The organism is Lutibacter sp. HS1-25 (assembly GCF_004121075.1).
Classification (GTDB): Bacteria; Bacteroidota; Bacteroidia; order Flavobacteriales; family Flavobacteriaceae; genus Lutibacter.
On the sequence record NZ_RHLN01000021.1, the window covers coordinates 1 to 57671 of the forward strand.

53 protein-coding genes, 1 tRNA gene and 1 pseudogene are annotated in these 57671 nt (G+C 30.0%); 17 read left to right on the forward strand and 38 right to left on the reverse strand.

The window, feature by feature from the left end; genetic code table 11:
- Positions 1-537, reverse strand: a 537-nt coding sequence (locus EC396_RS08970) for a transposase (protein ID WP_164975233.1), incomplete at its 3' end; no start/stop codon positions are given.
- Between the two features lie 211 nt (positions 538-748).
- Here EC396_RS08970 and EC396_RS08975 point away from each other — a divergent pair.
- The 10 genes from EC396_RS08975 to EC396_RS09020 all read left to right on the forward strand — a co-directional run bounded on the left by EC396_RS08975 (position 749) and on the right by EC396_RS09020 (position 10824).
- Entirely contained in the window at positions 749-1339 is a 591-nt protein-coding gene (locus tag EC396_RS08975; protein WP_129366372.1) for a hypothetical protein, read from the forward strand.
- 155 nt (positions 1340-1494) lie between these two features.
- On the forward strand, positions 1495-2028 hold the full coding sequence (locus EC396_RS08980) for a GIY-YIG nuclease family protein (protein WP_129366373.1): 534 nt from the start codon (positions 1495-1497) through the stop codon (positions 2026-2028).
- A gap of 175 nt (positions 2029-2203) precedes the next feature.
- A complete protein-coding gene (locus EC396_RS08985; RefSeq protein ID WP_129366374.1) occupies positions 2204-3859 on the forward strand; it encodes a rhomboid family intramembrane serine protease in 1656 nt (551 codons plus the stop codon).
- A 302-nt stretch (positions 3860-4161) separates the two neighbouring features.
- Entirely contained in the window at positions 4162-4734 is a 573-nt protein-coding gene (locus tag EC396_RS08990; RefSeq protein ID WP_129366375.1) for a Crp/Fnr family transcriptional regulator, read from the forward strand.
- Between the two features lie 68 nt (positions 4735-4802).
- Positions 4803-6326: an amidase gene (locus EC396_RS08995; protein ID WP_129366376.1), complete on the forward strand. Its 1524-nt coding sequence runs from the start codon at positions 4803-4805 to the stop codon at positions 6324-6326.
- A gap of 625 nt (positions 6327-6951) precedes the next feature.
- On the forward strand, positions 6952-7842 hold the full coding sequence (locus EC396_RS09000) for a WG repeat-containing protein (RefSeq protein WP_240665673.1): 891 nt from the start codon (positions 6952-6954) through the stop codon (positions 7840-7842).
- Positions 7843-7861: 19 nt separating this feature from the next.
- Positions 7862-8593 (forward strand): hypothetical protein, encoded by a 732-nt coding sequence (locus EC396_RS09005; protein ID WP_129366378.1) that lies wholly within the window; start codon positions 7862-7864, stop codon positions 8591-8593.
- Between the two features lie 64 nt (positions 8594-8657).
- Complete coding sequence (locus tag EC396_RS09010) at positions 8658-9209, forward strand: hypothetical protein (protein ID WP_129366379.1); 552 nt, start codon at positions 8658-8660, stop codon at positions 9207-9209.
- Between the two features lie 133 nt (positions 9210-9342).
- The gene (locus EC396_RS09015; protein WP_129366380.1) at positions 9343-9699 is read left to right on the forward strand and encodes a hypothetical protein; all 357 of its coding nucleotides are present in this window, start codon (positions 9343-9345) and stop codon (positions 9697-9699) included.
- A gap of 15 nt (positions 9700-9714) precedes the next feature.
- Entirely contained in the window at positions 9715-10824 is a 1110-nt protein-coding gene (locus tag EC396_RS09020; protein WP_129366381.1) for a hypothetical protein, read from the forward strand.
- A 251-nt stretch (positions 10825-11075) separates the two neighbouring features.
- On the opposite strand, the gene EC396_RS18095 is transcribed toward EC396_RS09020, so the two are convergent.
- Positions 11076-11429: a transposase gene (locus tag EC396_RS18095; protein ID WP_240665674.1), complete on the reverse strand. Its 354-nt coding sequence runs from the start codon at positions 11427-11429 to the stop codon at positions 11076-11078.
- Between the two features lie 449 nt (positions 11430-11878).
- On the opposite strand from EC396_RS18095, the pseudogene EC396_RS09030 reads away from it, so the two are divergent.
- Positions 11879-11986: pseudogene (locus EC396_RS09030) on the forward strand (IS3 family transposase); the annotation flags it as partial.
- Between the two features lie 134 nt (positions 11987-12120).
- On the opposite strand, the gene EC396_RS09035 reads toward EC396_RS09030, so the two are convergent.
- Together EC396_RS09035 and EC396_RS09040 are read right to left on the reverse strand one after the other, a co-directional pair.
- On the reverse strand, positions 12121-12639 hold the full coding sequence (locus tag EC396_RS09035; RefSeq protein WP_129366382.1) for a hypothetical protein: 519 nt from the start codon (positions 12637-12639) through the stop codon (positions 12121-12123).
- A gap of 52 nt (positions 12640-12691) precedes the next feature.
- Positions 12692-12765: transfer RNA gene (locus EC396_RS09040), tRNA-Met, on the reverse strand.
- A gap of 125 nt (positions 12766-12890) precedes the next feature.
- Between EC396_RS09040 and EC396_RS09045 the strand changes: the two genes are divergently transcribed.
- A complete protein-coding gene (locus EC396_RS09045) occupies positions 12891-13274 on the forward strand; it encodes an START-like domain-containing protein (protein ID WP_129366383.1) in 384 nt (127 codons plus the stop codon).
- A gap of 82 nt (positions 13275-13356) precedes the next feature.
- Complete coding sequence (locus tag EC396_RS09050) at positions 13357-14163, forward strand: aminotransferase class IV (RefSeq protein ID WP_129366384.1); 807 nt, start codon at positions 13357-13359, stop codon at positions 14161-14163.
- Positions 14164-14180: 17 nt separating this feature from the next.
- Here the strand turns inward: EC396_RS09050 and EC396_RS09055 are convergent, their stop codons facing one another.
- The 6 genes from EC396_RS09055 to EC396_RS09080 form a co-directional block, all read right to left on the reverse strand.
- Entirely contained in the window at positions 14181-14549 is a 369-nt protein-coding gene (locus EC396_RS09055; protein WP_129366385.1) for a YchJ family protein, read from the reverse strand.
- Positions 14550-14553: 4 nt separating this feature from the next.
- On the reverse strand, positions 14554-14913 hold the full coding sequence (locus tag EC396_RS09060; RefSeq protein WP_129366386.1) for a hypothetical protein: 360 nt from the start codon (positions 14911-14913) through the stop codon (positions 14554-14556).
- Positions 14914-15001: 88 nt separating this feature from the next.
- Entirely contained in the window at positions 15002-16075 is a 1074-nt protein-coding gene (locus EC396_RS09065) for a nucleotidyltransferase family protein (RefSeq protein ID WP_129366387.1), read from the reverse strand.
- Positions 16076-16144: 69 nt separating this feature from the next.
- Entirely contained in the window at positions 16145-17287 is a 1143-nt protein-coding gene (locus tag EC396_RS09070) for a hypothetical protein (RefSeq protein WP_129366388.1), read from the reverse strand.
- 574 nt (positions 17288-17861) lie between these two features.
- Positions 17862-19469 carry an alpha-L-fucosidase gene (locus EC396_RS09075; RefSeq protein WP_129366389.1) on the reverse strand — a complete coding sequence of 536 codons (1608 nt, stop codon included), beginning with the start codon at positions 19467-19469 and terminating at the stop codon, positions 17862-17864.
- A 6-nt stretch (positions 19470-19475) separates the two neighbouring features.
- Positions 19476-21074, reverse strand: a complete 1599-nt coding sequence (locus tag EC396_RS09080; protein WP_129366390.1) for an alpha-L-fucosidase — start codon at positions 21072-21074, stop codon at positions 19476-19478.
- Positions 21075-21293: 219 nt separating this feature from the next.
- Between EC396_RS09080 and EC396_RS09085 the strand changes: the two genes are divergently transcribed.
- A complete protein-coding gene (locus EC396_RS09085; RefSeq protein ID WP_129366391.1) occupies positions 21294-22880 on the forward strand; it encodes a hypothetical protein in 1587 nt (528 codons plus the stop codon).
- Between the two features lie 422 nt (positions 22881-23302).
- Here the strand turns inward: EC396_RS09085 and EC396_RS09090 are convergent, their stop codons facing one another.
- From EC396_RS09090 to EC396_RS18210, 4 genes are all read right to left on the reverse strand, one after another.
- The gene (locus tag EC396_RS09090; protein ID WP_129366392.1) at positions 23303-23944 is read right to left on the reverse strand and encodes a DUF6266 family protein; all 642 of its coding nucleotides are present in this window, start codon (positions 23942-23944) and stop codon (positions 23303-23305) included.
- 172 nt (positions 23945-24116) lie between these two features.
- Positions 24117-24521 (reverse strand): hypothetical protein, encoded by a 405-nt coding sequence (locus tag EC396_RS09095; RefSeq protein ID WP_129366393.1) that lies wholly within the window; start codon positions 24519-24521, stop codon positions 24117-24119.
- A gap of 274 nt (positions 24522-24795) precedes the next feature.
- On the reverse strand, positions 24796-25614 hold the full coding sequence (locus tag EC396_RS09100; protein WP_129366394.1) for a hypothetical protein: 819 nt from the start codon (positions 25612-25614) through the stop codon (positions 24796-24798).
- A 65-nt stretch (positions 25615-25679) separates the two neighbouring features.
- Positions 25680-25802, reverse strand: coding sequence for a hypothetical protein (locus tag EC396_RS18210; protein WP_255421338.1), 123 nt, complete (start codon positions 25800-25802; stop codon positions 25680-25682).
- Positions 25803-27008: 1206 nt separating this feature from the next.
- Between EC396_RS18210 and EC396_RS09105 the strand changes: the two genes are divergently transcribed.
- Entirely contained in the window at positions 27009-27587 is a 579-nt protein-coding gene (locus tag EC396_RS09105; protein ID WP_129366395.1) for an MltR family transcriptional regulator, read from the forward strand.
- Positions 27588-28199: 612 nt separating this feature from the next.
- On the opposite strand, the gene EC396_RS09110 is transcribed toward EC396_RS09105, so the two are convergent.
- On the reverse strand, positions 28200-28343 hold the full coding sequence (locus EC396_RS09110) for a hypothetical protein (protein ID WP_129366396.1): 144 nt from the start codon (positions 28341-28343) through the stop codon (positions 28200-28202).
- Positions 28344-28565: 222 nt separating this feature from the next.
- Here EC396_RS09110 and EC396_RS09115 point away from each other — a divergent pair, with 222 nt between their 5' ends.
- Positions 28566-29597 (forward strand): hypothetical protein, encoded by a 1032-nt coding sequence (locus EC396_RS09115; protein WP_129366397.1) that lies wholly within the window; start codon positions 28566-28568, stop codon positions 29595-29597.
- Positions 29598-30356: a LytTR family DNA-binding domain-containing protein gene (locus EC396_RS09120; RefSeq protein WP_129366398.1), complete on the forward strand. Its 759-nt coding sequence runs from the start codon at positions 29598-29600 to the stop codon at positions 30354-30356. It begins immediately after the preceding gene.
- Between the two features lie 165 nt (positions 30357-30521).
- Here EC396_RS09120 and EC396_RS09125 read toward each other — a convergent pair whose 3' ends face one another.
- The 23 genes from EC396_RS09125 to mnmE form a co-directional block, all read right to left on the reverse strand.
- Entirely contained in the window at positions 30522-31661 is a 1140-nt protein-coding gene (locus EC396_RS09125) for a hypothetical protein (protein ID WP_129366399.1), read from the reverse strand.
- Between the two features lie 287 nt (positions 31662-31948).
- The gene (rhuM, locus tag EC396_RS09130; protein ID WP_129366400.1) at positions 31949-32929 is read right to left on the reverse strand and encodes a virulence protein RhuM/Fic/DOC family protein; all 981 of its coding nucleotides are present in this window, start codon (positions 32927-32929) and stop codon (positions 31949-31951) included.
- Between the two features lie 289 nt (positions 32930-33218).
- Complete coding sequence (locus EC396_RS09135; RefSeq protein ID WP_129366401.1) at positions 33219-35288, reverse strand: Piwi domain-containing protein; 2070 nt, start codon at positions 35286-35288, stop codon at positions 33219-33221.
- 124 nt (positions 35289-35412) lie between these two features.
- Complete coding sequence (locus tag EC396_RS09140; RefSeq protein ID WP_129366402.1) at positions 35413-36267, reverse strand: nucleotidyl transferase AbiEii/AbiGii toxin family protein; 855 nt, start codon at positions 36265-36267, stop codon at positions 35413-35415.
- Position 36268: 1 nt separating this feature from the next.
- Positions 36269-37069 (reverse strand): hypothetical protein, encoded by an 801-nt coding sequence (locus EC396_RS09145; RefSeq protein WP_129366403.1) that lies wholly within the window; start codon positions 37067-37069, stop codon positions 36269-36271.
- 340 nt (positions 37070-37409) lie between these two features.
- Complete coding sequence (locus EC396_RS09150) at positions 37410-37856, reverse strand: hypothetical protein (RefSeq protein WP_129366404.1); 447 nt, start codon at positions 37854-37856, stop codon at positions 37410-37412.
- Complete coding sequence (locus EC396_RS09155) at positions 37856-38224, reverse strand: helix-turn-helix transcriptional regulator (protein ID WP_129366405.1); 369 nt, start codon at positions 38222-38224, stop codon at positions 37856-37858. The genes EC396_RS09150 and EC396_RS09155 overlap by 1 nt, the downstream gene beginning before the upstream one ends.
- Positions 38225-38322: 98 nt before the next feature.
- Positions 38323-38850 (reverse strand): hypothetical protein, encoded by a 528-nt coding sequence (locus tag EC396_RS09160; RefSeq protein WP_129366406.1) that lies wholly within the window; start codon positions 38848-38850, stop codon positions 38323-38325.
- A 213-nt stretch (positions 38851-39063) separates the two neighbouring features.
- Complete coding sequence (locus tag EC396_RS09165; RefSeq protein ID WP_129366407.1) at positions 39064-42333, reverse strand: DEAD/DEAH box helicase family protein; 3270 nt, start codon at positions 42331-42333, stop codon at positions 39064-39066.
- Positions 42334-42338: 5 nt separating this feature from the next.
- Entirely contained in the window at positions 42339-42785 is a 447-nt protein-coding gene (locus tag EC396_RS09170; protein ID WP_129366408.1) for a hypothetical protein, read from the reverse strand.
- 2 nt (positions 42786-42787) lie between these two features.
- Positions 42788-44098, reverse strand: a complete 1311-nt coding sequence (locus tag EC396_RS09175; RefSeq protein ID WP_240665675.1) for a restriction endonuclease subunit S — start codon at positions 44096-44098, stop codon at positions 42788-42790.
- A 2-nt stretch (positions 44099-44100) separates the two neighbouring features.
- Positions 44101-45894: a hypothetical protein gene (locus EC396_RS09180; protein ID WP_129366409.1), complete on the reverse strand. Its 1794-nt coding sequence runs from the start codon at positions 45892-45894 to the stop codon at positions 44101-44103.
- A 163-nt stretch (positions 45895-46057) separates the two neighbouring features.
- Entirely contained in the window at positions 46058-48190 is a 2133-nt protein-coding gene (locus tag EC396_RS09185) for a class I SAM-dependent DNA methyltransferase (RefSeq protein ID WP_129366410.1), read from the reverse strand.
- A gap of 407 nt (positions 48191-48597) precedes the next feature.
- On the reverse strand, positions 48598-49290 hold the full coding sequence (locus tag EC396_RS09190; RefSeq protein ID WP_129366411.1) for a hypothetical protein: 693 nt from the start codon (positions 49288-49290) through the stop codon (positions 48598-48600).
- 11 nt (positions 49291-49301) lie between these two features.
- Entirely contained in the window at positions 49302-49814 is a 513-nt protein-coding gene (locus tag EC396_RS09195) for a hypothetical protein (RefSeq protein WP_129366412.1), read from the reverse strand.
- Between the two features lie 119 nt (positions 49815-49933).
- On the reverse strand, positions 49934-51709 hold the full coding sequence (locus EC396_RS09200; protein WP_129366413.1) for a DUF3987 domain-containing protein: 1776 nt from the start codon (positions 51707-51709) through the stop codon (positions 49934-49936).
- Positions 51706-52614 carry a BT4734/BF3469 family protein gene (locus tag EC396_RS09205; protein ID WP_129366414.1) on the reverse strand — a complete coding sequence of 303 codons (909 nt, stop codon included), beginning with the start codon at positions 52612-52614 and terminating at the stop codon, positions 51706-51708. Before EC396_RS09205 ends, EC396_RS09200 begins: the two co-directional genes overlap by 4 nt.
- Entirely contained in the window at positions 52601-52897 is a 297-nt protein-coding gene (locus tag EC396_RS09210; protein ID WP_129366415.1) for a helix-turn-helix domain-containing protein, read from the reverse strand. The genes EC396_RS09205 and EC396_RS09210 overlap by 14 nt, the downstream gene beginning before the upstream one ends.
- Entirely contained in the window at positions 52894-53154 is a 261-nt protein-coding gene (locus tag EC396_RS09215) for a helix-turn-helix domain-containing protein (protein ID WP_240665676.1), read from the reverse strand. Before EC396_RS09215 ends, EC396_RS09210 begins: the two co-directional genes overlap by 4 nt.
- A gap of 197 nt (positions 53155-53351) precedes the next feature.
- Positions 53352-54308 carry a DUF6617 family protein gene (locus EC396_RS09220; RefSeq protein WP_129366417.1) on the reverse strand — a complete coding sequence of 319 codons (957 nt, stop codon included), beginning with the start codon at positions 54306-54308 and terminating at the stop codon, positions 53352-53354.
- Positions 54308-55402 carry a site-specific integrase gene (locus EC396_RS09225; protein WP_129366418.1) on the reverse strand — a complete coding sequence of 365 codons (1095 nt, stop codon included), beginning with the start codon at positions 55400-55402 and terminating at the stop codon, positions 54308-54310. Before EC396_RS09225 ends, EC396_RS09220 begins: the two co-directional genes overlap by 1 nt.
- Before the next feature lie 60 nt (positions 55403-55462).
- Positions 55463-55834: a helix-turn-helix domain-containing protein gene (locus tag EC396_RS09230; RefSeq protein WP_129366419.1), complete on the reverse strand. Its 372-nt coding sequence runs from the start codon at positions 55832-55834 to the stop codon at positions 55463-55465.
- Between the two features lie 207 nt (positions 55835-56041).
- Complete coding sequence (gene mnmE / locus EC396_RS09235) at positions 56042-57427, reverse strand: tRNA uridine-5-carboxymethylaminomethyl(34) synthesis GTPase MnmE (protein ID WP_129366420.1); 1386 nt, start codon at positions 57425-57427, stop codon at positions 56042-56044.
- Positions 57428-57671: the final 244 nt, after the last annotated feature.

Here is a 57671-nt window from a genome sequence, read left to right on the forward strand (position 1 = left end):
ATCCATTAAACTAATGTGACGAATATTATACAAATGAGCTTCCAAATCCTCTTTTGGAACTTTTAATTCCAAAGTATCCATAGAAGCATTCGCCTTTATTGGAGCTGAATCAATCGCCTGGGTATGTCCACTCACCATTCCTTTTTCAACACACATAGAAAATATCTTTGTGAAAACTTCTTCAAATACCGCTTCAGGATACAATTGACGGGTACGACTGATGGTGGAATGCCAAGGTAAAGGTTCATCAATGTCATAGCCTAAAAAGAACAAAATATCTAACCGCATACCGCTGTGTTGTATCAAATCTCTATCGCTAATGATGTTTTCCAAATAGCCAACCAAACACAGTTTAAAGAAAACAATAGGGTCAATACTTTTTTGTCCGCTTTCACCGTAATAGGGTCTGGTTAATAGATATAAAAAATCCAAATCCAACACTTGTTTTAATCTCCGATAAAAATTGTGTGCTGGTACTCGCTCACTTAACTGAAAATTAGCGAATAACTTTTCCTGATATTCTTTCTTGCCTTGCATTCCATGAAATTACGGATTTTTCATTTTTTTTACAACTATTTTAACCTATTTTTGATAGAACTTGTGCAACAGACACAATGTATAAAAATAATAGCGGGTTTAGTTCTAAATCCAAAGTCAGTAAAAAAAAAGATTTGTGTTTAACCGAAAAATTAGTGCGTATTAATCAGCTACTATTCTTATACTAGATCGTTGGCAATAAATTAGATAGATGAAAATCACTCACGAAGAATTTCAGAAAGCTAGAAGAATAAGTAGAGCTATTCAAGAACATCTTGAACAAATCAATGATGACGGTTTAAGAAGTATTGATTTGTATCCAATTTTAGTAAGAAAAAAGCTTATAGAAAAAGATAAATACAATGGTCTTTATTTTAGAAGATTTTTAAAAAAATTGAAGAATAACGATTTGTTAAAACTTATTCCTCAATGCAAATTTGATGATGTAAATCCAGATTATACAAAATGGCACTTTTATCGGGTTAAAGTAGAAAATAAATCTAATGAAAATAAAAATGTAGAATCAAAAAAATTAGTGATTCCGAAAATATCTGAAAGTGAAATTGATGAATTAATTAAAAATGCGAAACCGCATATTGAAAAATTACCAAAAATTAATTTAAATAAACTAACTCTTCCGCAATTAGAAACAAGAAAAATGTATGAAAGAGCATACGAATTCTGGACAAAAAGAGAAATTGAAATTATGAGAAGAGCTTATAAAAAATTTGAAAGAATTGATAAAGTTGCTGAATTATTAAAAAGACAACCGAATGTTGTTGAGAAAAAATTGAATGAATAATACTAAAGCAAACACCTCATATAAATTATGCTTACATAGGAACTAGTACAAACGATAAACATTCAAATAACGATTTGCTACAACTGAAAAATCTCCGATTTTCCAGTCGCTTAAATTTTATAAAAAAACACTACTCCAAAAGCTAAAAAAATAAAATGATAAAGAAAATTGACTCTGAAATTAGTAAGCAGATGACAATCTTAAAAGATGAAATCAAAAGACTTGAATTTGAAAATAATTGCGAATTTATTTTGGATGAGGCAAAAGATTTATTTAATGAAAATGGACTAAATTTTAAAGGGGTGTATCTTTTGGAAATTAAGAAAGATGATAAATTTGGGGACTTTAATGAGTGGTTTATTTATTTTAAAAATAAATGGGTAAATCATAGATTTCATAACACTCCTAGGTTGAGAAAAAAAAGTATTGAAAACTTAAAGGTTGATGATAACTGGATTCCGATTTATATCGGAAAATCGAAAAATGTAGGAAAAAGAATTACTCAACATTTGTTTCTTGAAAACGATAAACCTACTTATGCTTTAAAGTTAGAGTCAAAAAAATTTTTAAATAACGAAAAATTCAGAGTTAAAACAATAAAACTGGAAGTTGAAAATTATGACCAAATAGTTCCTGTAATCGAAAACGAATTAAGAAACAGAATTAACCCTATAATTGGAAAACAATAATTAAGGTCAAAACCATTTGGCGACACCTCATAAAATTGATGCTTAAATATGAACTAGTATGAACCGACAAACATTTTAATAAACCGATTTGCTACAACCGAAAAATCTCCGATTTTCCAGTCGCACAAATCTTTTAAAAGCACGTTGGCAAACATTTAAACATCGAAATAAAAAAATGACAAGAGAAAGACAATTAGAATATTGTAAAGTATGTAAAAATCAAAAATTCGAAATTAATCAAGGAATAATTTGCAATTTAACAAATCAGAAAGCCGACTTTGAGAATGAATGTAAAAAATTTGAAATTGACGAACAAAAAGTTGAAACAAATAAAGAAAAAGGAGAAAATGAAAAGAAAAGCAGATTTGCATATGGATTTTCTCCCAAACAAATTGATGACATTTCAGTCCCGAATTTAACAAAACAAGAAGCTTTTATTTTTGCCTACGAAACTGCGAAAAAACTCAAATGGAATATAGGGTTCATAAGTGAATCAGGATTTATAGCTTACACAAAATATTCAATGAGTTCTTGGAGTGAAGAAGTTCAAATAAAAATAGAAGTTGGAAATATTAATATAAAAAGTGAATGCACAGGAAGTCAATTAATAGACTGGGGAAAAAACAGAAAGAATATTGATGAATTTACATCAACCTTTAAACAATTAGAAATAAATAATGACATATTAGACTTAGAGAACGAATATGAAAAGATTTCTAAGGGATTTGTTAAAAAAGAAGATGATATAATTAGTTCTCCTTTATCTAAAAAGGAGAAAATTTCCGGAATATTTTCACTTCTAACTCCGCAAGATGGATATTTTGTAACACCAATATTAATCAATATAAACATATTGATTTTTGCTATTATGGTAATTTCTGGAGTTCATTTCATTATGCCAACAAGTGAAAGTTTACTTTTATGGGGTGCTAATTTCAGGCCTTTATCAATTGAAGGAGAATGGTGGAGATTATTAACAAGTATGTTTTTACATATTGGTATATTTCATTTATTAATGAATATGTATGCTCTTGCATATATTGGATTATTACTTGAGCCATATTTAGGAAAGTCAAGATTTTTAAGTGCTTATATATTATCTGGTATTGCAGGAAGTGTAGCCAGTCTTTATTGGAATGAATTAACAATAAGTGCAGGAGCATCTGGAGCGATATTTGGTATGTATGGGCTTTTTCTTGCTATGCTTTCAACTAATTTAATAGAGAAATCGGCAAGAAAATCACTTTTAACAAGTATTGGTGTTTTTGTAGTTTATAATTTAGTTAATGGAATTAATGGTGATATAGATAATGCTGCCCATATCGGAGGTTTAATAAGTGGTGCAATTATTGGATATTCGTTTTATCCAAGTTTAGTAAAGCCGAATCCAAAATTGAAACGTAACACAATTGGACTTCTAACAATTCTAACTATCTTAACTTCATTTACTATTTTAGAAAACACAACAAGCGATATCGGTAAATACGAAAAGGATATGGCATTATTTGTAAAATTAGAGGAAAAAGCACTTGCACTTTATCAGTTACCTCAAAATTCAACCAATCAACAAATACTTGAAGAAATACAAATAAACGGACTTAAAAGCTGGGAAGAGAGTTTAAAACTAATTGAAAAGGTTGATACATATGAATTGCCAGATATTATTCATCAGAGAAATGCAAAATTAAAAGAGTATTGTGAATTGAGAATAAAGAGTTTTGAAGCGATAGTTAAATCGATAACAGAAGACACAAGTGAATTTGATGATGAGATATCTAATTATAATATTCAAATAGAGCAAATAATTAACGAGTTAACACAGTCTAATTAAAAACGATTTGCCAACAACGCACATAAAAAATAGCTTCATTCAGTAAATTGTCAAAAAAGCAGTACATATTTACAACAACATTAAACCGCATTTTAGCCTGGATTTAAGGAAGCCTTTTGAGGTTCATAACAATCCTAACATCAAATATAAATCGTATCGAAAAAAACATGTAAATTTACTCGAACTTAAAATTTAAGAACCGACCTAGTTCAAATTATTTTTTTGCCTTCTAAACGGCTAAAAAAAATCTTTTGAACGGTTAAAGTAACCAAAAAAAAGGTCAACCTATTTCAGTATAATACATGAACGAACAAATAGCAAAAGAAATAAACAGCATTTTAAATCTACCTTCTGAGTTATTAAATGATTTTCTCAATAAATTGAAACCAGTTCGCATCAATAAAGGTGATTATTTTTTAAAAGAAGGTGATTTATGTAGAAATATTGCATTATTAACCAAGGGTGCATTCTATTCATATTATCAAAAGGATGGCAATGATATTATTGAGGACTTTTGTTTAGAAGGTTGTTTCCTTGCCGACTATCCTGCTTTTATTAACAATGCTGCTGCTAAAAAGAACTTTAAGGCGTTGGAAAATACGCATCTGCATACTATTTCAAAAAAGGAATTGGATGAATTCTATTTATCAAATCCAGCCTATGAAAGGGCAGGACGCTTGATTGCAGAAAATCTTTTTACCAGTTGGGAGGCAAAACTAAGAGATAACATATTTTTATCACCTACAGAGCGATACAAAAAACTTATAAAAAACCGCCCAGACATTTTACAAAGAGTCCCACAGTATCTTATAGCATCCTTTCTAAATATCACACCGCAATATTTAAGTCAAATCCGAAAAAAGATGATTTATTAAAATAGTTGAATGAATTTAGGAAAACGGTTTATCAACTTTGCATTTTAATTAATTGAAAGGCGATTAGCATGAGACTAACATTCTTATTCATTTTACTAACTTTTTTAATCAATCAGGCAATGGGACAAAACACGATTTTATTTAAAACGGCAGGAAGCCTTACACAACAAATCAGAGAAGGAAAAATCAGTTCTTATCAGGTAGTGTCGGCATATATTGAACAAATTGAAAAACAAAACGACACTTATAACGCCATTGTGCTACTCAATAAGAAGCAAGCTTTTGAAAGAGCCAAAGAAGCCGATTTGGCTTTGACTAAAGGAGAAATATGGGGTAAACTTCACGGTGTTCCAATCACAATAAAAGACAATTACAAAACCAAGGGACTGACAACAACAGCCGGTTATTTACCTTTGAAAAATAGTGTGCCGGACGAAAATTCAGAACTTGTGAAACTACTTTTGGCTGAAGGTGCAATTATCATCGGAAAAACTAATCTTTCCGTTTTGGCAATGGATATGCAAGTTGATAATCCGATTTTCGGTAAAACAAACAATCCCTGGGATACTACCCGAACAAGTGGTGGTAGCAGTGGCGGCTGTGCAACAGCATTGGCAACAGGCATGACACCATTGTCTTTCGGAAATGACCTTGCTGGTTCTATTCGCCTACCATCGGCATATTGCGGTGTGTATGGATTTAAACCTACTTTTGGTGTAGTTTCATTAAATGGAATTCAAACAGACCCAAAACAGAAAACCAATGGACTAAAATCACTTGCAGTTGCAGGACCTTTGGCAAGAAATATTAATGATTTGGAACTTGCCTTGCAAATTATTGCTCAAACCACAACTACCGACCAAAGACTTGTTCCGCTCAATCAATGTACTGATACTTTTGACATCAAAAAACTAAAAATAGCGTGGACAGATGAATTTGGCGGTGTTCCGGTTGATAATGAAATAAAAACTACAATTAAAAACTATGTTAAGAAATTGGAAAAAGCAGGAGCAACAGTAGTTAAAACTGTTCCCGAATTAGATTTTTATCAGGTATGGAAAACTTGGGGTAGTTTTGTAGGAATGCAAGGCGGTTATAATACTTCAAATTTCGTAAAATGGTTAGGATTACCTTTTGCAAAAGGTGTTTTAAAAAATGTGCCAATGCATCAAAATATTGTGAAACCTACTTCCGTAGAAAAATATATGATTGCCATGAATATTCAAGACATTATGATTACAATTATGGAAAATTTCTTAAACGAGTATGATGTTTTCATTTGTCCAGTTAGTTCTGTAAAGGCATTCAAACATCATGCTCCGAGTAAATCATACGGCAATTTCAGTATTTACAATAACCCTTTGCTTGTCAACAATAAAGAAATCCACTATTATATGGCAACACAAGCATATACAACTCCTTTCACATTGACCGAGAGCCCTGTGTTATCAATGCCTATTGCTTTATCAAAAGACAGTTTGCCAATAGGTATTCAGGTTATTGGTAAAAGATATGAAGATTTCAAATTATTGGAAATCGGAAAAATTTTAAATGAATATTCTGAAAAATTAAATTTCCCTTTGCAAGATTAAAAAGGAAAAGTATTTGAAATGAAACTCAAAATGCCAGCAGGTAACAATGGTAGCCGTAGCTAGAGACCTTAAAAACACCATTGAATTATCTTTCAAAGATTCTACACGGATACGCGCCATTAAGAATAAACATTTTAATTAAAATAAGGTATTAAAAGTTTTTGCTTTTGTAGTAAATTAAGTTTTGGTTTTTGATTTTCTATAGAAAATTGTATTTAAAACTCTTCTTTAGTTATTGAATTTGATACTCGATACTAATTTCATTCATTTCTAATTTTGAAATTCACTCTAATTAAAAAATCTATTCCAAAATGCAAATGAGTTACCATAAAATTTTTATATGCAGATATATTTATCAAATCTGATATTTGATAATTAAAATCATTTTATCTCATAACTACCTCATTTTAATTTAAATATAATTGTATAAAAATGCAAAAAAAAATAATTTATAAAATAAAATTTTTATTTTAGTATAATAAACTCTAAAACAACTCTAAAACTTACACATTTAAATAATAGTAAGATGAAGATTTTTTATAAAATACTAGTTTTATTTTTTTTCCTGATTTTCAGTGAAAATGCTTTTTCTCAAAAAGATTTCGATAGGGAAATTTTAAAAAAAATGAAAGCAAAAAAAATAGAATGGGGCTATTTTGGAGGTGATGAAGTAGCTAAAATTTACAAAAATAAAAAGTGGGGATTGTATGCTATTTCAGCTTATGACAAAGAAGATATAGACGTAAAAACCATTATCGAACCTAAATTTGACTCCTTAGGTTGGTTTGACCAAAAACCCTTTGCTATTGTAAAAAACAAAAATAAATACGGAATACTTCTAAATCCGTATGAAATAGAAAATGCAGCAAACAAAGTAGAATGCAAATTTTCTAAAATTCTTATAAAAGAAAAAAACGAAGCATATTACACACTTGTTCAAGAAAACAATCTTTGGGGATTAGCCGATTGGTTTGAGCAAGAAATTATTATAGATTGCATATACAAAACACCTGATGAAGTTCCACTTCAAAATGTATCTCCTTGGGAAATAGCCATTATTAAAAGAGCAAAAAAGCAATTAGAGTGCGATGTAATTTTATTTGATTCAGGTAACGGAGATGGCGTTTTTAAAGGTAGAATCAAAAGCACCAAAAAATGGGGAATGTATCAAGATTTAGAAGGTACCGAAATTAAAACATTAATTCCTGCAAACTACGATGACATAGCATTCTTCTCGTGGAATGGAAAGTTTACCGCTGTTACACAAAATGGTAAAATTGGCTTCTACTTATCTCAATTTAGCTATGGCGAACAAACCAAACAATCGGTTCCTTGTATATATGAAGATTACAAATTATATGATCAAAATAACGTAATTAAACTCGCTTGTTTAAGAGACAATAATTGGGGTTGGGTAGATTGGCTAACAGGTGAAGAACGAAGCGAATTTAAATACAAAACCCAAGAAACATTACCCTATCCTGCATACGTTCAAAAAGAATGGATTGAAGAATAAATTAATAAAAATAATGACTATGAAAACACTTAAAATTATATTTTTTATACTTGGTCTTGCTACTTTTAACAGCATACAAGCAAGTACACTTACTGCATCAAACCAAGCACAGCACATTATTTTACTACAAAAGCTACAAACAGCCCTTGCCTATGCTGAAAACAACCCAGAAGACTGTGGCTGCAAACTAAAAGAATATGTTGCCGAGTATTTGGAACTTTTTCCTCCCAACGTTGTGATTTTAGCCAATATACAAACCTACACCCCTGAACAAATTAAAAATGCGGCAGGTACTGCATGTGCATATTTAGAAGCATCACTACGCGAAGGTTTTAATGCTAGTAAATTTAAAGAAAAAATTGCAACACAAATCGGAGTCAATCCAAACAATGAGGACATTAACTCAATACTTTCAGATTTTTTAAATCAAAACAAAAATAAAATGATTTGTGCCAAAGACCCTAAAAGTAATACGAGTCGAAGTATGCACTTTTATAAATATGCTATCTTAAATGGAATTATTGATCTTTATGATGAAATTCTTTTTGACGATGAAGAATTTGAAATCGATTTTAATGCTGTTGAAATTGTTGATGGAAAACCAGAAACTCTTCTAGATTACATTGATAAAAGAATTACCACAGGAACTGGAATTGCAAATACCTTAAAAGGTGTTCGTATTGATGTTGTTGATCTTGGTGGAAAAACTGGTCAGCAATTGATTGATAGCGGTGCATTTATAATGAAATAATAGCACAGTATTTAAAATATTAAAAACTTAAATTTTAAACCTAATTTTTAATAACCTTTTTTTTATGAAAACAAATACAATGCTACCCAATTTAATTTGGCTTATAGCCGTTCTTTTTTTTGCTACACAAACAGTTTATTCTCAAGTTAGAAGAGTAGATGAAGCTTATTGCGAAAAACTTATGAAAGAATCCACCAACGATTTACAACAAAGAGTAAACAACAATACAATGTCACTTCAAAGAGCTAATATTATTCTCGAAGTGCTAGATAATAATTGTAGGCAAGCATCAAGTTATAATTCATTAGCTGATGATTTTGAAATGATTTTTTGGGTTATTAACCCTTCCTATTGCAATAATTTACAGTATGAAAATATTTATGATATTTTTTATAAGTATATGGATCCGGAAGAATATAGCCAAGAAGATGTTGAGTTTGCAAAAGCAATAGTTTTGAAAAATTGTAAAGAAAATGTTAATTCCGGATCCAAATTAAGTTTATATGTTCTAGCTTATGAACATTTAATTAGTCTTGGAATAAATTATGAACCTCTCACGCAAGGAAATAATTTTAGTCTTATGCCAATAATAAAAAGCAGATTAAAAAAAGAATAAAATACTACTATTCTTCGGTATCGCAGTGATACACACTTTAGTTCAATCAAATGTGGATCAATTAAAAATCCTAAAAACAATTGATTGTTAGCGTTGCATTTTAAATGAAATAAAATAGTTTTAAATAAATTTTGTGATAGAAAAGTATATAAAAAATAATTGTGAATCTGATTTGATTGAATGGCTAAAAAAGGTATATGCTAATGATGCGAAAATTTCAGAATCCGATAAAATAAAATTGCAAGAATACGAAACAGCTGATTATGTTCTTTTAGGTATAATTGGGTTAATCCTTGATAATAAAGCCCGGATTTTACTCGGTAAAAAGCAAGTTTATGATAAGGAAATTCAAGAAAAATGTATGCAGTATCCAATTTCACAAAACGATATAGCTGAGATTGCTAACAAATATTTAGAAGATGATTTTAGCGAAGAAAGTGAATTTATTTTACGAAAAGTAATGCTCGAATATCCTAAAAACCAGAATTAATTAACCAAATATAATATGAAAACAAAATTAAAAATCATTATTATTGGAATACTATTTCCAATTTTAATTTACGGGCAAACTTCCAACAATAAAAACCAAGAAGTTTATAACCAAAAAATGAGTGATGCAAGATTTTCAATAAATTATAGCACAAAAAATCTTGTAGATTCATACATTAAATCACTTGAAAATGGATTCTCAGAATCTTTATTGAACGAACAAATACAATATTGCAATAGGTTGCAACAAGCTTGTGAAATGTTAAATGAAGGTACAGAATTAGCACTTCAAGACAGTGCTTTGGAACCTAAAATTAAAGGTTTGTACCAAAAAATTGACTCAACTAATACAGTATCACAGTCTGCATTTAGTTCCTATAAGATGAATGCAGAGGAAATGAAGCAGTTAAAATGCTTTACTGAAAACAGCAATTGCGACTTTGACAATAAAAGACATAATTTAGAAGCATCATTAACTAATATTATAGCCGCTCAAAACACAATTGATTTTAATTATTCACTTTCTTATAAACTCTCTGAACTATTAACATCTTCTTTTAAAAACCAAACTTTAGAGGAAATTTTTAACCCAAAAGAGAAATTAAGAATCTTTACTAATGAAGGTAATCAAGTATGTTTTTATGATGCTCTTTTTCCTGAGGAAAATTTCACTTTTAAATGGTCTGGTTATTTTACAGAAAAAAATGGAAAAAATTTATTACAAGGTTCAGGAGTTTTAGAATATATAAATAACGGATATTCTGTAATTACTTACAAAGGAAATCTAGTAGATGGTAGGTTAATGGATCAAGAAGGGACTATTTCCTATACTAATTTTATTGGACCTGTTGTTAATTCAGATAACAAATATGCAGTACAGTTAAATTTTTGGATTTCTACTTTTTTTTATAATAAGCCCATAGGAGTTTTCTCAATAAATTCAAAATTTGGAGAATACGAAGGGGAGTATGAAAATTATATTCCGCATGGAAAAGGTATTTTAACAAATTCAAATTATAACTGTGAAGGTGAGTTTAAAGGAGGGTATCCTTATACTGTAGATTGTGATCCTGTATATGGATCAGATAAAAAACCAGTTAAATTAGTTAATGGAAAAGAGCAATAAATTAAATAAAATATTAAAATAAGTTGTCTTTTCTATATCTAAACTCAATCCTGTCCTAAATAAAATCCATACATAGAAAACCTGACCATTTCATTGAGTTTAATCTTTGAAATGGTCTTTTTTCAAAACAGAACCCCTTGTATATTTTCTGGAGGCGGTTCTATATGTTTCTGGAAAGGTCTGTCGAGCCATTTTTGCAAGTCAATTTTAACAAATAGATTCAGTCTTATGAATGCTACTAAATTTGATAACTACCAATCAAATTTTGATTGAGCTTTTAATGCTTTTAGTATAAGTATAGTGATTAAAGCTGTCCAAATTTGGATCATTACGGCGTTTTCAGAAGTGCCTATAAATGATTTTATATGCAGTAACTGCTTAATGTCTTTAAAAAATATTTCTACTTGCCATCTACTCTTATACAATTCACCAATAGTGTTAGGTGACCAATGAAATTGATTGGTTATAATTTCTATTACTTGTTGGTTTTGTTCGTCCCAAAGGGAAACACGTCTTAATTTTTTGGGGTATTTAATTTTTGAAGGATCGTTTTTGAGTTCAATTAATTCATCTTTTAGAATATGCTGATGTAAATTCTGAGGCAACACATATTCTTTTATTGTAGTAAATTATAGATTCTCTTTATGTCTAATGACAAAAAACACACCACTGCTGTCCCAAACATTTAAAAGTGAAAAATCATTGTAAAATTGATCAGCTACAATAACACTTCCTTTTAAAATCGGGATCTCATAAGCTCCTTTATTGTCTGCGGTTTTGCCATTTGTAACATTAATATAAGCAGGTAAATTACCATCAATGGCTTTAGAGTTTTTTTATAGTGGTTGTAATTTTAAAAATTCAGTTGCAACTATGTTAGCTTTAGGTTGTAACATACTTAGAACATCTTAATTAACAGTCAATATTTCTAAAAAAAACTGATTGCAACAAACCAATAAGAACCAGTTGCAACTAAATTTAATTTAAGTTGCAATACATTTAAAACTGCCAATCAAAGCTTATTTTACTTGTAAATTGGTTGCAACAATAATTAAAAAAGGAAATAAATGAATATATAAATTATTACAATAATGACAGAATCAAGTCAAATTTAAACAAAATGAGCCCGATACAATATCGAGCTCATTATTATCAAAATTAATTATAAATTTGTCCAAACTTTTGGGTTCAGTCTATTAATGGGTTTTTTGATTGCAAAGCTAGTCGAAACTACATCCAACAATCAGTTGCAACTAATTTGGTTTTTTGTTGCAAACAAGTTGCAACAAAGTGAAATTATAGTTTAACCTTAAATACACTTTCCAAAATCATTTTTTCAATCTTTTCATCAGAAATTTCAGGGCGCTGTTTTTTGACTTTTGATTTTAAGATTGGTTTTTTAGATTTTTCAGGTTTATTTATTATTTCAGCTTCTGCAACTGTTTCAGGTTTTACAGTTGCAACAACTTTTTCAACAATTGGGTCGGTTTCTTTTTGATGTAATTCAGCATTTTCATCAAAAGGATTGTAACCTTTTTTTAAAAGTTCTAATATTTTTTTTCTGTAAGCAGATAAAATATACAAACGATCTTCTTTCGTTTTATACTTATTTGCTTCGCCATATAAAGGAGTTACACGTTTTAATTTTCCAGTTTTTGGGTTTCTGTAAGAAAAATAGACGTACCAACGCTTGGATAAATCGCCACCAGCAGTATGTAATTTTGGTAAAGAATAATTTTTTTTCACAGGCAAATCGTATGCAGAATCGTATGCACTTTCGTATTCAAATGTAATAATTTCCTTCAAACTAGGCATAAAAAAAACGGTTTAGAAAGCTAAACCGTTGTTTTTGAAACATTTAAATTTGTAGCGAGATCGGGAATTGAACCCGAGACCTCCGGGTTATGAATCCGACGCTCTAACCAACTGAGCTACCTCGCCTTTTTCGAGGGTGCAAATATAAAAATAAATATTCTGAAGCCACAAGTTTATTTCATATATTTTTTAATTATTTTAATTTTTTTTAAAAGGAATAATTATATATATTGCCAAATAAAAAAATGAAAATGTCAGTAAAAACCAAATTTGAATTAGAATTCCCAATACACGCTACACCGCATATGTTATACCAATATTTTGGCACGCCTTCTGGCCTTTCAGAATGGTTTGCGGACAATGTAAATTCACGAGGTGAAGTATTTACTTTTATATGGGATGGGTCTGAAGAAAAAGCCAAAGTATTACAAGAACGACCAGAAGAGAAAATAAAATTTAAGTGGTTGGAAGATGAAGATCCAAAGTCTTTTTTCGAATTTAGATTGGAAATTGATGAATTAACTAAAGATGTTTCGTTAATAGTTGTTGATTTTGCAGATGAAGATGAAATTGATGAGGCTAAAATGTTTTGGTCAAATAAAATTGATGAGTTAAAGCACACCATTGGTGCTTAAAAATAAGATGCTAACAAAATAGTTAAAAACCTTGATTTATTCAGGGTTTTTTTATGTAGTTTTGACACATAATTAGTAGAAAATGATAAATTTTAACGGAGAAATAATAAGTAGTTCAAAAGAAATTTTTAATGCTAATAATAGGGCTTTTAAGTATGGAGATGCACTGTTTGAAACTATTAAAGTTGAAAATTGGAATATACAGTTTTTAGAAGATCATTATTTTAGATTAATGGCTTCTATGCGTATGTTACGTATGGAAATCCCAATGAACTTTACTATGGAGTTTTTTGAAAATGAAATAGTTAAAACTTTTAAAAGTAATGATTTAGAAAGTGCCAGGGTAAGATTTACAGTATTTAGAAAAGATGGTGGGTTATACGCTCCAATTTCTAATGAAGTTGGTTTTTTAATTGAGGCTTCTCTGCTAAAAGTTGAAGTAAAAAGCGAATATGAAGTTGATTTGTTTAAAGATTATTTTGTGTATTCAGGCTTGTTGTCAACTGTAAAAACAACTAATAAATTAACAAATGTGTTAGCAAGTATCTATGCTTCTGAAAATAATTTAGACAATTGTATTTTGTTAAATGAAAAAAAACAGGTTGTTGAAGCCATCAACGGTAATCTGTTTATAGTTAAAGGCAGTACCATTAAAACACCATCAATTAGTGACGGTTGTGTTAAAGGGATTATGAGAAAAAAAGTAATTGAATTGATTTTAAAACAAAATAAATATACAATAGAAGAGACTGAAATTTCTCCTTTTGAAATTCAAAAAGCAGATGAAATTTTTATAACAAATGCCATTGTTGGTATACAACCAATTACAAGATATAGAAAAAGTAATTTTAAAACTGAAATTGCTTTAGAACTTTTAAAAGGAATTTAGTTTTAATAATTATTAGGTTAAATATTCTCCCCAAAATACACCCAATGACCATTTTCTTTACAAAACTTTGAGTTTTCGTGAATAACATTGGTGGTTCCGTTTACTATAAAAAAAGCTTTAAATTCAACAGTATCTTCTGTTGCGTTTAAAACTTCTAGTTTTACCCAGTTCACAGATTTCGTCCATTTTTCAATGGTTCTTTTTTCTTGTTTGTTTGGTCGGGTAGAGGAATGATGACTTTTTTGTAAGTAGTTAATATTTGCCAACACAAAAGCACTGTATCTTGAGCGCATTAATTGTGCTGCTGATGAAACTTTATTTATATTTTGATGTGCTTTTTGACAACAATCACTATATTTTTTAGATGGATTACAAGGACATTGCATATGCTTAGTTTAATAATTCTTTTTTGTCTTTTATTCTAAAACAGCGTTCTGTGCCTAAATTTAAAGGATCTCCATATTCTTCAGACCAAAATCCATCTAAAATATCATTGGATATACAGCGATAAACAACCACACCTTTAAAAGTATTTAGATTTTCACCTATATAGCTAAAATTAATCACTAAAATATTGTCTTTAAAAAATCCAGTTCCAACTTGTTTTTGATTAGAACCTATTAACCATTTGGCTGATATTCGATTGTTAGTGTCCAATTCTAATGTAAGCGTTCCTTTATAATTGTTGTCAGATGCATCTTGGTTGCTTCCAATAATTGTATAGGTTCCCGCTAAATTTTTTATTTTCATGATGTTTTCAATTTAGTAACCAATCGTCTTTTATTTGTAAGTTTTGATTAAATTTAAGTTGAATAAAAAATAAATGCTTTTTTAAACTTTAATTGAGCAGCTTTTTTTTATGTTCTCTAAAAACCCTTTCTCGATCCTTGATAATATCGTTTCGATAATCTTTATTAAAAATGAATAGCCATAAACGATTTAAAAGAAATTTTGAATAATCTAGATAAAATAAAGTGCTATTCCAAAAAGAGTAAAACCATTGGTGTTTTATTTTAAACTTAAAAAAATGCAAATATATTTTGTTTTGAAAACTTGTTGGTTTAAAATTAATATCTTTTAAAAATACCCCATGTCTCATAAAATATTTAACAAACAATGCGTTGGTATAGTTATGTTGTATGTCAATTGTTGAATGCTTTTTCAAAATTGAGATGGTATCATAAGCCATTCTGAAATTTATATTGTTATAATAACTTCCTTGGTCATTTATTTGGAGATTTAGTACATTGTGTGCTAATAAGTGTTCGCTATTTGGAATTGAAATACCTTGAAAAATGTTTTTATTGTTTAAAATTTCAGAAGGATTTAAATAATCAAAATACGGTTTTTTTAAAACTTTTTTATGAATTTCAACAGCAGCTAAAGCTGTTTTTTTTGTCAGCCTTGGAAGGTGTCTGGATTCAAAAAGAGTTGCTCTAAGTCTAATTTCTTCGGGTTTGTTATAATTAATTGTTTGCATCAATTCAAAAGCTTCTTGAACTTGATTTGAAGCTACCAAAACATCAATATCACCAACCATGCGTTCTGCTATATCTTTATAATAATTACCAGCAACTAAAGCAGTTCCTTTTAAAAAAACATGGTTTATTTGGTGTTTGTTAAACAGTTCGCTAATCTCTTTAACTTCATTTAAAATTCCAAGGTTTCTATTGCGATTGATTGTTGCGATTTTTTCAAGATATTGGACCAAATCTTCAGGTAAGCAATTCAATAACTGTTTTTCCTTCAACCTGCAATATATGGCAGGTAAAACCAAGTGTCTGCTACCAATTTTTACAATGTCATCCCAATTGAAGTTTTCAGCTTGTAAAGTAGTTTTTAATAAATAAGAATCACTTTTAAAACTTAAAATTGCACCAATAGTTGCTAATGTATTGAATTGATTTTTCATGAATTTGACAAAATTAATTGGATGTTGTTTGGTTATATCTTTAACTAGATTCGCTTCGTTTAATGAATGTTAACTGCTGAATAACTGGTTAAAAAGTTCAATAGCTTTGTTGTTGTCGCTATAGGATAATTTGTAGTAGGACACGTTTTTTAACCAACTTAAAAACTGTTTGGCGTTTTTTTGCTGAGGAGAAACCCAAGAATCTGGAATTAAAGTTTGTAATACTTGATCTGCACTTGTTTTAATTAAACTTGTTGATGCAAGGCCATCATATTTTACATATACAATTTTTGTACAGGGTACATGTTGAATGGTGTTTTCAAAATTTTGTTTTGGAGGAATGTATTTTAGTAGTCCTTTTTTTGTGCCACTGTTAAAGCTTTCAAAATTAATAAAATCAGAGAAATAATTAGTTAGCATATCAAAAGCACCTTGTTTTATAGAAATGGCTGCAGGGTAACGATACACTTCCTGGTTTTTTGATAGTATAGGTGTTATATCATCGGCTATTAAATCTAATCCACTAGCCATTAATAAAGCGCAAAATGTACTTTTACCATTGCCACTATCACCTACCAACATAATAGCTTCTTTTCCGTTAGCTACTGTTGAAGCGTGGAAAGTTCCCAACCAATCGTGTTCTTTTTTATTGTGTAGTACACATAAAAGTTCCATCACAAAACGCCCTTGCAATAAATGGTAATTTTTAAGTTCGTATGCACCTACAAATACTTCGTTTTTAAAAAGAAATAATTCATTGTTTTCTTCATAAATATCAAAAATTGTAGTTTTTTTTATGTTTGAAGTGCTACATAAGTGCATTAATTGTGGGTGAATGTATTGCTTTATTTTTTCAGAAGAAAAATAAATTTCGATAGGGTGTTTATCTATTTGATAGTTTTCTTTAAAGTTACGGTGATGGTTGTTAAATTCTATTTCTTCGGATTTATTTAAAGAAAATGATTTGTTTTGATCTTCTAAAAACAATGAAATATCATTGTAAATAGCTGTTGCTTCTGAATTTTTATTTTTAAAACCTTTAAGGTTAACAATTTCATTGATAAATTGTGATTTGTTTTTTGCAGCTAAATATATTGTTAAATAACTGTATAATAATTCATTTAGTAGAATATAACTATTCGATTTTTTAAACCAAAGTATGTAATTTTGACCTATTAATTGTGTGTATGTTTGGGCTAAATTATTTTTCATAAAAGCTTTAAAATTAATGCAAATAGTTTTGACTTGTACAATAAGGTTATTGGTGTAAAAGTACAAAAACCTTACTGAAAAAAATCAATATGGTTTAAGTTGCTTTTGTTTGATAAATTAAAAATCCACCTCGCTGATTTTCAATATCATCAGTAGATTTTACATTTGTTTTTTTAGGATTTAAAATAAGAAATGTTCCTGTAGTCGTAAAAACAGCGTATTTCCCATTTTTTGAATCGCTTCTTTAATTGTAATTTTGTTGTTGTTTGTTTGCTTTTTCTTAGATGGCTATTTTTCAGAAACAAAATTATCTAATTATTACAATTTTGATTATTAAATTTTTTTACTGTACTATATAAATCCTGCTGTTAGATTGAGAATTGCGCTTCAAATAATTCCGATTTATTTCCCGCCATCAGCAATAAATAATCATAAACAACAATAAAAAATAATAATTAAAAAAGTAATTAATGAATGTCAAATTCGGTCAAGATTATTTATGTAAAGACATAGACTGTAAAATACGTATAGCAGGAACTTAAATTAGATTACCATGAGTATTTGTCTTATAACTTTATTTTGTTACTAATTTAACTTTATAGCAAAAAGCGTGTTTGCCAGGGTGGTTATTAGGAAACGAAAGTTCTAAACCATAAACATCTCTATTCCACACTACTTTTTCATCAGAGCCAATCAAGCTAATATTTGCTATTTCTTTATCGAAGTAAGGTAAAATAGTCGACAACATTTTTGCTGTTATTTTACCTTTGGTTGGGCGATCTAGAACAATAACATAAAGTGTATTTTCATCTTTACTTCTGGTGTATCTAATGTCATTTTCTGTATAAATTGCTTCCCAATTTTCATTAAAATGGTCATCCGTCTTTAAAGTAGTAGGACCTTCACCATCAATTTTCCAGGGACGTGTGTTGTATATAGCCTCACCATTCATATTTAACCATTCACCAATTCCCAATAATGTTTCTTTCTGATCTTCAGGAATAGTTCCATCAGCCTTAGGACTAACATCAAGTAGTAGACAACCATTTTTGCTAACAACATCGCAAAGGATCTCTACAATAGCCTCAGGAGAACGCGATTTACGGCCATTATAAAACCAACCTCCTAATGGAGTGTCACTTAACCAAGGATCTGCACGTAGCCCCGTTGAACGCCCCTTTTCATAATCGAGGATACCTGCACGTGGAGGAATACAAACGTCGAACTTTATTTTGTAGCACAAACCAATATCTTGCTTTTTTTGTTCTGCTTCGTTTAGTAAATAAGCAAATGCTTTTTTACGAATATTGTCGCTTAGCAACTCCAACCCCATATCAAACCAAAATAAATCGGGAGAGTATTTGTCAGCAGACTCTTTTAGAATATCAAACCAACGTTCTTCAAAATCAGCATCGGGATATGGTTCAAAGCTATCGCTATCGGGTGAAAAGCCATGGACTTTTCCGTAAAGGTCTTCATTACCTGTTATTCCCCCGTCAAAAGCAAAAGAATGATAATACCAATACCAAGTAAAAGCGTGATGGTAAGTAATGAGGTATTTCATGTTACGCTTGCGGATGGCTTTTTCAAGTTCTCCAGTAATGTCAACTCCAGCCATGTCTTTGCTATTCCAACGGCTAACATCAGAATCCCAGTTTAGATAATTATCGTGAAATACACCAATTGGTCCCATGAATTTTGCACCAGCTTTGTCAAAGAGGTCTGCCCACTCTTCAGCATTGAATTTAGTTGGATTAAATTGCTTGATGATATCTTTATATCCTACCTCGTTTTGATCGCCGCCAAATAATTCCTTATGTCTAAGAAATTCTCCAGATGGTTTAGCTTCTCCTCTAGGGGCATTATTCCAATATACACCAATGGTATCGTACATAGCCCATCCATACCATTCTGTGGTTTTATTTTGAGTGGCTAAAGTAGCTGGGCCAATACAAGTGAAAATTCCAAACTTGGCATCTCGGAACCATTCAGGAACAGAATGTTTGGCAATGGAAGGCCATTCTTCTTTGAATGTTTTACCTGACTTTTTTGCCTGTTCAATTTGATCGACTTCACTGGCATTTTCTTTTTCAGCTAGTTTGTTTTGTGCGTAAACTATTTGGTTTATGCTAAATAGAAGAAATGCCATACACATTCCTAAAGTTTGAATTTTATTTTTCATAATATTTTAGTTGTTTGATACTTTTTTTAATTTCAGTTTATAACAAAATGCATGTTTCCCGTTTATATTTTTAGGGAATGAGAAAGTCATATTAGTTTCGTTTTGCTTCCATACAATGTTTTCATGAGAACCAATTAGGCTTACACTTTCAATTTCGCGGCTTAAATATTCGAAACCTTTACCCAGTTTTTTAGCTACCACGGTATTTGTTGTAGGTTTGTCCATCACAATTACGTAAAGTGTATTATGATCTTTGCTTTGTGTGTATCGAATATCTCTTTCGGTGTAAATCGCTTCCCAATTTTCATTAAAATGTCCGTCTTTTTCGAGTTTCGTTGGGCCTTCTTCAGCAATAACCCACGGACGTGTATTGTAAATTGCTTCACCGTTTACTTTTAACCATTCACCTATACCTAATAAGGTTTCTTTTTGATCGTTGGGAATGGTTCCATCTGGTTTTGGACTTACATCTAACAGCAAGCATCCGTTTTTGCTTACAATATCAATAAGGATTTCAATAATGGCTTCGGAAGATCGAGATTTACGACCATTATAAAACCAACCACTAAGGGGGGTGTCGGTTAACCAAGCATCTTCACGAGCACTTTGTGAGCGGCCTTTTTCAAAATCAAGAATACCTGCCGATGGAGGAATACAAATGTCAAATTTTGTTTTGTAAGAGATGCCAATTTCTTGCTGATTTTGTTCCCCATTATTAAGTATCATTGCATAAGCTTTTTTACGAATATCATCGCTTAATAACTCTAGCCCCATATCAAACCAAAATAAATCTGGCTTATATTTTATAGCAGCTTCTTCTAGCTTTTTAAACCATAAATCTTCGTATTCGGCATCGGGGTATTCTCCAAAACTATCTGGATCGTCAGAAAATGTATGTGGTTTACAGTATAAATCTTGATATTCTGGATTTGCGCCATCGTATTTATGCGATTCGGTAAAGAACCACCAAGAAAAAGCATGATGAAAAGTTATCAGGTATTTCATATTTTTTGCACGAATAGCTTTTTCTAACTCACCTACAACATCAATACCAGCAGTGCGCTTCATATTCCAACGTGTAACTTCAGAATCCCACAACATAAAATTATCGTGATGACATCCCATAGGACCCGAAAATTTAGCTCCAGCTTTAAAAAATAAATTTGCCCACTCTTCTGCATCAAATTTATCGGGCTGAAAATCCATAATCAAATCCTTGTAACCATATACATTTTGGTCTCCAAATAATTCTTGATGTAGCTTAAATTCTCGTGAAGTATCGGGAGAATCAGGTCGAACAGCATTTGTCCAATACTTTTGTTTTTTATTATACATAGCCCAACCCCACCATTCGGTAGTTTGGTGTTGAGTTGCCAAAACGGCTGGTCCAAAATGTGTGTAAATGCCAAATTTAGCATCTCTAAACCATTCAGGTGTTGAATGCCGAGCTATGGATGGCCATTCTTCTTTATAAACTTTTTTTACTTCATGTTTCTCTTTATCTTCAATAGTTTCGCTTAGATTTTGCTGTGATTTTTTTTGGCAATTTATATGGTTGCTAAAAAAAAGAATGGTTAGTAGTAAAATAGATTTAATTAGATTCATAAATGCTTTAGTTTAATGTTATTATATTCTTGTGGATGATTTATTTAAATTGTTTTATGTTAAACTATATACTTCTGTATATCAACATTTCAAAATTATACACAAGCATTTAATTACACTTATTTTCAACTATATTATAACTATATTCTAGTGTTCATACCTCCAACATAAACTATATTTAAAACAGATTTAACTATCTTGCGTTTCAAAAAAAACAACATGCGATTTTGGATATTTTTTTTATATGTATTAATAATTATTTGCCCAACTTCAGTCTTACCCCAAAACTCAACAGATACATCATTGTTTCAAATTGAGAAATTTAGTCAGGATCGATATCATATGTCACAAGCTCCTGCAGAGGAGGCTTATTCCTATTTTACAAAAGGATCAGAATACTTTTTATCAAAAGGTGATACCATCAATCATTTAAACTGTGTTGTTCATATGTCTGATATTGAGTACCGGAAAGGTAAATTTAATAATGCATTCGATTTACTTTGGGATGTAATGCCTATGGCTTATAAGATTTCTAACAAAATGCCACTGCTAGAAATTCATCAAATGTTAGGCATTCTATATGGTGTTTATAATATAGAAAAGGAGGCTTTATATCATGTGAAAGAAGGATTGAAAATTGCCAAAAAATACGTAAAGTTAGATGAAAAATTTAGGGAGAGACTTACTGCCTGTTATTTTGATGTTGCCATACAATATGTAACAATGCATGATTATGATTTAGCGCTCCAATATCTTGATACCTGTTATAAGTCTGACAAGTCAGGAAGCAGGTTATATTTTGTTGATGGCGTATACGGGCAAGTATATGTTGAACTAAAAGAATATGATAAGGCTAAAAAATATTTAGAAGGTGTACTTGCATACCTTGAAAAACAAGGAAATGGTTTTCAAGTTTCGGTGTCATATTATATGGGTGAATTGAAAAGTGCCATTAATGAAACAGATAGTGCTTTTGTTTACTATAACAAATCTCTTATTGCTATAGATTCTCTGCAAACTCAAACCAAACTGAAGCCTTTAGTTTTGGAGAAAATTGCAATGCTGTATGCAAAAGCGAATAACCATAAGCTTGCTTTTGATAATATGCAAAAGTCAAAGAAGTGGTCTGATAGCTTATTTAATACCCAAAGTCAACAAAATAAAAGTCTTTTTGAGATTAAAAACAGATACAAAGACGATCTGCAAAAAAAGGAAGAACAAATAGAAAACCAAACTAAACTGTTGGAGTTGAATAATAAAGCCAAATTTAGATTAAGGTTATTAATTATTGTAATTATATTATTGACATCTATAGCCTTTGTCACATTTAGGTTGAAAGTAAAAATGAAAAATCTAGCTTTTAATAAGAAACTTAACGATGAAAAGAACAAAACGATACTTAATATCAAAAATAAAGAACTTACAGCTAATGCCCTGCAAATAATAGAGAAGGAGCAATTTGTTAAAGAACTATTAGAAGAACTAAAAGATAAAACACCAGATTCACATAAAACTTTGAACATCAAATATAAACAGAGTAATAAGAAAATATGGGAAGATTTTCATTTCCGCTTTACTCAAATCAATAAAAGTTTCTACGACCAATTATTGAAATTATATCCTGATTTAACTCCTACAGATTTGAAGCATTGTGCTCTTGTGAAACTTAATTTCGACAGCAAAGAAATGTCTCACTTATTAGGAATTTCTGTAAATAGTGTGCATATGGCTCGTTCACGCATCCGAAAAAAAATGAATTTAAAAAGAGAAGATAATTTGTGTAATTTTTTGAATAAGATAAAATAATTTTTAATGCCGACAAGTTTTAGTACAAACTCGAAAATTGTTTAGACAATTTACGTAATAATGTCTTTACTTGTTTGTGGATTTTGGTTTTCTTATTTCATGTTTAGTCGTAATAAGTTGTCTGAATTTTAGTAAAAATATTTTAGGGAAGTACACTTTTGTTTTAAAACAAAACCCACTACTAAAAACGAAAGTAGAAAGATTTATTTTACTTCCCGATACAATATGTAATTATCAATGATATTAAAGGCTTTCAGTATATTAGGCAACAAATAGCCAACAAGTACTAATTAATAAAGACTAATTGAGCACAAGTAAAGATAGATAACTACAATTACTAATTAGAATGTAAAAATGCATAAATATTTGAACATAAAAAAACCGCTCATTTTTGAGCGGTTTTTGAATTAAGAAATTAAACATTAACTAGCTACTCCAGAACCAATATAAATACTGTTTGATACTTGGATGCCGTCCTCTGAAATAAATGCCATATAGACCTCAACAGTATCTCCTGAGTATGTCGCAGGAATTGAAACTGTTTGCGTTCCGCCAGTTCTTGAAGCTCCATCTAAAACAGAGATAGATTCTTTTTGTGATGGATTGTAAATCAATAACATTGATTTGTCAGTAACATTTGCATTTCCTTGATCAGAATTGTCATCCCAATTAAATGTAACTTGGTTTGCGGTTGCTAGATCCATAGTAGGATTTAGTGCACCAGAGAGTACTCCTTTACTAACCAATGCTTTAGAATAGTCGACTTCAAAATCAGGGTCAACACCAGTAATCGCATTGTTTAAAACATAAGACATAGCTGCATTAAATGCAGTTTTCTTTATTGCAAGATTTTTATATCCTACACTAACAAAAGGCTTTACAGCCTGTAAAAATTCTAAGGTTGCAGTAAACTTTGTTCTTTGGTTTACTTGTCCCTTAGTTCTTGGATTGGCTACACTTGTAGGTTTAATCCTGATGTAGTTAATCCCTTTCCAGCTTCCACCGATAATGTTACCCACTTTACCTGAAAAACCACCTAAAATTCCCTGAGATATTTTACCCATTTTGAATTTGTATTAAATTAAACAATAATTATTCGGACTTGGTACGGCTTTGGCCTGAAGCATTCCCAATCCTATGTAATATATGGCAATAAGTATGCAATACTAATGAAGGGGTTTTTGTTTCATAGTATTGCATTCTTTTGCGTTATTAATTTTGACAATGTGAGAATTGTTAAGATGTCAGTAAGGCAATTTTCAATTTTTGGATTGTTTGAAGTTGCATTTTTAAATTTTCTTCAAACTGATTTATTTTTATAAGTTTTTCAACTTTGGAACTCCAATGGTCGAGCTTGTAATTTTGTAGTGCTGTTTGAATTACTTTATTTGCATCTGAGATACAAATAAATGGGATTACACTTCCTTTTAAGTAATAACCGAAAAACCTACCAATTTTAAGGGATAAACACAGGTAGTATAATGTTTGCCGGGTTTCTTCTGAATGCGTTGTAATCACAAAACAATTTGGACAAGGATCATCCATTGGCTTGCCACTGTTTAAGCCTTTAGATAAAATAAAAAAGTGCGGCGCGTTGTAGGTTCTTCCGGTTCGGTGGGTTTTGATTTCAAAAGTTGACATAGTTTCTGATTTAAAAATTATATGCTTCGGAAAGCGCTTCGCGCATATAATTTTTGGAAGAGAAAGAAAAAAGATAGCTGGACTGTTGGTTGTGGGGCAAATGCTGTCAAGGTTTTTGAGAAAAATACAACCTGTAAACAATGCTATTTTGAAATTAAACTTTTAGTGAGGTGGAGATTTTTTTCAAAACCCGTAGGGCTTGACCTTGATAGCGTTTATGAGGTGGATGGAGGGAACAACCTAATTTTGCAAACTTTTTTATTATTTTGAAGGACTATTGTTGTTGTATTAAAGAATCAAAAAAAGCAACTTTATTATTAAATTTGTTTTTTTTGTTGTCTCTGTCAATTCTATAATAAAATATAAAACCAAATAAAAGAACTAATTTAGGATTATGCTCTGTATTAAAAACTTGCCAAATAAATATTAAATAGATAATTAATAAGCTATCTAAATAAAATTCATTACGTTCATTATCTAATTTTACTTCAATAGGTATCTTTTTTTTTATAGCCTTATAATGTTTAGGAGAAAATTTATCAAAATTTTTATAACCTTTATTATTTAAATCAGCTTTAAAATCAAAAAAGCTATCATTTAATTCTTCTAGCTTTTCATAACTCCCATTTGTAAAACTAGCAGCTAACTCAACTTTTAAGATAGCTTTCATTTTACCCCAATTATTATCACCTTGCCAAAAGCATAATATATCATACGTTTCTTGAATTGTAAATGAGCGATATTTTTCCAAACCTAATGAAGTTAAATGTTCAAAGAAACGCCCCCTAAATGTATCTTTTGTTAAACCTGTTAATTTGTATAATAATTTTTTTTTAAGTTTAATTTGATCACCTATAACGTCAAATAAATAGTACAATAAATCATCTGAGGTTAAATTGGAACTTGTTATTTCTTCATCTTTTAAATCAATTAAGTTTAGAATATGAAGTATATAAATAATTTCACGTTTTAAGGATTTAAAATTATTATCAAGTAAAATACCTACTATATATAAAACATTTAAACCTTTAACGCGCTGAGTGGAATACTTTAAAGAGTTTTCTAAATCTAATAATTCATTTATTTTATTCATAGTAATAATTTGCACCTCTTTATTCAAAGATAACAAAGAGATGCAAATTTAAAACAAAATAATACTTAATTGTTTGGGTTCTCATCATAACCACGATCACTCCAGTAGGTATCGTTGTTTGGATTTAATTGATCTGAATGATTATCTAAATCATCTTTTGAATACTCGTAATCTTTGTCTAAAGCCATATCTTTTATTTTTAAATTATTTCAACAAATTTATTTACTTTCAAATGAGTTGAAAAGGAAATTTTAGTCGATAGTTTTTTTTTTGCAGGTAATCGCTAGACAAATGCGGTAGCATTTAGGCGAGCCGCCAGCGAGTTCGAACGTAGGGTGTTGGGGCAAGAGCACGTTGCCTTTTCGGCATAAGTGCGTGCAACAACTACGTGGTACACGCAAGGGTGGCACATTCGTCGGGGCTCAGTGCAGGCTATGTTTTTGAAGCAGGGGGAAAGGCAAGGGCAACAAATGATTGAAGCTATTGAAGGATGGTTTGCAGTTGTGTAGCTTGGAGTTTTACTGACTTATTTAGGCTAAGGAATTTGAGGAGTTTAAGGAATTTGAGGGAAAGTATAACTATGGCTACTACAACTGCAGGAGGGATGGCTGAAATAGCTGATTGAATGCGTTGCTCTTGTGCGCGTTTGCAATATGTAATAATCCGCTGTTTGCTTTTTAATCGGATGATGTTAGATATTTTAATCAAACATTTTTATTCAATTATGCTTATTACTTGCAGCGGTTATTTTATATGCAAAATGGGTGCTATCAAAAACTGTGACACCCTGATCAGCCCGAAGTGAGCAGCAGGCGAGCCAAATTATGTAATAGCGGTTTGCCCCTAATAATTATGGATTTATACCTTAATGGGTTTTAGGGGCAAAAGATAGCTATGCGTGAGCAATACGTGTATTGTGTGTAGTAAAATAAATAAATTGTGCTAAAATGAGTTGTGTCAACGAATTAGTGCAATTTATGGTAAGTACAAGGGAGTTTTGTTCTTTGTTTTTGGTTGCTTGTTGTTGGTTACTTAAAACTAAATTTATGTTTATTTATTAGAATACCCTTGTAATTATATTTTATGAAACTAAATGGAGCGTATTGCGAACACCTTATTACCTGCACGGATGTTTGTGGCTTGTTGTATTGTTTTTTATGGAAAAGGATTTCTTGTATGTTTCTAATTTGAATTGAAGTTCTTTTTAAAAAAAGAATAAAATATTGCACAATCAACTTTTTTATAGAAACCTCAATTTATTTAAAATATTGTTTGTTATTTGTCTTAAACAACTTATTTTTGAAAGTAAAATTGCTGAAACCTCCTGTACTTTGTGAAAAAATCATAGCGCTTTATTACTCTATTTTAAGTGCTTAATTAAAAAATAAATTTAAATGAAAAAGAGACAACAAGAAAATTTAGAGAACTTAATAATTGCAACGGAATTTCAACAAAACTTAAAAGAAGATACAGATCGTACGTGTGTATTATTAGCAGCTACATTTTTAGAAAGTGAACTTGAACGACTTTTAGAAACTAAATTAGTTGGAGATGCAGAGTTTAAATATCATTTATTTGATATTGATGCACCTTTAGGTACATTATCTGCTAAAACAAGAATATGTTATAGTTTAGGATTTATAAGTAAGCAGACGATGGAAAATATTGCTCTTATTGAGTTGCTAAATAATGCGTTTGAAGAACATTATAATTCAACTAGCTTTGAAGATTTAATGATGAATGAAAAGGTTTATAAACTGACTTCAAATTTATATTTTAAAAATGAAGTGCCTCCTAGACGTTATTTTAGCAATGTTGCATACAATACAGCTATGTTGATTCATTCTGGTTATAAAAAGAAATGTTTCAAGGAGAAAATACAACCAGAGATTGATGCTGACACTAAATTAAAGCAACGTAATGAAATTGAAAAGTTAGCTAATGAAATTATAAATGAACTAAATAAAAAATAGATTTATAACTATAATTTAATTTTAAACAGTTACAAATGAGCAAAGGCAAAAATAAATGCTTACCCTTCAGTAAGCTTTTATGCGGGGAATTGGAAGCTGTATATAGTGTAATGCAATGGAACGAAATACTGCTGTAAATGTGGATTGAACAATGCAGGATTACTTATTTGTTATGTGCACGGAATTTAATTCCGCCTATCGAAAATTTGAACATAAATAGAAAAATAGCAATGAAGGTTAAACATTGCTATTTTTGATTGAAATTATTTTTTTGGTTTTGGAGGATTGTTTCCTCTATCAGCACCGGATGGTTTGCCAGGGTTTTTACTTGGCCAATTTGGATTCGGTTTTGATGTTGTTGTTTTTTGTTTTGACATAGTCTTATATTTTTAATTTTGCTTACTTCTGTTTAAAGTCTTTTTTCTGCTTATTCCGACTTAATTTTAATTAATCATTTTCTTCTCTAGAGTGCCAATATTCATCATTGTTTGGGTTCAATTGATTTGAATGGTTATCTAAATCGGCTTGTGTTGGGTCATTTTTTAAATTTCTCATTTTAATTATTTTAAATTATTTAATAGATTTAAAGTAAGTGAATATTTAAATTCTTAGTTATTTACTAGAATTTTTATCAGCTGCACTTTGTGCCCTGGCAGCAAAACTTCCTTTTGTTGTATTTCCAGACTTTGAAGATGTGACAGCAGCTTTTTGTATTCTTGCAGCTGCAGGTTTTGACATAGATTTTGATTTACTCATAATATTTAATTTTTATTTAGTTATTGGTTTTACTTTTAAGAAGACTCTCTTCTATTAAAACCTATTTATACTTCAAATATCAAGAAGATTTCATTGTGTTTTCTCACTTTGTGATATAGTGCTCGTATTTGTGATATAAGTATTGTTTTTTGTGTTTTATTTAGAAAAATAATTTGAAAACAGTATTTTTAAGCCTTAATTAAGAATACACTCCCATTGTTTATGAAATTGTTTGTTGAGTTATTTATAAATTCAGAAAAGCTGAGAGATTTAGCTCCTTTATTGCTAGTTTTTATTGTGCTGATCCTTTTTAGAAACTGGTACAATCGTTACAAAAAACGCTCTTATAAGAGGTTAAACGTACAACTAAACGGTGTGTTAGATAAATTACAACAAGAGAATAAAGACTGTAAAGAAAATTTAAAAGAGCTTAAAATTATAGAAGATAAATTTCTCAGTAAAAAAAATGAGGTTCTTCAACTAAAACAACATATAGAAGAGTGTAATCAGAAATTTAAAATTACATTAAGCAAAAAAGATGCTGAAATAGCAGCACAAATAGAAAAGATAGACCATCTGGAAAAAGCTTATAAGCGCTATGTCAGTTTTAAAAATGTAGAAGCAAATAATACACGCCTTGGAGCACATTTTATAAAAAACGTAATAAGTCAGATTTATGAAGATTTAGAAGATTTACAATCTGGTTATAAAACATTTTTAGGTATTCAGTTTAAAATTAGAAAAACTAAACATAAGATACTTCCTATAAAAGCATTAAAAAACATCTTTAAACTTTTAGATTATAATGTTTCTGCTCTTAATAAAGACAACATCTCTTTAGAAGAAGAACTTGATCACATCCATTTATTTTTAGAACTGATTCAATATTTAAAACCCAGTACAAAAATTACATTGAATGATTCGTTAAGTAAAAGTCAAAAACACACTTTAAGAATTAAACCTACCTTATTTTTCCCTTTTATAGAAAATGCATTAAAACACGGTAGCTTGAATGAGGAAAACTCTTTTATAACGATAGAATTAAAAGAAAATAATGAAAAACAATTATGCTATTGTTTGGTAAATAGTACAGAACAAGCTATAGCTTGTCAAAATAAAGATTTAGGAGTAACAAACTTTGGGTTAAAATCTTTACAAGAATTGCTCAACGCGTACTATCCAAAAAGTACCCTAGAGCACAAAATATTACCAAATAATCAGTATTTATCTGAACTAACTTTAAGTTTAAATTAAATGATTCGCTATATACTTGTAGATGATGCCCCTGAAACTTTAAAAAAAGTAAAAGCAAAAATTGATACCATAGCTAAAGATTTTGATTTAGAACATATTGCTAGCTATGATAGCTCTAAAAAAGCATTTGAGAATATTAATAAAGAGGACTATGATTTATTAATAGTTGATTTTGAAATGCCCGTGTACAATGGAATTGAATTGGCTAAAAAAGTGGCTACTAATAAAAAAGTTATTTTTTTAACCTCCACAATAGCTAATGAAAAAAAGGTTATAAATAGCCTAGATATTTCAGGTTACCTAAGTAAGCCTTTTGAAGTTGAAGAGTTTAAAACCATATTAAAAAACAAGGTGATTGGCAACATAATTACCAATACCTCATTTAACAAAAGTGAGTTATTAACTTTTGCGGAAGGTGTCACACAGGATGTAGGTATCCGTCCATATAAAACGTATTATATTACTTCTTCTAGAAATTATAAAGGCGAACAATCTAAGACTAATTATGTTCATTTTTTTGGAGAAAATGATGAAGTTATTGTACCCAATGTTAGAATTAGTATTAATGAATTATCTGAAAAATTAAAACCTTATGGTTTTGAAAAAATCAATCAGAGTACTATTGTTAATTTTTCTAAGATTCACAAACGAAACAACAATGAGCTTACTTTAATAGATTGTGAAGAAAAGTTTACTATTGGTGATCGAGAAAAACCAGGAATAATAACCAAAATACGTTCTATTTTTGGCATCAAATAACAACTTTGCACTGCAGTTTGTGTTGAATGCGGATTTGTTGGTAGTTTCTATAATGTTGAGATTCTGAATCAACATTTCGACCCTTCGATAAACTCAGGGCAGGCTCAGCTCAATGTGACATCTTTAGAATGACGTTTAAAGTGAAAATACTGCTGTAAATGGGGGTTACCAATAGCTTTTTTTCTTTGGTTTTAAAGTTTCTCGGTCTATATCTTCTAGTAATTCTACATTTTTTTCAATGAAAGGATCGTACCAATCTGCTTTTTCAATTGCCCAATCAATCCATTCTTTTTTTACTTTATCTAATGTGTTTGTTTTTATTGTGTATTCTTTAAATTCTTTGATGTAATTTCTAATATATTGTGATTTATGCCATCTTGTAGCTGTTTGAAAAAGGGACTCAAACTTAGAAAATTCTTCATCTTTCTTTTTTTGTAGTGCTTCTTTTTTCGCTCTAATTTTTGCTTGTTGCCTATGCCATATATCCATTTCTATTTTTTCTTGCTCATCTTTTTTTGCTCTTAATTCTAACCAAGCTAATATATCAATTAGCTTATCTTCTAATTTTTTTGTTTTACTATCAGACCATTCCTTTATTGGGTATAGTTGGTCTATTTTTAATGATAAATTCCCTGTAGGTACAAGATCAAATGAATCCCAACTATAATCAGTTTCACGTTTTACTCTTTTATTTTTTTCGGTTAGCCTTAAGTGGTAAGAATGATTTTTAATTGTTACTGTAGTTCTATGGGGTACCTCTAATTTATAGCCTCTTTTTTCAATTATTTTTACAAGTGTATCCATAAATCTTAACGCTCTTGGGAAAAGATTATCTGAAACATTTATACTTAAAACATTGGTGTAATCAATAACCATATTCCAATCTCTTTTTTTAGTACGAATTTGAACTTTTTCGTGATGTAATTTTGTTGCAATGATGAATTTATGAGGCTTCATAAGTTTGTTTGGAACTGTATAAGAAATAGTAGGTTCACTTTTAATTTCTTTTTTAATAAGGGATAAAGTAGTTTGCGGATGTTCTTGATACGTCAGTTTTCCCTCTACTAATTTTAAACCTGTTTCTTTATCATCGTCTTTAATTTTTGGTAAAGGTGGGATTTCAACTTTTTTATTGAATTTTAATTTAGACCAATAACCAGAAGAAGGTGTAGGGATTTCTAGTTTTTTACAAATATTTCTTATGGTATCAGCAGGGATGTTGTGTTCTTTTGCAATTGTTGTTATTGACGTTTTCCAAATTAGAATGTATAATTCTTTGCGAGATATTTTTTTTATTGAGTCCATTACATTTTACTTAATTTATGAATAAAATTAAAGAATATTTAATTGAATTATATATTGAGACTCTGAAACAAGTTCAGGGTGACGTAATAGGTGTTTTAATGAGGTGTTAGATCACTTTACTGCTTTGGGAATGACGTTTTTTGATGAGATCCCCGCCTGCGCGAGGATGACGTTTTGCCTCTCGATACAATTTAGTTTTGCTATGCTGCACAAAATCACTCGAGGTGACGGGCATTTAGAAATTAGTATCTTGTATATTTATGAATGAGGCGTATTAATTAATGTTATTATGGATTTGCTAAAAGGTTTACAATAACTTTAATCATCATATCTTTTTCGTTTGGGTTACTTTGTGCAATCATTAAAGTTAAAGCTACTAAGGTGCTATCGGCTATTATTTTTGCGCCATTTGATTGATATAATAGCTTGTTTCTTTCTAAAAACCATACGAATAGAAATGCTGCGATTCTTTTATTTCCATCAGTGAAGGAATGATTTTTAACTACAAAGTAGAGTAGGTGTGCGGCTTTTTCTTCAATGGTTTTGTACAATTCTATACCATCAAATGTTTGGTAAATGTTTTCTAATGAACCTTTGAAAGAATCGTCTTTTTCTTTGCCAAATAAGCCTTCAAATTTTGTTTGTTTTCCTAATTCGTTGATGGCATTTCGTGCTTCAACATAGTTTATTTTTACAACTTCAGCAGCACTTGTAGTTGGTAATTTTAAGCGTTGATGATCGTAGTCGTCTAATAAATCTAAGGCAGTGCTATAACTTGCAATTACTTTGATTAAACCTTGAGCTTCATCGGTTTCTAAATGATATTCTGAAATTACATTTTCTTGTAATTGTACTATCTTTTTTAGTTCTTGAAGCTGTTGTGTTGTTTGTTGTAAGCGTTTTTCATTGACTGCGAACCCTTTTATTAAATAGTCTTTTAATATTTGATTAGCCCATATTCTGAATTGTGTACCTTTAGCAGAACTTACACGGTAACCTACAGCTAAAATAATATCTAAGTTATAATATTCTATGGTACGTTTAACTTTTCTTTTACCTTCTTCTTGAACTGTTGCATTTTTTGCAACAGTTGCATAATAGGCTAATTCTTCTTCTTTGAAAATATTTTTAATATGACGTGAGATTACAGATTTATCTCTGTCAAAAAGTTCAGCAATTTGATTTAAAGTTAACCACAAAGATTCATTGTCGTAGGTGATTTCAACTTCAACTTGATTTTCTTTTTTATAAATGATGATCTCACTCATTTTCTTTCATTTTCAATTTGCAATGTTGTGTAGGAAATACCGACATACCACTTCTAATATTAATCCAATAATTTTTGTTTATTCATTGTATTACAAATATATTGTTTTTAAGGTGAATAAATAGTGACTAGATAAGATTCTGAAACAACACTTTGACCCTTCGATAAGCACAGGGTAGGCTAAGCCCAGTGTGACATCTTCAGAATGACGTGTTGCCTCTCGATACAATTTTGTTTTGCTATGCTGCACAAAATCACTCGAGGTGACGGGAATTAAGATTTCTAATACGTTATAAAAACCATAATTTATTATTTGATGTATCGTTAGGGGTTGCATTGAAGCGTGGCGCTATTTGTGCTAACATTTCGGGATATTTAATTGTTACGGGTACATTTTGTTGTCGCATTGATTTCCAATATAAACGACTAAATTGATAGACTTGGGTTAAGAGTTTTAATATGACTTCATTATCTTCCAAAGCATCTTTGTCTGGACTGCTGATGCTTATTTTAATAGGGAAGTGGTATCCTTCAGATGCTGGATAGTTATCATAATCGGTATAACGCGCGTTGTTGAATAAAAGGTATTTGTTATTGCCTATGCGAACGTAGGTGCCACTTTTTGGCATTAGTTTATTGTGCCAATTTAGGTCGTAGGCGAAAATATCTTCGCTATCGGTTTTATTGATGTTTAAAATGTAGAGAGGAATATTTAAGTTTAATTTATTCATCCCATCTATAATTGGTTTTAATTCTTCATAGCGCATTTCTTTATAGAAATGTATCACTACTTTGTCGGCTTGCGCCACAGAGGTGAAATCGCGAATGGCTTTACAGATACTGCCAGCTAATTGTTTTGTTTCGTTGTTTGTAAAGTAATGAAAACGACTAAATAAGCCATTGTTTTGAAAGCTAAATGCACTTGCAATATACCGTCTGTTTTCATCTCGATTGGTAAATGCACCTACGCCAATTACTAATTCTTTTTGGGCTGTTACGGCTAATTTCCAAGGTGTACCGCCCAATTTTGCGTGTAGTGCCAATGAAATATTATTTAAATGCCATTGGTAATTTTTTATATTTTTTTTAAGGTCGTTATGGTCTATTACCTGAGTTACAATTTTTTCATTTAACAACAATTCTTTAACACGGTAATACATTATTTTTTCTTGTGGGTCTTGTGTAGATTTACTTACAGGACTTATAAAAAAGGCAGCATAGGCTACGTTATCATTAAATGTTAAAGTGCCTAATTGTTCTTCAATTTCGGGAATGGGATTGGAAAGGTTTTTATATTTGATGAAATGTTCATTTGCTAAACCAATTTTTAAATTTAAGAACTTTTCAATTCCAGGAAAATTATTGGTAATGCCTTTTGTTAAATGGTCATATAGCAGTCTGATTGTTTCTTGATGGGTCTCGTGGTGTATAAAGAAAATTTTAATATTTGGATTTGGAGGACGGCCATAAGGTTTGAAATTTGGCAAATCGAATTTAGGAACCTTACCTGTGTTTTTATTGCCATATTCTAAAGTGCCTAACTGTGGGCTTATGTGGTTGATACGGTTTTGTGGCACATCAATAAAATCATCATCGTATAATGGTAAGATTTCTTTAAATTCATTGGTTATTAATTCACGGTTTTTAAAAGCATTTAAAATAGTGAGGTATTTTTTATAGCGGTTTTCACGAGAAGGTACTTCTAAAGGAATATTTAATGCACGGCCTAATTTTAAATTGAAAATAGGGTAGGCTTCGTTTAAATTGATACTGTTGAAATATGCTTCTTTTTCAGGGGTGTCTATTTTTTTTTGATAGTTGTATATTTTAGTCCCTATGATTGTTTTGCTAATGAGTGTAGAATCTTCAATTTCGGCTACTGACTTTTTCAATACTTTTGAAGTGCCATCGTAGGAAACGACCAATTCGGGGTACTCTGTTACTTGTGCGAATTGGATTTTTAAAGAAAACTTATAGTGTAATTGAAAATGTGGATTTTTAGTGTTTTTACCAGGAATCCATACTTGGGTATCGCGCACAAAGTTTTTATCTACAACATATCCTTTATTTAGAAAATGTTGTTTTACTTTATTTTTTAAATATTGTTTGTAAATGTGCAATTCCTGTTTAAACATTTTTATTTGAATAGGAATCCCGTTTGGTGATGGGGTGTCAAATGTTGTAAAAATAAATTCGGTTTCCTTTGTGTTTAAATTAGGAAACGCTTTTAAAATATTTTCACTGAATTTGGAGTGGTGTATTCTGTGGCTGCCTTCAATGTCGTTTAATGTAAAATAAAACGTAGTTTTAATTTCTGGCCAATCAAAGGACAGGATGTTGCATTTTAAGTGTTCTTTCATAGGTTTATTATCTTTTTTTGGGCAATTATTAATGTATTAGTTACATAAAGTATTTGTTTTATATGATGAAATATTTTGATAAGTAGCGTTGTTTTAGTTTTGTTATAGCATTTATATTAATTGATTATAAAATTAAATTTTCTTTAATGCGATTTGCAACAATTTCAATAATTTTTTTTGCTTCTGGTTGATGATTGGTTGTTATTTGATGTGCTACACTTGTAGCCCAAGCACGCTGAACTGTTATTAATTTTTCAGGATTAATTAAATCTGAGGGTGAATTATATGCTAAATTTTTATGTTTCATTTTTTTAAGAAATATTGGTTTTATGGTTTCCCAATCTTTTTTTGAAAAATTATTTGTTAGTTCATACAAATCATAAAAATCTCTTGGAGCTGTGTAAGAACGTTGTTTTAATGCTCTCAATTTTTCAGAAACTACTTCATTTATTGCATAGCAATTTATTGTAGTTTCACCCGATAAATTATCTGAATAAGGATGAAATATCTGTTGATTAGGTGTTGGTAATAGTATTATTTCCTCTGTGCTTATTTCTAATTTTAATTTAGTATGCCATCTATTTGGTGGTAGTGGTTGTTGATTTTTTAAATGATTTGCGCCCCAGTACTTTATTATTACCTGAAACCCTTTTGGAATTTTATTGTGTTGCAATAGCGTTATAGGTTCACAAAAAAGTTGAATGCCACTTGTGTTTGCAATTTCATCACTAATTGTTTTTAATATTTTTTCATCTAAATTAAATGTTGGTTCTATGGATGAGAAATCTAAATCTTCAGAGAATCGATAGTTTTCTATATAACATTTACGTAAACAGGTGCCGCCTTTAAAAATTAGTTTATCGCCATAGTATTTTGAAAAAACCGATAAAAAATGTCCTAATACATAGTCTTTATCTACTGTATCTGGTGGTACTTGCCACAACTGTGATTTTTCTCGTATTTCTTTTTGAAAAATCATATTAGTAATTGATTTCAGTCATTTTTAAAATTGCTTCTTCAGGTACATTTAAACGTAATTTCCAGATTGCATTAAATTCACCTTCATTAAAACCACCTGCATCTATTAGATTGTAGCGTTTATTTACTTGTTTTTGAGCATACGAAATAAACGACTTTAATTTTATAGGGTGAAATAAACTAGCCAAATAACCCAATCGTTTTGTTAAAGCAATATTGTTGTACGCTTTTGTATAGGTAATTAAATTTGTAGGACTTAATGCTGCATTTGCGAATGCTTTTATTAAGTTTTCAAAATCACCTGCATACCGTGGTTGATCAAAACAATCAATAAGTGACATTTCAATATTGGTGATTGGATAAGCGTTATCTGCATATCCATTTTTTATTATCCCTATATTTTTTTGAGGCTTTACTGTTATAAATTGTATTTCTGTTCCAAATAAATTAATAGCACGTTTACGAGCAGTTGTTTTTATGAAAATTTTATTAGGAAAACGTTCGGTAAGTTCGTGTAAATGCAAGGCAGACCAATAGGCTACCGCACCACCATTTGAAATAAAGGAAGCTAATACATAAGGATTGGTGTAGTTTTCTTTGGTGTATTTTCCACGCTCAATACGATTTATTAATTGTTTATCGACTAAATTTTCTAATACTTCGTTTAAATTTTTAAACTGATGGTTCATTCTATTTTCAATGTCTTGCATTAAAAAATAGGAAATTTCATAACTATCTAACAGTTTTAAAAACTGTAGTTGTTCTTTGGTTACATTTTTTGATTTATAAACACCATCTGCCATTGTTTTTTGTGTTGCTAAAAGACCTAATTATTGGGTCTTATTGTTACGTAATGTGTAAAGTTAATTAATTTATCTAAATACACACCATTGATTTCTATTGTATTTTATCAAAATGATTTTCACTGAATTTTGAGTGGTGTATTCTGTGGCTGCCTTCAATGTTGTTTAATGTAAAATAAAACGTAGGTTTAATTTCTGGCCAATCAAAGGTCAGGATGTTGTATTTTAAGTGTTCTTTCATAGGTTTATTATCTTTTTTCGGGCAATTATTATATTTTCTATTTCATTCTATATTTTTAGTTGATAGTTGATGTTTTTTAGACTTTACACTCATTGAGATTTAAGGTGTTGGCTTTTGGTTATTTGTAGCTAACATTTTTACAGGATCAATTACGGGTAAAATGAGGTTGTTTAATTTTGTTTCGGATAGTTTTCCGAAAAGAATACCGCGTGCGGTTGAAAAGCTAATTCCTAAAATTGTAGCAATAAATAACCCGCTAAATATTGGTCGGTTATTGGCATCGTTTTCATAATGATCTTTTAAATCAGTTATTTTATAATGAAAGTCGATGTTGAATTTTACCCCAATAGTAGCATCAGTTTTTAATAATAGATTGATGAGTAATTGAATTTTTATTCGTTCATCTTCTAAATTGTGTTGCACTTTATGCGCTACATTAAAATCAAAATCAGCATCGTTATCCGTAATAGCATCGTTTATATAACTATCTATTATTTCAATTTTAAATGGATGAATTTTAGCCGGTATTATTTTATTTTTTTCCATTATACGGCATTACTATAGTATGTGTCTTCGTATTTATCAATAGCATTGGGCAGGTCTTTTGAGCCACCAGGGACTGAGCCTAAATAGATATATGCAGGTTCTAAGTTTAATAAATCAATGTTTAAAGCAACTTCCATTTTTGTAATGCTTTTTAAAGTAAGGTTGTGTAAACCTGTTAACCATTTTGTAATTTCAGAAGGCTTTTTGTCTAACATTTTGGCAAATTCACCTTTTTTAATTCCTCTTTCTTTTAAAACGGTGTTTACTTTTTCAGTAATGGCTAAATTTCTTTCTAAAAATTTATCAATTTCTGGATTGGCGTTGGTTTCTAGCCAATTATCTAAACTATTTTCTTGAGGGAAGTTCATTTGTTTAAATTTTATTTTTTAGCGGTAACAAATGCTGTTCGCTATTAATCATTTTCTTACGCGACAAAATTTGGAATGCTCGTTTCATTTGTTTTTTGTTATTTATAGTACAATTTAAAATTGTTATCGCAATTAATTAATGTGCAATCTTCGTTCCAATTAATGTCTTTATTTTTAAAAGCTTCATCTATGGCTTTTGTAAGTTGGTTTGCTAGTATAAAGTGGTTTTTAACATTGGGACAATCTTGTGCTTTTTGAGCAGTTTTTAAACCTCCACTGTATAAGAAAACTACATTTTCACTGGCACGAAAGCAATAGAGTCTTAAATTATTGTTTTTGTTTTTACCGTGTTCTACATAATGGGGTTCTCTGTCTTTACCAATTGGAGGTAATGCTGAGGTGTCTGAAAATTTTGCTTCATTTCTAAAAAAACGATTTTGTGCTCCATATTTTTGACCTATTAATTGTAACCATTTTAAAATGTGATACAACTTGTTTTTATTTAATGCGGTTTGTGTTTTTACAAACGCATCATAAATTGTATGTTCTTCATTATTTAAACAAACGGAATAATACGCAACTTTTTTGTATTTAAATAACGGTTTTATGACTGCAAATGTATTCACTTATAAGTTAATTTACAAATTCATTTCACTTTTAAGTTAATTTTATTAACTTTTTAAAACTGTTTAGGTTGTTGTTATATCTTTTTTTGATAGCGACAGTCGCAACCTGATATTATATTTTTTGAATTTATACTTACCTTATTAAATGACTGGATGTTGCATTTTAAGTGTTCTTTCATAGGTTTTTTTTATCTTTTTCGTTTAAATTTTTATTTACATCGTATTTATTTTTTTTTCAAAATCGTCACATAATAGTTGTACAAGATCTTCGGTTTCTTTTATGAAAAATACACCTAACTCTTTTCTATTACGCCTGATATATTTATTGAAAATCTTTTTAAAATCTTCGTAGATTTCATCTTCATCAAAAGTTTTAGTTTTCATTTTTGCAATAATATATGTACCGTTTTCAGGTAACATAACAAAGTTGAAAAATGCTTCGATTTTGTTTTGAAAATCAATGATTAAAGCTTCAATTTCTTCTTCTTCCTCATTGCGTTTTTCTATTACAGCCAATATATCAAATTTGTATTGTTTTCCATAAGAAGGATTTGGCTCATTAACTCCTGATTTACCTTTTGGTTTGTTTTCTTCTTCGGGAGGTGCAACAATACCGATACTATTGTCGAAATATACTTCAACATCATCTATTAAATCTGTGTTTCCATTTATTGAATTGTATAGCACACTGTATCTATACCAAAACTCTGTAAAATATTTATCGCTATATTTTTCATCAATTTCAATAACAAAATTTATTAAGTTTAATATTTTGAAATACTTATTGATTTTTAATTTTAGCTTTTTAGATTCTTCGGGATTGTTACGAATAAATTGTGTTACTTCATTTTCAAAATTTAAAATAGTTTCTATACTATGTTTATTACCTAATTGATATTCTTTAAATGGTTTAAAGTGATTTTTTAATAATGTATTTTGATTCAATTCATTATAAATATCAATCATTAATTGTTCTTGACCTAAAGGGTCAAAATCACTTACAACTACATTGCTAAAATGTTCAAAGGCTTGTTTGATATTAGTAACATTTACGTTTTTATAGGATAGGTCAATAATTTTACAATCTTTCTTATATTTTGTAGTTCTGTTTACTCTTGAAATGGTTTGAATTGCATTGATACCGCTTATTTCTTTATCTAAAAATAGGGTGTGGAGTTTAGGCTCATCGAAACCTGTTTGTAATTTATCAACTACTATTATTAAACCATTTTTAATGGTCGCAAAGTTTTGTAATACTTTCTTCTCAGATAAACCATCATTTAGTGAAGAACTACTTGGGTGTTTTTGACCATCTGAACTATACACAATATAAATAGGAGCATCTTTAAAACGACTGTATTTATTTTCTATAACTATTTCATTATAGTATTTTACAATGTATTTACGGTATTTTATAGCTGCTTTAATAGATGAAGCTGCCAACATTGCTTTTGCCGTACCTCTAATGTTATAATATACAGCGGTAACTAATCTTTTGGCAATAAATTGAGCAATAGCATCAATTCTTTTTTCATTTTCATAAATCTTTTGTTTGCTAATACGGAATTTTTTACCATTTTCATCACTACCCGTATCTGTATCGTTTGGAATACCATAACCTAAATCTTGTTCAAAACCTTGAATTTCACTTTCAGGTTTTTGAAAATACATTTTAGCTGATACAGGTACAATTCCTTTAATTGGGTTTAAGATATAGCCATCTTCAATGGCTTCTTTCATTGTGTAACTATCAAAAGGAACCCATATTTTTTCAGCTTCTGCATATTTGTTATATTCTCCAAAACGAGCTAAAGAAACATCGCTTGGTGTTGCTGTAAAACCTATGATTAAATTTTTCTTATTGTGTGTTTTTTTGTAGTCTTTATTTGAATCAAAGCTATTTTGTAATTCATCAAAAAGGGATACCATTTCTTCGTGCTGTGTACCACTGTTTGAACGGTGTATTTCATCAATTAAAAAAGCAATACGTAAATTAGCTAATTTTGTAATAACCTCAGCATCTAAAAAATCACGGATTGAAGTAAATTTTTGAAGATTAACAACAACAATACGTTTATCAGTATTTAGTGCTTCTAAAAACGATTTTTTATTGTCTGCTTCAATGAACATACTATTGGCTATGTTCATATTGTACATTTTGCTATCTAATTGATCACGTAATTGTACTCTATCTACTACCAACATTATTTTATCATATACAAAGGCATCGTTTTTACGTAAGTCTTTTAATTGTAATGATGTCCAACCTATGATATTACTTTTACCAAAGCCAGCAGCATATTGTAAGAGTAGAGAGTATACGTTTTTATTATTTTGGTATTTCTGCCTTTTAGTAATTAATTCTTCTATTTGAGTTGCTCCTAAGCCTTTTTCTGTTAAATCTTTACGTAGTTTGTTTATAAAGTAATCAGGTTCATTTTCGTGGTCTAAAAATTCATCTATTTTACTTAAAATTTTATCTGTACCAAATTTTTGTTTAGGACGTGGTGCAATTAATCTACCATCGTTATGCTTGTATTCTTTTAGTTTACCTTTTTCGGATTTTATCAATTCACGTTCAATAAAATTGTAATAAAGAATTTCTTTCTCTATCATTTTTTTACTGTACAATGCTTTAAATACTTCTTCAAAACGCTCGGTTCTTGAAGCGTTTGGATTGCGTAAAGGGTAGGCTTTTAAACCGTTTTTAATTTCTTTTTCATATTTTTCAAAATCAAATGATTTATCTTCAACACGTGCTTTAATTTCAGGAAAATGATTTGTTATATTTCTAATTACAAATGTGTCTTGAACGTCAGTTGTTGTGATGTGGATTGCTTTTTCAAATATTTTTAGAAAATCTTTTCGTATGGTTTGTGATACATCATTGCCTTCAGCAATTTCTAAATAATTGGTAACTGCTTTTTGATAATCATTGGTAATTTTTATTTTACCGTTTTTCTTTGCGTTTTGATTGTTGTAATTAGATTTTAACTCTGAATATCCTAAAAATATTCCATTTAAGAAAAAAGTAATGTCTGGACGAAAGTTAAATTGGATTTTACCTTCATATTCATATATGTAGGGTAATTCTTGCACTACAGAAAATTGGTTTTCTTCAAACATTATATCACCGTGTGTAATGCTGCCACTTGGATAAAATAAATTGATTTTTACACCTTTAAAGGTTACAGATTTGTTGCTGTTTATAAATAATGCCATATTCGCAGATTCTCCAATACGTTTGTTGAGGAACTCCATAAACTCTTGCAATAACTGTTTTTCGTTATTATCAAATTTCTTTAATAAAATACGGTAGTTTGCTTTATTTAATGACGTTTCGCTTATGAAGTATTTTAAATCTTCAACTATGAAATGTAGTTTAGAAACTGTATTTGCTTTTACTTCTTTGTATTGTAACCCATCTATACGTTGGGTAAAGAAATTCATTAAATATTTATCTTGTAATATTAACTCGTCCATATTAATTAGCTGATGTAATTATTGTAAAAATCTAAAGCATTTTCGTAGCTACCTATAAAAGGTTCAGCATCTTTTTCCATATTAAAGATGGCGCTAAAAAATTTGAGAAACTGCTTTTGTGTTATGAAAACTTCTTTTAAATCTTTCACTATTAATGACTTTACTTTTGTAAGTTCATCTTCAATTAAATCTATATCGGTTTCAAATTCTAAATTTGAATGTAACTCTTCAAAATCATCAATATAATTACCTTGGTTGTTTGTTATGTGGAATATATATCGCTCACAAATAAGAGCAAAACTTGTAGCGTAAAACAAGCCTTCTTCATCTATAAAATCATTGTTATAAATAGCAGGATAACTTGTTAAGGACTTTACAATAGCGTATAAGTAAAAACATTCATTGTTGTAAGAATCTAATATTATATCAAAAGGAGTTTTGTTGTTTATCATAATTATACAGTTACTTTTATTTTACCTGTTACTACCTCATTAATTAATGTTTTGCGTAACTCTTTTAAGGTCGTAATTTGAGTTTCTATGTTTTTTACAATTTTATCTATTGTTGTTGTTTTAACATCTAAATAGTCTGCTATTTCTTGTTGTTCTTTTTTGGTAGGTGGAATAATAATTGAAAAATTATTAACCTTTTCCATCTTTAAATTAATACGTGTAAATCCTTTTCCTTCAACTAACATATTCTGCCTATAAGAATCACTCAATAGTAAATAATTAATAAATGATGCTTCACAATTATTATTTGTTATTCTAAAACCTTTACAAAAACTATTTAAGTAGGTTTCTTTTATATCGTCTATTAGTACTGCTGATTTCCCAATATCTTCGTAACCTTCAGAACTCATTAAAAAGAAAATATCATTTTTCTTTACTTGGTTTTGATTTTCTTGCTCTTTTATTGCGACAGTACCTAAATGATTTTGATTTAAATAGGTGTTATTAGCAATATTAGTAAAAGGAATAAAACCTCTATTGTTTGGATTGTTATCTTGATTAAAATCATTACCACTTTTACCAGATAAACCACTATATAAATAACCTATATCTTTTAATCTGTAATTTATCCAATTAGAAACCTCATTAACTAAACCTCTTGTAACAGCTTCATTAATTAATGTTTTACGATAGGCTTTAAAATGCTTTATTTTTTGTTTTAATAATTTTATTTTTTTGTCTATACCTGTGGTTTTAGCATCTAAATAATTAGCTATTTGGGTTTGTTCTTCGGGTGCAGGAAACGGTAACCCTATATTTAAAATTTGAGACATATTTAAAGCTTCTTTGGAAGAGCCTGCTTGAATATTCATTATATATTCTTGAATAGTACTCGACTTTAAATAATATGCGGGATAGTCAACTTTCTTTTTTTTAAATCTCAAATAAATTATATGCTGATTTATATTTGCTGTTTTTACTGATTCAGGAAAAATACAAGTTCGACCAATTGAAGCTCCAGTAATATTTATCAAAATATCCAAAGGTTTCAACTGTGAATTTTTCATTCTATTATGTACTTCTTCTGTAATAAAAGAAACATTATCAATTTTTAAACCATCATTATAAACATTTTGACTTCGTATAAAAGGAATACCTTCATCTACATAAGTTTCACTACCTCCTTTTGGTGTAACACCACTACCTATTTTAGTAATAGCATCTTTTATTCTTTTAATCTCCCAATGCTCAGGAATTTCACCCAACCATTTTATACCAGAATCTTTATAATTAGTATATTTTTTTATTTCCATATTTATGATATAAAATCTATTGCACAATCCACTTCTAATAATTCAATTAACATTGAGCCTTTTTGTTCTATGTTTCCTATCTTAATTTCATTTAAAATAAAATAATCTTCAATAGCTATTTTATTGCTTACTTGTGTTTTAGATAGAAAGTCTATAACTTCATTTAAAATGAAAGTTAAGTAGTATCGTAAATTTGAAGCAATCAATTCATTGTTTGTATTTGTAGCAGCATCGTGTATAATTTCATTACGTAACCTATAAATTCTAGTAAAGTGAATTTGTAAGTTTTCTTTATGACGTTCTAAATATTTTTTTGCACTTGCAGATTTTCCAGATTTAAAAAACCAATACTCTAACTTCATAGCTCTATAAGCCAATAGAGGAAAGTCATTAATTAAATGTGTTGAAACATCTGTATAAAATTGTATATCCTTTAGGTATTCATTATCTGCAATTGTATATGTTGGCACTAACGACTTATGCGCAGTACTTAATTGAGAAAAAGATTTTTTAAAACTATGTACATTTCGTTTTACATAAGCTAATGAATGCGCATCTATAAAATGTGTTTTTAACCTTTCAATTGTACCATTGCTTTCATAATTAGAAAACAAATATTCTAAACCTATCCAGTAGTTTATAAATTTATGTTCAACTTCAGTAGATTGATTTCCTAAGCGTAAATACCTGACAGCAGATTTGATTTTTTCTTTTGTTTCATCTGCAATTTTATCATTGTTTAATATTACCGGTATTTTTTTAGTAAAAGTTACATAGTGATCTTGCTCTACAAGATATTTACCATCTAAACTATTCATATTATTTTGGAAAGCACCTCTTTTAGGAGAACGTTGGTCAATTACCAATACTCTATTATGGATTTGTAAAAATTCATCGGACAAACCTAAGTTAATTACATCTAAATATTCTGATAAATTTTTTCTAGCAATTATTAATGCAGATAGGTAGTCAAGTGCATCAACTTCATAATGTATGAATTTTCTGTTTGATGCTTTTGTATTGAATGCTTTTAATTCTTTTTTAGCAAAACCATTTAAAATTATATTATCAATGTTATCTGTAAGTAATATAGATTGAATTGTGATTGCAGAAATAGCTTCATATACTTTTTTTGTAGTATCAATTCTAAAAATTACATTATGTTTTGATTTACTTGGTGTAATACGAGCTTTGAAGTTTTTGAAATGGGTTTTGAATGCACTGTTATTATCAAGTGAATTTACAAATATTCCATACATTAACTTATATAAAAAGCCTTTTGAATATCCTTTATTAATTAGTTCACTTAATAAAAAGTTAAGAGAATTATCTATTTCGCATAAACCATTAAAAGAGGAATCATTATTTTTTATTAATTGCTCCAGACCATTTACAACATTTATAAAATAATCTTTGTTGTTATTGAGTAATATTTCAATACTTGTAATTACTTTTTTGTAATTAAATTCGGTTAATTGTTCTAAAGATATTTTTAAGTATTCTTGTGAGATTGTATCAAATTTCAGGTAAGTAGGTGAACTGTTAAGTAATGTTAAAGCTTCATCAACTATTACTTTTGTGTCTTTTTTACTACCCTTTATTGTATGAAAATGTTTAATTCTTCCTTTATTATATTCGATTAGGCAGTACTTTAACTCTTCTAAAACTATTTTTGGATTGTTTAGCTTTATTCTATAAGAATCAATACTACCCGCATATAGTAATTCAATTGACTTTTCAATGAAAAATCTTTGACAAATTGTTAACGTAGTATTTTTATGGCTTATTATTTGCATATATATTTAAAAGGGATTACTTTTGTAGAACATTAGACACGGATAAAAACATTAAGATAGAAAAGGAAGATAGGTGGTAATGGTACTGGATACAATTCCGCATTTCTTCGCTACTTCCTTAAATATTGAGGGAATCTCCAAAAGAGGTTCCCTTTTTTTTTGTCTATAATTCATCTTCTAATAATTTTAATTCATCTTCTAAGTCTTTTAAATCAGATGTAATCTTACTTAGACTCTTTAAATCTTCTGGTTTATAGAACACCTTATTAAAGTTAATTTCTACACCAATGGTATTGTCTATATAGCTAAATGGTTTTGTAATATATTTAGCCATAAAATTGGCAATGTTTTGTTGGTTATCTTCTTCATTAGGTGAATAGGGGATAATTTCATAATCTTTTTCATAATCCGGGGTTAATTCAACAGTAATTAAAATAAATGCTTCTTTTGTTTTTGTAGGTTTTTTAAATGAAGATTTGATAACTATTTTACCACAGCCCATTTCGACTGCGCACAATGTACCAGTTTTAGAGTCTTTTGTTTGTTTAATAATGGTTTCTTTATCAGCATCAAAATAATATGTTTCTTTAACTGTAGTTACTTTTAAATCAGTTTCTTTATAATCTAAACTATTTACTAATGGGCTCAAATATTCCGTATAATACTGAAATAAGGAATTGTATTTGGTAGCATCAAAGGTTGTGATTTCAAAATCTGTTAGTTCTACCACTTCGACAGGCTCAGTGTGACAATCTTCAAGTACCTGCGTAATTTTAGTTGGATTGAGCTTTATAGATTTAGCTCTGGTTTCCTCACCATCTTTATTTTTTTTAACAGGTAACACACTTTCTAATGTTTTTCCATTTTCATCAACATTGGTCAACATAATGGCTTGTTTGTTAAAATAGAAATGCCATTTGTCAAATACTTTAGCGTATTCGGAATCTTCAAAATTGGTTAAAGCATCAATAATGGTTTTTCGGTTATTTAATACCATTTCTTTACGCTTTTTCCCTTTGCTCTTTTTTAAAGGTTCAAAGAAATCACTACCATTAATTAAGATTACTTTGTCTTTACGTTCTGCAGCCTTGTTTTTATTAAATACCCATAAATAAGTGTAAATACCAGTATTGAAAAATTCATCGGTAGGCATTTGTATAATGGCTTCTACAATATCTTCATCAAAAAAGTATTTACGAATATTGCTTTCACCACTACCAGCATCACCACTAAATAATGTAGAACCGTTATGAACAACAACTGCCAATCCTTTATTTTCATCTAATTGAGAAATGATGTGTTGTGTAAATAAAAATTGCCCATCGGAAATAGAGGGTAAGGCTTTGAAACGCTCCGTTGTATCATTTTCAATATCCTTTTTATAACCTTTCCAATCTACCCCATAAGGCGGATTTGCTACGACTATATCAAATTTTCGTTCAATAAAAGAAATATTGGTAAGTGTATTACCATAACGAATATCGGAATCTTTACGGAAACGACTTTCAATTTTTGCCAATGCATATAAGCTATCACTCCAATCTTCACCGTAGGTTTTTGTTGGTCTGTTGTATTTTTCTTGTATTTTATCTTCAACACCAAACAACAAGTTACCACCACCACAAGTAGGATCGTAGATTGTTAAAAATTCTCCATTATTATCAATTTTAGATAAAATGATTTCAGAAATTAAAGCAATAATATCATCAGGTGTATACTGTTCTCCAGCAGTTTCAGCAGAAATATCAGCCCATTTACGTTTTATGTGTTCTTCTAATGTTGTTATTTCAGAATTGTTAAATGGTGCTAAATCTATTTCACTCCATTTTTTTACAGAGTCAAATAAAATATCTTTTTTACGTAGTTGCCCACTAACTCCTGAAATATCAAGGTATTTTTCTTCTGTGTTACCTCTGTCAACACCTAATAATTCTTTTGTTTCACTATCAAATGCTTTTAAATATGCATCAAAATCGTTGTCAAATGTTTTATCATTTAAACAGATTTCGGCTAATGTTTTATTATGTCTAACTACTAAATCATTATAGCCAATGTTATCATCCTTAAATTCTGAAATAAAATCTTCTAATTGAGTTTTATCAATTTCTTTTAAATTGGTAACGCTAAAATCTTTTAAAAGTTCATCACAACGTCTTAAAAGTCTACTTTCCAACATCATCATTGCAAAGTAAGGCATCATATATTTTGGGAAATCTGACTGTTTAATACCTGCACCAATTAGAAGGTCGGCAGTAGACCATACTTTAGATTCGTATTGTAGAATGTTTTGACTCATAAGTTGTATTCAATAATATTTTACTATCAATAATTAGAGATAGTATTTGTTATTTTATAAAATTTATTTTGAATGTGTTGTAACTTCATAGCAATTGTTATTACAAATTGTAAATTTTTAATAAAGCTACTAAAGTAATAAAAAGCAGGGAAGAAATAAAGAAAAATAGGGTAAAATGGTGAGCCCCCATTAATCCCCCAAAGGAGGAGATAGTTGTTGTCTCTCGACTCCGCTCGAGATGACATTGGTTATTGGTTTTTGGCTGTTTGCGATTTTTTAAATAGGTTTTGTTAATCCTTAATTTATAGCTTGTTAAGGGGTTTGAGGAAGCCCCCTAACCCCCAAAGGGGGAGATAGTTGTTGGGTTTTTTTAAGGTAGTTGAGGAGTTTAAGGAAACTAGGGAAACCTAACTATTTACCACTTGGTTGATTTTATCCATAATCATACTGAACCTTTTATCTTGGGTTTCATAGAATAAGTTACCCAAAATAGCTTCCTGTATTTCACTAGATGCTAATATATTACGAAATTCATTTATTAAGCACTCTTTTACATTTTGGTCTTCTTCGTTGATAAGAATTTGATGCCAGTCTGTTCGATTGTCTATAATATAGATTATATCTTCTAAATCGTGGCTAAATCGTGGGTCATCACCGCCACGGTCGTGAAATGCTACAAATTTACTAGCTAAAAAGAAAGTTAGTGGCATAATTTGAATTGTTATGTTGTTTACTTTAATTTTCTCTAGTCTTTCAAAACCTTTTTCAAACCAAGGGTTTGCTGGAGCCCAAGCAATTGGTTTTGTAGCCATTACATCTACCAATATATCTTCTAATTTGAACCGACAAATAACATCTAAATCTGCTGACTGCTTAAATCCTTTTTCTAAAAGTTGTTCTCTTATATTTTCTAATTCTACAAAAGAAGCCACTTTGATGCTAATATCAATATCTTTTGTAGGTCTGACATCTTCTGCCGCAGGGTCATTTATATAAAGACTAACTATTGCACCACCAACATAGATTACTTTTTCATTTAGTTCACCTAATGCATTTGCAACTCTTTCAATAATTATATTGTTTATTTGCGTGTTTTTCATTAATTATATATTTATTGAATTCTGTTTTTAAGCTCCTTAATAGCCAAATTTTGTTCTCTTGTGTTACCAATTCTTACAGCATCTAGCAAAGCTAATAATTCATATAATTTATGGTCTTCTAGACTTGCTTTAGGTACATTAGGGTGTAAAGGTTCAATAGTAAACCCTCTGGAATCACCATCAGCATAAGGCCATACGTAGTTTTGATCACTTTGTATTTCAAATGATAGAGGAGGAGCACTATGTGCTGTTTTTATTCCTCTAACCATTGCCCCAGGCTTTTGAGGATACACATATTTTAATCCGTGAATGATAAAATCCAACAAAGCTGATTTGAATACTCTTCTTTTGTCATTCGTTATTAATCCTGCCCATACACTTCTGTTTAGTGATTCGCTAACCTCACTTGAGCTAATATGTAATTTGTTTGCGATGTCTTTCATTAACCAATTATCATTGTCAGTTGCGATTATTTTTAATAGAATAACCACATCATGAGGTCTCATTCCGTTATGTTTTTTCATGACACATATATTTTTTTAAGTATGCTGCTTAATAAATTCGTAATTCGCGATTCGCGATATGCAAATATAATAAAAAACAATCATAACCAAAAGAAAGGAAAAAATAGGTGGTATGACACCTATTTTTCCTCAGTTTCCTTAGCTTCCTCAATGCTGTTGTTTAAGTATTTTCCGTGATTGTCTCTATGTATTAAGCCTGCTTTTACAAATTTGGTGATGTAGCCTTCGGCAGTTTTATGAGGAATACTAAGGGTTGTTGCAGTATCTAAATAATCTTGACGAGAAAATTGCCTTGGTAAACTTTCTAAAAAACGTTCTTTTCTATTGCTGCGTGTTGGTAGTTTGGTGTCGGCTGGCAATGCGTTAAAAACCTGGCTACTGTGTTGAATTAAAATAGTAATCATTGCCATTGTATTGTTAAAATCTACCTCTTCGCATTCTCTTTTAGGGTTTACATCGCCATCTTCCATAATACGCAGGGCGGTAAATAGCATTGCAATGCGGTAGGCTATTATTCCCATTCTTCTAACGGTTGCAATATAATCTTCGGTTTGAATGCTGAGGTATTTTGTTTGAATTTTAGAAAAATAATCGTTGAACTGCATTTGTTGTTGTACTGAAAATGTTACTTGAATAGGAGGGTTGCTTTTTAAGGTTTTGTAAAAGCCTAAAAACTCTGTTCCCAATGCGTTGTAATATTCATCCAATCCGTTTTCGGTTTGCACTTCAAACACATTTTTCCAAATAGGCGTGATGTTCATATAGTAAAATATGAAGCGGCTAAATAAACCATTTTCAGCGTTTGGAATTAATGCTGATACTTGTTTTGGGGTTCCAGATAATACGGTAGACAAACAAGGGTTTTCAATATCGACATACTCACGGTCGGTTCTACGGTAATAGCTGATTGTTTCGTGGTGAAATGCTTTACGGAAACCATCGCTATAATTGCCGTAATCGCTTTTAAATGCCTGTGCCAATGTATCACCTTCAGTTTCAAAAATTAATCCTTTGCCTTCATTGTCGGATAATAATTGAAATACACCCGTAGTACTGTTGTTAGCAGGAATAAACAACATTTTTTCGGGTGGTTTTGTAGGTTTTTCGGTATCAGGGGTTTTGTTTTTAGTCATATTGTAGGCTGCATTTTCGGCATCGAATTGCTTTTTTAACAATGAAGCTTGTTCACGCATATCTTTATGAATAGGAGTGACCAAATTTTTACACTGCGTTAATCGTCCTTTTCCTGCGGAAGCTGGTGCAGTTACAAATAAAAATAGGTTGGTAAACACTTTTTTACCATCGTAAATACCATATAATTTAGGGAAACAAGCACTTAAAGTTGTTAAAGCGCCCAATAACATTGTATCGCTTTCTTCGGGGCTTGTGGTTGGTTTTACAACTTGTTGTAAAAAATGTGGCAAAGTAGCTAGTATTGAGGTTGGAAAAGTTGGCAGTTTTTTTACTGATTTTTCTTCCATAATATTTTCAAGCATTTGCGGTTGCGGTTCATTTTTTACAACAGTTATTCCTGCTTGTTTTGCTAAGAAATAAAACGTTGCAATGGTAATGCCTGAACCTTTTGCAGCCAAACATTTGTTGAATTGTTCATCGCATTCTTTTGAATTATAGCTGCTGTTAAACTTGCTGATGCTGTGAAAATAGTTTCTTCCAGTTTCCCCATATTCTTCGGCAAAAGCAAAGCCAAGATCACGCCAATTGGCATAACCGCAGGTGATGTCTATTGCGTTTTGTTCAATGGCTGCTATGTAGGTTTCAATATTATTAGCAACTACCGTATGAACGGTAGCTGCTGTTTTTTGAATGGTTTTTTTAGGAACTTCATTTGTTGGAGTTTTTAACCATTCGTTTGGATTGAATATTTTCTTTTTCATACAATGCTATGTTTTTTGTGAAGAAATGCCGTAGGGTCGTGCGATAAGAAACAAGCTCTTGAAATATCTTTGCCCGATTGGTCAACTTCTAATTTATATTTTTGCTGTAGATAATTTGAAACAGCTTTGAAAAACTCTTGGTGTGTGGCTTGCGACAGGTCTATTTTAATCACCCATTTTAAACCATCACCAGAGGGAGAAGTAAACAATAGTTCTGTTTCAAAATATTCATCTTCCAATAATTGCTTTTTAACTTCATTTAAATTTGGTAAATGGTCAAAATCAATGGTGATTAAGGACGAATGTTTTATTAAATTATTGTCGTTTCTACGTTCAAATTCACCCGAAAAAGTAACGTAATCAAAGTTGTTGGCTTTGAATTTTCGCTTTTCTTTAAGGTCTTGAATCTCTCTTAAACTGGCTGTTGTGTTTTTGTATTTGTCGCTTGTTATAAGTGAATGTATCTCGTGTAATTTGAGCGTTTTGAATGGAAATACATTGCGAATAGGCGCTTTGTAAAAGCTGCACAGCGCATACCAGGTATCATCGGGTTTGTCGAACCAATTTTGGTCGGTTTTTTCTTCAACAATTGATCTAAGATTTAATACTTCAATAATTTTATTTAAAAGTTCATTTTCTGAATTGGATTTAAAATATAATTGAGCAAAATCGAATACATCACCTTCAAAATTTTTGAGGTCTAAATCTTTGTGAACAGCGAAGCTATTTACCACATAAATAGCTAAGGTTTTCTTATTGTTATTGAACGGATTGCGTGTTAACCTGCAGTTCTTACCCGAAAGGGTAAGGACTGTTTCATCAGGGTAATACTGGCGTAACACGTAGGCGTAAATGTTTAGGCCGTTGTGTGTTTTATCGAGTATTTTATTTTTAATTTCTTCCATCACATTTGTAATTTTGGTTGTAATAATTACTTTGTAATATTTCTTCTATATCAGAAACCTTGTAATAAAATGTTCCGCCCACTTTGCTGTATGGTAATGTTCCATTGTCTCGAAATGTTTGTAATGTTCGAGTACTTATGTGTAAGGTTCTCATTACATCTTGATTGTCTAACCAAGTATCTTTCAATCTTTCGGCTCTCGATTGTTTGATTAATTCGATGTATACCTTCAATTCTTTAATTTCCTGAGAGAGTGCCAGGATTAAATCTGTGATTTCAATCATAACTTTACACGTCCTTTAGAGATTAAATAATCAGCAGCTTTTTGTTCTATTTCATCTTGAGAATCCATACGGTTGCGCAGCAGCCATTGGTCTAATTCTTGACGTTGGAAATAGAGTTTTTTGCCATTCGGTTTATAGTGTGGAATGGCTCCCGTACTTGTTAATTTGTACAAGTGCGAATGAGATAATTCTAAATACGTGCAAGTTTCGTTAAAGTTTAATACTTGCTTTTGCATCGCTTGCTGTAATTGCAGCATTTTTTCGATGCGGTCTAATTGTGATAAAACATTATCGTTCATCTTTTTTAAAGATTAAATTAAAAATGAACGTTTGGCCAAACGTATCAATGATAATCATTGACAAGGCAAATATTTAAAAATTAAGACATTAAAAGAGTAAGAGTGTTTTGTGGTAGTAAGGTAACAGTAAGATTTATTACTAATCTTACTGTTTTTTATTGCAGTTGTTTGATGATTTTGTCGATTTCTTCCTTTTCTTTCGGATTATGGACTTTGTTTTTATGAAGATTTGAAGCTTTTAAAGGTGTTCCAGTTTTGGTATAAAAAAGTTTAGACCTTTCTAAAGTTGTAGGATTTAAATTTGTGAAAAAGGGCTTAAGTTTTGTTACTAAATAACTAAATTGAGTTGTTTCGCATTGAATATGAATTTCATAATTTATTTTAGTGAAGTCGTTCGAAATTAGTAACTCGTAAAATTGTTTTATGGTAGCGTGGTTTTCATCAATTAAATCTAATCGAAATTGTATTGTTTTTAAAGCTAAAAATAAAGATTCAGTGTTATGATTTTTATATTTAAAAGCATTTTTTTGTGATAGGGTTTTTCTCTCTTTTTTTAATTGAATTGTTGTTTCTAATTTTTTAGCTGGAATAATTTCTAATTCGGTTATGTCTTCATTGAAGTAATGTTTGTAAATTTCTTCGGTTGAAAGAATTTCTTCATTTCCAAATTTTGCAAAACGGTCTTGTAATTCTGTGTACAGCCAAATCATATTGACTTTTAAATATTGAATTACAAAGGTATTGTCATTAGTTATATTATTTTTTGTAAAAGAATGTTTATCAATATAATTGTTGATATTAATCAAATTTTGATGATATTCGGCATATATTGAATTGTAAACAAAAGTGTTTTCTTCAGGCACTGCATTGTTGGGAAAATCCTTAATTAAAACGTTGAATTTTTCATTGGCTGCAATATCTATAAGGTTTTTGTAATATTTGTTTTTTTCGCCTAAAGCTCTTTTAAAGACTATTTCGAAATTTGGTTTGGCCTTATATTGTAAGTTTTGTTTGTTATTTAAATTTAATGATCTGTATTCTTGTTCGGTTCTTAAATCTTTATGTAATCCCTTGGTAATAGAAATTAATGATGAAAAAATATGTTGTATCATTATAAATCCAATTTAATAAGGTTGGCAGCATCTTTCTTTTTTTGGTCAATTACTTTGGCATAAATTTGAGTGGTTTTCAGTTCTTTATGTCCTAATAGTTTTGATACCGTATAAATATCAGTTCCCAATGTTAGTTGTAAAGTTGCGTAGGTATGCCGGGCACAATGGAAAGTGATGGTTTTTGTAATGCCTGCTTTCATAACCCATTGTTGCAATTTTAAATTAGACCAAGCACTGTAATTTAGGCCTTTAAAAACCAATTCATTTAATTCGCCTCTTTCACCTAAATAGTTGAAAGCTTGTTCAGAGATTGGAAGTGTTTCGGCACCTTTGGTTTTCTTTTGTCTGAAACGAATGTAATAACCCATTTCATTTGAATGTTGAATTTCTGACCACTTCATTTTTTCAATATCAGACCAACGTAACCCGGTAAGGGCTGAAAATATAAAGGCTTGTTTTAATGTTGGCAGCTCACATTCAACTTTTACAACTGCTTGTAATTCGTCTAATGTTAGAAATTCTCGTTGAGGTTCCCCTTGCTTGAAATGTGGCACACCTTCAGCTGGGTTTATTTTTAGTGTATTGTCTTTTACTGCTTGTTTTAAAGCTGCTGTAAATTTACCAAAATATGAGTATTTAGAATTTTGGGATAATGGTTTTTGACTTTTTGTTCTTGCTTTTTTATCCAAATATTCTTTGAAATCTTCTACAAATTTTCTGTCAACATATTGAAAACTTATTTCTTTAGGACAAAATATTTTTAAATGTTTTAGCATACTATCCCAATTGCCATAATTACCAGAGCTTGTATTTTTCTTTTCTGTTAGTGCAGTTAGATAGGTTATAAAACTACCTTTTAATTTTTCTAAATCCTGAAAGCCATAGATGCCGTTTTGTATTTCAATTTGTCGTTGAGCGCAAATTGTTTCGGCAAGGTTTCTGGTTTTTTTATTAAAGTCTCTTTCAGTTGTTGTTTTAGGGTTTTGATGAAGATATAAACTTAAATATTCAGTTTTTCGGCTCCCTTTATGGTAAAAATCAAGGTACAAGCCTATTTTACCGTTCTTAATTCTTTCTCTAAGTGTTACTTTCATAATAGCAATTTTAACTGTTAGCAATTTATTTTTTTTCGTTGGTATGTTTTATGAGATTTATCAATTAAATAAATTTTCGATTTGTGAGCGTTTGATAATGTGTTTATTTCCGAATTGAACGGCATTTAATTGACCTCTTTTAATCATTCTTTGGATGGTCCATCTACTCACGTCAATTAATTGAGAGGCATCAGTAATGCTTAAAAAATCTTTTGAGTTTAAAGAAATAGCAGGTGCAATATTTTCTGATTTGTTGGATTTATTCTTTTGAATTTCTCCTTCAATAGTTGTTTGAATTTTATCCTGGCGTTTTCTAGCTTTGTATGCTCTTTTAGAGCAACTATCACTGCAACATTTAGTTACAGTAGTCCGTGCAATAAAGGCTTTTCCACAATAATCGCAAGTTTTAGGAATGTGTAAATTACTACTCATAATGGTGCTGTTTATTTAACTACGTTGCATTATGTAGCACTATGGTGCATAATTTCGCCTTATTTAAAAAGTTGTAAAAATGGGCAACAAATTAGTGCTTTTGGCAACAGATATACAACAAATATAGTTAAAAAAGAGTATATAAGCAACAAATAAAAGTATATAAATACAAGAAAAACAGTTAGTTAACGAGTAAGGGTAGGTGTTTTACTTTCCGATACAGAAATTAGCAAAAATATTACCCAATAAATCTTCAGTAGTAACTTCTCCAGTAATTTCACCCAAATGAAACAATGCTTGGCGAATATCAATGGCAAATAAATCGGTGCTTATTTGCAAGTCAATTCCTTTTTGAACTTCTTTTATGGCATTGTAGGCATTGTTTAAAGCTTCAAAATGGCGCGAATTACTTACAATGGTTTCATTATTACTCAACGCCCCTTTATTTGCTAATTGGGTGAGGGTAGTGGTAAGTTCGTGAATGCCAGTTTTTTGTTTTGCAGAAAGTACAATTAAATCTGAGTATTGTGTTTTTAGTATTGAGATTTGTTCCTCTGTTAACAAATCAGCTTTATTAACTATTGTCAATATTTTTTTTGAAGGATATTTAGATGTTAATTCTTCAATTGCAGTATTTAAGGTGGCTATTTTTAAACTATCAATTAAATGCAATACCAATTGTGCTTTTTCAATGTTTTCAAATGTTTTTTGAATGCCAATATTTTCAACAAAATCTTCGGTGTTTCTAATACCTGCTGTATCTATAAAACGGTAGGCTACACCATCAATAATCAGTTCATCCTCAATGGCATCTCGTGTGGTTCCTGCAATATGACTTACAATGGCCTTTTCTTCATTTAACAAAGCATTTAGCAGGGTGGATTTACCAACATTTGGTTCGCCTACAATGGCAACAGGGATTCCGTTTTTTAATACATTTCCTAAGGAGAATGAATCGATCAATCGTTTTAAAACTTCGCTGATTTGCGCAATTAATTTGTTAAATTCTGTTCTGTCGGCAAATTCAACATCTTCTTCAGCAAAATCAAGTTCTAATTCAATTAAACTCGCAAAATTAAGTAATTGCTGACGTAATTTTTCTATTTCAGTACTAAATCCCCCTCGCATTTGTTGTAATGCTACTTGGTGTGAAGCTGCCGAATTAGAGGAAATTAAATCGGCAACAGCTTCGGCCTGACTTAAATCCATTTTTCCATTTAAAAAAGCGCGCAAAGTAAATTCACCTGGATTGGCATTGCGAACACCATTTTTAATGAACAATTGCAAAATTTCTTGCTGTATATAAACCGAACCATGGCAACTAATTTCTACCACATTTTCGCCTGTATATGAGTTTGGGTTTTTAAAAACTGAGACTAAAACTTCATCAATAACACGTTCGTTTTCAACAATGTTTCCAAGATGTATGGTATGTGTTTTTACTTTTGTTAAATCCTTATTTCCAAATTTTGATTTAAAATGAGTATTTGCAATTTCAATAGCTTTATCTCCAGAAAGTCTTATAACCGCAATAGCACCAACACCCGATGAGGTAGCTAAAGCAATAATTGTGTCGTTTGGTACTGTATTCATATGGCAAAAATAATCAATAATCAATTATGAATTACGAATAATCAATTGTCAATTTTTAATTATGAATTACGAATTATGAATTACGAATTATCAATTGTCAATTACAAATTATCGCTTCGGCTTCGCTCAGCGACCAATTTTCAATAATCAATTATGAATTACGAATAATCAATTGTCAATTTTTAATTACGAATTACGAATTACGAATTACGAATTATCAATTATCAATTATCAATTATCAATT

Coding starts and splice junctions, on each gene's coding strand:
- EC396_RS08975 (WP_129366372.1), top strand. CDS start 749: ATGAAAATCACTCACGAAGAATTTCAGAAAGCTAGAAGAATAAGTAGA.
- EC396_RS08980 (WP_129366373.1), top strand. CDS start 1,495: ATGATAAAGAAAATTGACTCTGAAATTAGTAAGCAGATGACAATCTTA.
- EC396_RS08985 (WP_129366374.1), top strand. CDS start 2,204: ATGACAAGAGAAAGACAATTAGAATATTGTAAAGTATGTAAAAATCAA.
- EC396_RS08990 (WP_129366375.1), top strand. CDS start 4,162: ATGAACGAACAAATAGCAAAAGAAATAAACAGCATTTTAAATCTACCT.
- EC396_RS08995 (WP_129366376.1), top strand. CDS start 4,803: ATGAGACTAACATTCTTATTCATTTTACTAACTTTTTTAATCAATCAG.
- EC396_RS09000 (WP_240665673.1), top strand. CDS start 6,952: ATGAAAGCAAAAAAAATAGAATGGGGCTATTTTGGAGGTGATGAAGTA.
- EC396_RS09005 (WP_129366378.1), top strand. CDS start 7,862: ATGAAAACACTTAAAATTATATTTTTTATACTTGGTCTTGCTACTTTT.
- EC396_RS09010 (WP_129366379.1), top strand. CDS start 8,658: ATGAAAACAAATACAATGCTACCCAATTTAATTTGGCTTATAGCCGTT.
- EC396_RS09020 (WP_129366381.1), top strand. CDS start 9,715: ATGAAAACAAAATTAAAAATCATTATTATTGGAATACTATTTCCAATT.
- EC396_RS09035 (WP_129366382.1), bottom strand. CDS start 12,639: ATGCCTAGTTTGAAGGAAATTATTACATTTGAATACGAAAGTGCATAC.
- EC396_RS09045 (WP_129366383.1), top strand. CDS start 12,891: ATGTCAGTAAAAACCAAATTTGAATTAGAATTCCCAATACACGCTACA.
- EC396_RS09050 (WP_129366384.1), top strand. CDS start 13,357: ATGATAAATTTTAACGGAGAAATAATAAGTAGTTCAAAAGAAATTTTT.
- EC396_RS09055 (WP_129366385.1), bottom strand. CDS start 14,549: ATGCAATGTCCTTGTAATCCATCTAAAAAATATAGTGATTGTTGTCAA.
- EC396_RS09060 (WP_129366386.1), bottom strand. CDS start 14,913: ATGAAAATAAAAAATTTAGCGGGAACCTATACAATTATTGGAAGCAAC.
- EC396_RS09065 (WP_129366387.1), bottom strand. CDS start 16,075: ATGAAAAATCAATTCAATACATTAGCAACTATTGGTGCAATTTTAAGT.
- EC396_RS09070 (WP_129366388.1), bottom strand. CDS start 17,287: ATGAAAAATAATTTAGCCCAAACATACACACAATTAATAGGTCAAAAT.
- EC396_RS09075 (WP_129366389.1), bottom strand. CDS start 19,469: ATGAAAAATAAAATTCAAACTTTAGGAATGTGTATGGCATTTCTTCTA.
- EC396_RS09080 (WP_129366390.1), bottom strand. CDS start 21,074: ATGAATCTAATTAAATCTATTTTACTACTAACCATTCTTTTTTTTAGC.
- EC396_RS09085 (WP_129366391.1), top strand. CDS start 21,294: ATGCGATTTTGGATATTTTTTTTATATGTATTAATAATTATTTGCCCA.
- EC396_RS09090 (WP_129366392.1), bottom strand. CDS start 23,944: ATGGGTAAAATATCTCAGGGAATTTTAGGTGGTTTTTCAGGTAAAGTG.
- EC396_RS09095 (WP_129366393.1), bottom strand. CDS start 24,521: ATGTCAACTTTTGAAATCAAAACCCACCGAACCGGAAGAACCTACAAC.
- EC396_RS09100 (WP_129366394.1), bottom strand. CDS start 25,614: ATGAATAAAATAAATGAATTATTAGATTTAGAAAACTCTTTAAAGTAT.
- EC396_RS18210 (WP_255421338.1), bottom strand. CDS start 25,802: ATGGCTTTAGACAAAGATTACGAGTATTCAAAAGATGATTTAGATAAT.
- EC396_RS09105 (WP_129366395.1), top strand. CDS start 27,009: ATGAAAAAGAGACAACAAGAAAATTTAGAGAACTTAATAATTGCAACG.
- EC396_RS09110 (WP_129366396.1), bottom strand. CDS start 28,343: ATGAGTAAATCAAAATCTATGTCAAAACCTGCAGCTGCAAGAATACAA.
- EC396_RS09115 (WP_129366397.1), top strand. CDS start 28,566: ATGAAATTGTTTGTTGAGTTATTTATAAATTCAGAAAAGCTGAGAGAT.
- EC396_RS09120 (WP_129366398.1), top strand. CDS start 29,598: ATGATTCGCTATATACTTGTAGATGATGCCCCTGAAACTTTAAAAAAA.
- EC396_RS09125 (WP_129366399.1), bottom strand. CDS start 31,661: ATGGACTCAATAAAAAAAATATCTCGCAAAGAATTATACATTCTAATT.
- rhuM (WP_129366400.1), bottom strand. CDS start 32,929: ATGAGTGAGATCATCATTTATAAAAAAGAAAATCAAGTTGAAGTTGAA.
- EC396_RS09135 (WP_129366401.1), bottom strand. CDS start 35,288: ATGAAAGAACACTTAAAATGCAACATCCTGTCCTTTGATTGGCCAGAA.
- EC396_RS09140 (WP_129366402.1), bottom strand. CDS start 36,267: ATGATTTTTCAAAAAGAAATACGAGAAAAATCACAGTTGTGGCAAGTA.
- EC396_RS09145 (WP_129366403.1), bottom strand. CDS start 37,069: ATGGCAGATGGTGTTTATAAATCAAAAAATGTAACCAAAGAACAACTA.
- EC396_RS09150 (WP_129366404.1), bottom strand. CDS start 37,856: ATGGAAAAAAATAAAATAATACCGGCTAAAATTCATCCATTTAAAATT.
- EC396_RS09155 (WP_129366405.1), bottom strand. CDS start 38,224: ATGAACTTCCCTCAAGAAAATAGTTTAGATAATTGGCTAGAAACCAAC.
- EC396_RS09165 (WP_129366407.1), bottom strand. CDS start 42,333: ATGGACGAGTTAATATTACAAGATAAATATTTAATGAATTTCTTTACC.
- EC396_RS09170 (WP_129366408.1), bottom strand. CDS start 42,785: ATGATAAACAACAAAACTCCTTTTGATATAATATTAGATTCTTACAAC.
- EC396_RS09175 (WP_240665675.1), bottom strand. CDS start 44,098: ATGGAAATAAAAAAATATACTAATTATAAAGATTCTGGTATAAAATGG.
- EC396_RS09180 (WP_129366409.1), bottom strand. CDS start 45,894: ATGCAAATAATAAGCCATAAAAATACTACGTTAACAATTTGTCAAAGA.
- EC396_RS09185 (WP_129366410.1), bottom strand. CDS start 48,190: ATGAGTCAAAACATTCTACAATACGAATCTAAAGTATGGTCTACTGCC.
- EC396_RS09190 (WP_129366411.1), bottom strand. CDS start 49,290: ATGAAAAACACGCAAATAAACAATATAATTATTGAAAGAGTTGCAAAT.
- EC396_RS09195 (WP_129366412.1), bottom strand. CDS start 49,814: ATGAAAAAACATAACGGAATGAGACCTCATGATGTGGTTATTCTATTA.
- EC396_RS09200 (WP_129366413.1), bottom strand. CDS start 51,709: ATGAAAAAGAAAATATTCAATCCAAACGAATGGTTAAAAACTCCAACA.
- EC396_RS09205 (WP_129366414.1), bottom strand. CDS start 52,614: ATGGAAGAAATTAAAAATAAAATACTCGATAAAACACACAACGGCCTA.
- EC396_RS09210 (WP_129366415.1), bottom strand. CDS start 52,897: ATGATTGAAATCACAGATTTAATCCTGGCACTCTCTCAGGAAATTAAA.
- EC396_RS09215 (WP_240665676.1), bottom strand. CDS start 53,154: ATGCTGCAATTACAGCAAGCGATGCAAAAGCAAGTATTAAACTTTAAC.
- EC396_RS09220 (WP_129366417.1), bottom strand. CDS start 54,308: ATGATACAACATATTTTTTCATCATTAATTTCTATTACCAAGGGATTA.
- EC396_RS09225 (WP_129366418.1), bottom strand. CDS start 55,402: ATGAAAGTAACACTTAGAGAAAGAATTAAGAACGGTAAAATAGGCTTG.
- EC396_RS09230 (WP_129366419.1), bottom strand. CDS start 55,834: ATGAGTAGTAATTTACACATTCCTAAAACTTGCGATTATTGTGGAAAA.
- mnmE (WP_129366420.1), bottom strand. CDS start 57,427: ATGAATACAGTACCAAACGACACAATTATTGCTTTAGCTACCTCATCG.